The 56951-nt window shown below is 73.9% G+C and carries 49 protein-coding genes, 1 tRNA gene and 1 riboswitch (1 of these 51 running past the window's edge); of the genes, 30 read left to right on the top strand and 20 right to left on the bottom strand.

The window, feature by feature from the left end; translation table 11 throughout:
• The first annotated feature begins 493 nt into the window (after window positions 1–493).
• From ACWEO5_RS09800 to ACWEO5_RS09835, 8 genes are all read left to right on the top strand, one after another.
• On the top strand, window positions 494–1789 hold the full coding sequence (locus ACWEO5_RS09800) for an extracellular solute-binding protein (RefSeq protein ID WP_452161811.1): 1296 nt from the start codon (window positions 494–496) through the stop codon (window positions 1787–1789).
• A gap of 180 nt (window positions 1790–1969) precedes the next feature.
• Window positions 1970–2935, top strand: a complete 966-nt coding sequence (locus tag ACWEO5_RS09805; protein WP_452161813.1) for a carbohydrate ABC transporter permease — start codon at window positions 1970–1972, stop codon at window positions 2933–2935.
• The gene (locus tag ACWEO5_RS09810) at window positions 2932–3852 is read left to right on the top strand and encodes a carbohydrate ABC transporter permease (protein ID WP_452161815.1); all 921 of its coding nucleotides are present in this window, start codon (window positions 2932–2934) and stop codon (window positions 3850–3852) included. The genes ACWEO5_RS09805 and ACWEO5_RS09810 overlap by 4 nt, the downstream gene beginning before the upstream one ends.
• A 62-nt stretch (window positions 3853–3914) precedes the next feature.
• Window positions 3915–5489 (top strand): glycoside hydrolase family 3 protein, encoded by a 1575-nt coding sequence (locus tag ACWEO5_RS09815; RefSeq protein ID WP_452161817.1) that lies wholly within the window; start codon window positions 3915–3917, stop codon window positions 5487–5489.
• A gap of 240 nt (window positions 5490–5729) precedes the next feature.
• Window positions 5730–6515, top strand: coding sequence for a GntR family transcriptional regulator (locus ACWEO5_RS09820; protein WP_452161819.1), 786 nt, complete (start codon window positions 5730–5732; stop codon window positions 6513–6515).
• Between the two features lie 280 nt (window positions 6516–6795).
• Window positions 6796–7101 carry a DUF3311 domain-containing protein gene (locus tag ACWEO5_RS09825; RefSeq protein WP_452161821.1) on the top strand — a complete coding sequence of 102 codons (306 nt, stop codon included), beginning with the start codon at window positions 6796–6798 and terminating at the stop codon, window positions 7099–7101.
• 20 nt (window positions 7102–7121) lie between these two features.
• Window positions 7122–8717 (top strand): monocarboxylate uptake permease MctP, encoded by a 1596-nt coding sequence (gene mctP, locus ACWEO5_RS09830; RefSeq protein ID WP_452161926.1) that lies wholly within the window; start codon window positions 7122–7124, stop codon window positions 8715–8717.
• Between the two features lie 162 nt (window positions 8718–8879).
• The gene (locus ACWEO5_RS09835) at window positions 8880–9638 is read left to right on the top strand and encodes a histidine phosphatase family protein (RefSeq protein WP_452161823.1); all 759 of its coding nucleotides are present in this window, start codon (window positions 8880–8882) and stop codon (window positions 9636–9638) included.
• A gap of 19 nt (window positions 9639–9657) precedes the next feature.
• On the opposite strand, the gene ACWEO5_RS09840 is transcribed toward ACWEO5_RS09835, so the two are convergent.
• Window positions 9658–10701: a GlxA family transcriptional regulator gene (locus ACWEO5_RS09840; protein ID WP_452161928.1), complete on the bottom strand. Its 1044-nt coding sequence runs from the start codon at window positions 10699–10701 to the stop codon at window positions 9658–9660.
• A gap of 269 nt (window positions 10702–10970) precedes the next feature.
• Between ACWEO5_RS09840 and ACWEO5_RS09845 the strand changes: the two genes are divergently transcribed.
• From ACWEO5_RS09845 to ACWEO5_RS09855, 3 genes are all read left to right on the top strand, one after another.
• Window positions 10971–11465, top strand: coding sequence for a GNAT family N-acetyltransferase (locus ACWEO5_RS09845; protein WP_452161825.1), 495 nt, complete (start codon window positions 10971–10973; stop codon window positions 11463–11465).
• A 261-nt stretch (window positions 11466–11726) separates the two neighbouring features.
• A riboswitch (cobalamin riboswitch) is annotated at window positions 11727–11853 on the top strand.
• Window positions 11854–12027: 174 nt separating this feature from the next.
• Window positions 12028–14442, top strand: a complete 2415-nt coding sequence (locus ACWEO5_RS09850; RefSeq protein WP_452161827.1) for a ribonucleoside-diphosphate reductase subunit alpha — start codon at window positions 12028–12030, stop codon at window positions 14440–14442.
• Window positions 14442–15461: a ribonucleotide-diphosphate reductase subunit beta gene (locus ACWEO5_RS09855; RefSeq protein ID WP_344552573.1), complete on the top strand. Its 1020-nt coding sequence runs from the start codon at window positions 14442–14444 to the stop codon at window positions 15459–15461. The genes ACWEO5_RS09850 and ACWEO5_RS09855 overlap by 1 nt, the downstream gene beginning before the upstream one ends.
• A 71-nt stretch (window positions 15462–15532) precedes the next feature.
• Here ACWEO5_RS09855 and def read toward each other — a convergent pair whose 3' ends face one another.
• From def to ACWEO5_RS09895, 8 genes are all read right to left on the bottom strand, one after another.
• The gene (gene def, locus ACWEO5_RS09860) at window positions 15533–16171 is read right to left on the bottom strand and encodes a peptide deformylase (protein ID WP_344552572.1); all 639 of its coding nucleotides are present in this window, start codon (window positions 16169–16171) and stop codon (window positions 15533–15535) included.
• An 82-nt stretch (window positions 16172–16253) separates the two neighbouring features.
• On the bottom strand, window positions 16254–17237 hold the full coding sequence (locus ACWEO5_RS09865) for a tetratricopeptide repeat protein (protein WP_344552571.1): 984 nt from the start codon (window positions 17235–17237) through the stop codon (window positions 16254–16256).
• A 107-nt stretch (window positions 17238–17344) separates the two neighbouring features.
• Entirely contained in the window at window positions 17345–18682 is a 1338-nt protein-coding gene (locus ACWEO5_RS09870) for an HD-GYP domain-containing protein (protein ID WP_452161830.1), read from the bottom strand.
• Window positions 18679–20034 carry an HD-GYP domain-containing protein gene (locus ACWEO5_RS09875; protein ID WP_452161832.1) on the bottom strand — a complete coding sequence of 452 codons (1356 nt, stop codon included), beginning with the start codon at window positions 20032–20034 and terminating at the stop codon, window positions 18679–18681. The genes ACWEO5_RS09870 and ACWEO5_RS09875 overlap by 4 nt, the downstream gene beginning before the upstream one ends.
• A gap of 218 nt (window positions 20035–20252) precedes the next feature.
• Entirely contained in the window at window positions 20253–20615 is a 363-nt protein-coding gene (gene rsrA / locus ACWEO5_RS09880) for a mycothiol system anti-sigma-R factor (RefSeq protein ID WP_452161834.1), read from the bottom strand.
• Window positions 20612–21325 carry a sigma-70 family RNA polymerase sigma factor gene (locus ACWEO5_RS09885; protein WP_344552567.1) on the bottom strand — a complete coding sequence of 238 codons (714 nt, stop codon included), beginning with the start codon at window positions 21323–21325 and terminating at the stop codon, window positions 20612–20614. The genes rsrA and ACWEO5_RS09885 overlap by 4 nt, the downstream gene beginning before the upstream one ends.
• 409 nt (window positions 21326–21734) lie before the next feature.
• A complete protein-coding gene (locus ACWEO5_RS09890) occupies window positions 21735–22361 on the bottom strand; it encodes an alpha/beta hydrolase family protein (protein WP_452161836.1) in 627 nt (208 codons plus the stop codon).
• A 160-nt stretch (window positions 22362–22521) separates the two neighbouring features.
• On the bottom strand, window positions 22522–23259 hold the full coding sequence (locus ACWEO5_RS09895; protein ID WP_452161840.1) for an SOS response-associated peptidase: 738 nt from the start codon (window positions 23257–23259) through the stop codon (window positions 22522–22524).
• Window positions 23260–23374: 115 nt separating this feature from the next.
• On the opposite strand from ACWEO5_RS09895, the gene ACWEO5_RS09900 reads away from it, so the two are divergent.
• From ACWEO5_RS09900 to hisN, 5 genes are all read left to right on the top strand, one after another.
• Window positions 23375–24079, top strand: a complete 705-nt coding sequence (locus tag ACWEO5_RS09900; protein WP_452161842.1) for a M50 family metallopeptidase — start codon at window positions 23375–23377, stop codon at window positions 24077–24079.
• 28 nt (window positions 24080–24107) lie between these two features.
• A complete protein-coding gene (aroA, locus tag ACWEO5_RS09905) occupies window positions 24108–25427 on the top strand; it encodes a 3-phosphoshikimate 1-carboxyvinyltransferase (RefSeq protein WP_452161844.1) in 1320 nt (439 codons plus the stop codon).
• Window positions 25428–25441: 14 nt separating this feature from the next.
• Window positions 25442–26497 carry a ribosome small subunit-dependent GTPase A gene (rsgA, locus tag ACWEO5_RS09910; RefSeq protein WP_452161846.1) on the top strand — a complete coding sequence of 352 codons (1056 nt, stop codon included), beginning with the start codon at window positions 25442–25444 and terminating at the stop codon, window positions 26495–26497.
• A gap of 88 nt (window positions 26498–26585) precedes the next feature.
• Window positions 26586–26909: a DMT family transporter gene (locus ACWEO5_RS09915; protein ID WP_452161848.1), complete on the top strand. Its 324-nt coding sequence runs from the start codon at window positions 26586–26588 to the stop codon at window positions 26907–26909.
• A gap of 19 nt (window positions 26910–26928) precedes the next feature.
• Window positions 26929–27726, top strand: coding sequence for a histidinol-phosphatase (hisN, locus tag ACWEO5_RS09920; protein ID WP_176189925.1), 798 nt, complete (start codon window positions 26929–26931; stop codon window positions 27724–27726).
• Window positions 27727–27874: 148 nt separating this feature from the next.
• Here hisN and ACWEO5_RS09925 read toward each other — a convergent pair whose 3' ends face one another.
• The 4 genes from ACWEO5_RS09925 to ACWEO5_RS09940 form a co-directional block, all read right to left on the bottom strand.
• Window positions 27875–29794 (bottom strand): tetratricopeptide repeat protein, encoded by a 1920-nt coding sequence (locus ACWEO5_RS09925; RefSeq protein ID WP_452161850.1) that lies wholly within the window; start codon window positions 29792–29794, stop codon window positions 27875–27877.
• Window positions 29795–30147: 353 nt separating this feature from the next.
• Window positions 30148–32157: a glycosyl hydrolase family 18 protein gene (locus tag ACWEO5_RS09930; protein ID WP_452161852.1), complete on the bottom strand. Its 2010-nt coding sequence runs from the start codon at window positions 32155–32157 to the stop codon at window positions 30148–30150.
• Between the two features lie 272 nt (window positions 32158–32429).
• Window positions 32430–32503 (bottom strand) — tRNA-Met (locus tag ACWEO5_RS09935).
• Window positions 32504–32560: 57 nt separating this feature from the next.
• Window positions 32561–35521 carry a UPF0182 family membrane protein gene (locus ACWEO5_RS09940; protein WP_452161930.1) on the bottom strand — a complete coding sequence of 987 codons (2961 nt, stop codon included), beginning with the start codon at window positions 35519–35521 and terminating at the stop codon, window positions 32561–32563.
• Window positions 35522–35683: 162 nt separating this feature from the next.
• On the opposite strand from ACWEO5_RS09940, the gene ACWEO5_RS09945 reads away from it, so the two are divergent.
• Window positions 35684–36244 (top strand): PPA1309 family protein, encoded by a 561-nt coding sequence (locus ACWEO5_RS09945; protein ID WP_452161854.1) that lies wholly within the window; start codon window positions 35684–35686, stop codon window positions 36242–36244.
• Window positions 36245–36425: 181 nt separating this feature from the next.
• Here the strand turns inward: ACWEO5_RS09945 and ACWEO5_RS09950 are convergent, their stop codons facing one another.
• The 4 genes from ACWEO5_RS09950 to ACWEO5_RS09965 form a co-directional block, all read right to left on the bottom strand.
• The gene (locus ACWEO5_RS09950; protein WP_452161856.1) at window positions 36426–37508 is read right to left on the bottom strand and encodes a YlbL family protein; all 1083 of its coding nucleotides are present in this window, start codon (window positions 37506–37508) and stop codon (window positions 36426–36428) included.
• Window positions 37509–37585: 77 nt separating this feature from the next.
• Window positions 37586–37753, bottom strand: a complete 168-nt coding sequence (locus ACWEO5_RS09955; RefSeq protein WP_452161858.1) for a hypothetical protein — start codon at window positions 37751–37753, stop codon at window positions 37586–37588.
• A gap of 160 nt (window positions 37754–37913) precedes the next feature.
• Window positions 37914–38381 (bottom strand): molybdenum cofactor biosynthesis protein MoaE, encoded by a 468-nt coding sequence (locus ACWEO5_RS09960; protein WP_344552554.1) that lies wholly within the window; start codon window positions 38379–38381, stop codon window positions 37914–37916.
• Window positions 38382–38459: 78 nt separating this feature from the next.
• On the bottom strand, window positions 38460–39608 hold the full coding sequence (locus ACWEO5_RS09965) for an NAD-dependent epimerase/dehydratase family protein (RefSeq protein ID WP_425556822.1): 1149 nt from the start codon (window positions 39606–39608) through the stop codon (window positions 38460–38462).
• Between the two features lie 191 nt (window positions 39609–39799).
• Between ACWEO5_RS09965 and ACWEO5_RS09970 the strand changes: the two genes are divergently transcribed.
• Complete coding sequence (locus ACWEO5_RS09970; protein WP_452161860.1) at window positions 39800–41431, top strand: zinc-dependent metalloprotease; 1632 nt, start codon at window positions 39800–39802, stop codon at window positions 41429–41431.
• Complete coding sequence (locus ACWEO5_RS09975) at window positions 41428–41991, top strand: NUDIX hydrolase (protein ID WP_452161862.1); 564 nt, start codon at window positions 41428–41430, stop codon at window positions 41989–41991. The genes ACWEO5_RS09970 and ACWEO5_RS09975 overlap by 4 nt, the downstream gene beginning before the upstream one ends.
• Before the next feature lie 70 nt (window positions 41992–42061).
• On the opposite strand, the gene ACWEO5_RS09980 is transcribed toward ACWEO5_RS09975, so the two are convergent.
• Window positions 42062–42568 carry a M48 metallopeptidase family protein gene (locus ACWEO5_RS09980; RefSeq protein WP_452161932.1) on the bottom strand — a complete coding sequence of 169 codons (507 nt, stop codon included), beginning with the start codon at window positions 42566–42568 and terminating at the stop codon, window positions 42062–42064.
• A gap of 502 nt (window positions 42569–43070) precedes the next feature.
• Between ACWEO5_RS09980 and ACWEO5_RS09985 the strand changes: the two genes are divergently transcribed.
• The 9 genes from ACWEO5_RS09985 to ACWEO5_RS10025 all read left to right on the top strand — a co-directional run bounded on the left by ACWEO5_RS09985 (window position 43071) and on the right by ACWEO5_RS10025 (window position 51846).
• Window positions 43071–43634 (top strand): hypothetical protein, encoded by a 564-nt coding sequence (locus ACWEO5_RS09985; RefSeq protein WP_452161864.1) that lies wholly within the window; start codon window positions 43071–43073, stop codon window positions 43632–43634.
• Between the two features lies 1 nt (window position 43635).
• Window positions 43636–44625: an alpha-ketoacid dehydrogenase subunit beta gene (locus ACWEO5_RS09990; RefSeq protein ID WP_452161866.1), complete on the top strand. Its 990-nt coding sequence runs from the start codon at window positions 43636–43638 to the stop codon at window positions 44623–44625.
• A gap of 38 nt (window positions 44626–44663) precedes the next feature.
• On the top strand, window positions 44664–46352 hold the full coding sequence (locus tag ACWEO5_RS09995; protein ID WP_452161868.1) for a class I adenylate-forming enzyme family protein: 1689 nt from the start codon (window positions 44664–44666) through the stop codon (window positions 46350–46352).
• A gap of 71 nt (window positions 46353–46423) precedes the next feature.
• Window positions 46424–47887 carry a condensation domain-containing protein gene (locus ACWEO5_RS10000; RefSeq protein WP_452161870.1) on the top strand — a complete coding sequence of 488 codons (1464 nt, stop codon included), beginning with the start codon at window positions 46424–46426 and terminating at the stop codon, window positions 47885–47887.
• On the top strand, window positions 47884–48822 hold the full coding sequence (locus ACWEO5_RS10005; RefSeq protein WP_452161872.1) for a 3-oxoacyl-[acyl-carrier-protein] synthase III C-terminal domain-containing protein: 939 nt from the start codon (window positions 47884–47886) through the stop codon (window positions 48820–48822). The genes ACWEO5_RS10000 and ACWEO5_RS10005 overlap by 4 nt, the downstream gene beginning before the upstream one ends.
• Window positions 48823–48856: 34 nt before the next feature.
• Entirely contained in the window at window positions 48857–49117 is a 261-nt protein-coding gene (locus ACWEO5_RS10010) for a phosphopantetheine-binding protein (protein WP_452161874.1), read from the top strand.
• Window positions 49114–49932, top strand: a complete 819-nt coding sequence (locus ACWEO5_RS10015; RefSeq protein WP_452161876.1) for a hypothetical protein — start codon at window positions 49114–49116, stop codon at window positions 49930–49932. The genes ACWEO5_RS10010 and ACWEO5_RS10015 overlap by 4 nt, the downstream gene beginning before the upstream one ends.
• 136 nt (window positions 49933–50068) lie before the next feature.
• Entirely contained in the window at window positions 50069–51160 is a 1092-nt protein-coding gene (locus ACWEO5_RS10020) for an alpha-hydroxy acid oxidase (RefSeq protein WP_452161878.1), read from the top strand.
• Window positions 51157–51846: a 4'-phosphopantetheinyl transferase family protein gene (locus ACWEO5_RS10025; protein WP_452161880.1), complete on the top strand. Its 690-nt coding sequence runs from the start codon at window positions 51157–51159 to the stop codon at window positions 51844–51846. The genes ACWEO5_RS10020 and ACWEO5_RS10025 overlap by 4 nt, the downstream gene beginning before the upstream one ends.
• 48 nt (window positions 51847–51894) lie before the next feature.
• Here the strand turns inward: ACWEO5_RS10025 and ACWEO5_RS10030 are convergent, their stop codons facing one another.
• Entirely contained in the window at window positions 51895–53379 is a 1485-nt protein-coding gene (locus ACWEO5_RS10030) for an aldehyde dehydrogenase family protein (protein WP_452161882.1), read from the bottom strand.
• Between the two features lie 173 nt (window positions 53380–53552).
• On the opposite strand from ACWEO5_RS10030, the gene ACWEO5_RS10035 reads away from it, so the two are divergent.
• Window positions 53553–54404, top strand: coding sequence for an IclR family transcriptional regulator (locus ACWEO5_RS10035; protein ID WP_452161884.1), 852 nt, complete (start codon window positions 53553–53555; stop codon window positions 54402–54404).
• Window positions 54405–54630: 226 nt separating this feature from the next.
• Window positions 54631–55950: a pectate lyase family protein gene (locus tag ACWEO5_RS10040; RefSeq protein ID WP_452161886.1), complete on the top strand. Its 1320-nt coding sequence runs from the start codon at window positions 54631–54633 to the stop codon at window positions 55948–55950.
• A gap of 92 nt (window positions 55951–56042) precedes the next feature.
• On the opposite strand, the gene ACWEO5_RS10045 is transcribed toward ACWEO5_RS10040, so the two are convergent.
• Window positions 56043–56951: the 3' portion of a hypothetical protein gene (locus tag ACWEO5_RS10045; RefSeq protein ID WP_452161888.1), read on the bottom strand. The gene runs 282 nt beyond the window's last position; the window shows 909 of its 1191 coding nt (coding positions 283–1191); its start codon lies off the right edge, out of view; the stop codon is at window positions 56043–56045.

Below are 56951 nucleotides of genomic sequence, written 5' to 3' on the forward strand. Positions count from 1 at the left end.
CGCGCCCGTGGCGCCCGCGCGGAGCGGCGGAACGGGTGCGGCGCCCCGGCTCCGGGCGGCGCCGGGGCGCACCGGAGGACGACCCTCGCGGCCGGACCGGCGCGCGGCGCAGGGTTGACATGGCCTCACAAATATGCCGCAGCGGCGGTGCCGGGCCAGTGGTCCAGCGGCCCCGGTGTCCCGTTAGGTCCCGTTTCCTCCCCGCGTTGGTCCAGTCCAACACGGCCGAGTCAAGCGTTGATAACGGCTTGTGCAACCACTCTTTGAACCCTTGACGCTCGTCATTGGTCCATGCCAACCTCCAGGCGTTGGTCTAAACCAATGGTCTACTCCACCTCACGGATCGGCCCGCCGGCCCCGGCAGTTCGTATCCGTGTCACCTGGTGACGTTCCCCCTACGGCACAACGCAGCTCCAGGCCAGTCGGCCCAGCAGCCCGGTGCCCTACCTTGCTCATCCCTCTGGAGGATGGTTTGAACCGCAAGATCGCAGCCGTGGCCGCTATCGCCACCGTGCTCGTCGCCTCGGCCTGCTCTTCGTCTTCTTCGTCCGACAACTCCAAGTCCGGCGAGATCCTGAGCAAGGACGGCAAGGGCAAGAAGATCACCGTCTGGCTGATGGACGACGCCCAGAAGCAGTGGCCCGAGGTCGTCGAGGCCGCCAAGGCCCAGTTCAAGTCCGAGACCGGCGCCGACGTCGACATCCAGTGGCAGACCTGGGCGAACTACACCACCAAGGTGGACACCGCCCTCCTCTCGGACAACGCGCCCGACGCGATCGAGATCGGCAACACCCAGGCCGCCAAGTACATCGACGCCGAGTCCTTCGTCGACCTCACCTCGGTCAAGGGCAAGTTCGACAACTCGGACAAGTGGCTGGACTCGCTGGCCGCCTCCGGCAAGTCGGCCGACCAGACCAAGACCTACGCCGTCCCGTACTACGCCGGCGCCCGCGTCATGATCTACCGCAAGGACCTGTTCGAGAAGGCCGGCGTCACCACGCCCCCCACCACCCTGACCGAGCTGAAGGCCGCCCTGGACAAGGTCAAGGCCGACAACGCGGGCACCGCGAACTTCTCCGCCCTGTACCTGCCGGGTAAGAACTGGTACACCGCGGTCTCCTTCGGCGCCGGCTCCTACGGCGTCGAGAACGTCATCGCCAAGAGCTCCGGCGGCAAGTGGTCCAGCACCCTGACCGACCCGAAGTTCGTCGAGGGCATCAGCACCTGGAACGAGCTGCAGAAGGCGTACTCGGTCGGCGGCACCACCGTCGACGAGACCGACCAGGACGCCCGCATGGCGCAGGGCAACATCGCCGCCATCATCGGCAACGGCTGGGAGGTCGGCTCGGTCATCGACCCGAAGAACGGCAACCCGGACCTCAAGGACAAGCTCGCCACCATCGCCCTCCCGGGCGCGGCGGCCGGCGACCCGACCCCGGCGTTCCTCGGCGGCTCGGACCTGGCCGTCCCGGAGAAGGCGAAGAACGCGGAGCTGGGCGCGACCTTCCTGCAGATCTTCACCAACACCGCGCAGCAGACCGCGCTCGCCAAGCACGCGATCCCGAACGCCAAGAACCTGGTCGACGCCTTCAAGGCCGCCGACCCGTCGAACGAGGCCGCCGGTAACGCCGCGCAGGGCAAGACCTGGTTCATCCCGAACTCCCCGATGTGGTCCGGCTCCAACGAGACCGAGCTGAAGAACGCGCTCAGCGCGATCGCGGCCGGCGGCGACGCCGCGGCCGAGCTGAAGAAGGTCGAGGACAAGGTCGTCGGCACCCTGAACGGCTGATGGCCGACTGAACCGCAAGGTCGGCCCGGAGGGTCTGGAACTCCCCGGGCGGACCACGCACTGAGCGCAGGTTAGGGGGTGGGCAGTCCGCGAGCACGCGGACTGCCTACCCGTGCGCCAGGACCGATCAGATCCGCGGGCCCGGGAAGGACCCTGATGAGCGTGACCACCAACGAGACCGTGACACGGTCCGAAAGCCAGGGGCCCGCCCCGGTGAAGAAGCCGCAGCGGCGCGGTGTCTTCGCGGGCGGCCAGTACATTCCCTACACCCTCCTGCTGCCCGCGGTCGTCGTGCTCGCGGGCGTCCTGGTGTACCCGATCTACAAACTGATCGACCTGTCGTTCCAGAACGTCAACAAGTTCGCCTACCTGGCGCACCCGGAGCGGGCCAAGTACATCGGCTTCGACGGGTACACCAAGGTCCTGGGCGACAGCGAGTTCTGGGACGTGGTCCTGCGCTCGATCTACTTCACCGCGGAGCTGGTCATCCTCTCCATGGTGCTGGGCATGCTGTTCGCCCTGCTGCTCAACCGGGTCTCCGCCTGGGTCCGGGTCTTCTTCTTCACCGTGATGATGTTCGTCTGGGCGATCCCGGCGCTGGTCAACGGCCAGGTCTTCCGCTGGATGTTCTCCTCCAACAGCGGCATCGTCGACTACGTCGCCTACCTGCTCACCGGCGACGAGACCTGGAAGCACTACGACTGGTTCTCCGACTCGACCGTCGGCCTGTACGTGGTCGGTGCGGCCGTCGTCATCTGGGGCGCGCTGCCCTTCCTGGTGCTGGGCCTGTACGCCGCACTCACCCAGGTGCCCAAGGAGCTGATGGAGGCCGCCCGCCTGGACGGCGCCAACAGCCTCCAGGCCTTCCGCCACGTGACCATCCCGGTCATCCGGCCCTTCCTGATGATCAGCACCGCGCTGAGCTTCATCTGGGACTTCCAGGTGTTCGCGCAGATCTACGCCCTGCGCAACTCCTCCCCCGAGAGCGGCTACCAGACCATCGGCACCTACCTGTACATGCACGGAGTCGGCTCCTCGCAGTACAGCAACGCCTCGGTGATCTCCATCGTGATGATCCTCATGATGCTGGCGGTGCTCGTGTACTACATCCGCCAGATGCTCAAGATCGGAGCCAACGAGCGATGAGCGACGTCCTTTCCCCCGCTCCGGAGACCCGGCAGGTGCTGCCGCCGGTCAAGAAGGTGAAGAAGTCCAAGGAGACCGAGGTCGGGCGCAGCGGCGTGATGACCTGGGTCTGGAACGCCATCGCGCTGTTCTCCGCGCTGATCATGGCCTTCCCGATCTACTGGATGATCATCACCACCTTCAAGACCAACAAGGACCTGATCGCCCAGGACCCGACGTTCTGGCCGTCCACCTTCTCGCTGGACAGCTACCGGACGATCTTCGACGACGTCGAGTTCCTGCCGGCCCTGCGCAGCACGCTGTTCCTGACCGTGGGCGCCGTGGTGCTCGGTGTCGCGGTCGGCTTCCTGGCCGCCGTCGCCGTGGCCCGGTTCAACTTCCGCGGCCGCAGCTTCTTCATCGTCACCATGCTGGTCGTCCAGATGGTGCCGCTGATGGCGATCCTCATCCCGCTGTTCGTGGTGATGAACAACGCCAACATGACCGGCAACCTGTTCGGCGTCATCCTCGCCTACCTGGTCTTCACCGTCCCGTACGTGATCTGGACGCTGCGCTCGTTCATCGTGAACATCCCGCCGGAGCTGGACGAGGCCGCGATGGTCGACGGCTGCACCCAGTGGGGCGCGTTCTTCCGCGTCATCCTGCCGCTGACCCTGCCCGGCCTGGTCACCACCGCGGTCTACAGCTGGATCCAGGCGTGGAACGAGTTCATCGTCGCCAGCGTGCTGCTGAACAGCGGCCACACCAAGACCTCGATGATCTGGCTGACCGCCTACTCGTCCTCGCCGACCCGCGCGGCTGACTACGGCTCGCAGATGGCCGGCGGCCTGCTGGTCTCGCTGCCCGTGATCATCCTGTTCGTGGTCTTCCAGAAGAAGGTGTCGGCGGGTCTCACCGCCGGTGCGGTCAAGGGCTGAGCCCCTTCCCCACCACCACCGCACCCGTTACACCCCCCACCTCCAGGGAAGGAACCAAGGCGATGCCCGGTACGGAAAGCGCCGATCTCCTCCGCGACGCCGGAGCGGTCCTGCAGCCCGGCTTCGCCGGTCTGACCGCGCCCGAGTGGCTGCGCCGCAGACTGGGCGACGGCGAACTCGGCGGCGTCGCCCTGTTCGGCCGCAACATCCGCACCCCGCAGCAGGTCGCCGCCCTGACCTCGGAGCTGTACGCGCTCAACGGGGACCTGCTGGTCGCCACCGACGAGGAGGGCGGCGACGTCACCCGCCTCGAAGTGACCAGCGGCTCCTCCTACCCGGGCAACCGGGCGCTCGGCGAGGTCGACGACACCGACCTCACCGAGCGGGTGGCCCGCTCCATCGGGTTCGACCTGGCCAGCGTCGGCGTGAACCTCGACTACGCGCCCGACGCGGACGTCAACTCCAACCCGGACAACCCGGTGATCGGCGTCCGGTCCTTCGGCGGCGACGGCGACCTCGCCGCCCGGCACACCGCCGCGTACGTCCGCGGCCTGCAGTCCGCCGGCGTGGCGGCCTGCGCCAAGCACTTCCCCGGCCACGGCGACACGGCCGGCGACTCGCACCTCGGGCTGCCCCGGATCGACCTGGCGCTGGACCAGTTCGCCGAGCACCTGCTGCCCTTCCGGGCCGCCATCGCGGCCGGCGTGAAGAGCATCATGACCGCGCACATCCTGTTCGACGCCTACGACGCCCAGCTGCCCGCGACCATGTCGCAGCGCATCCTGACCGGTCTGCTCCGCGAGGAGCTCGGCTTCGACGGGCTGATCGTCACCGACGGCATCGAGATGGGCGCCATCTCCGGTACCCACGGCGTCGCGGCCGGCTCGGTGCGGGCCATCGCGGCTGGCGCCGACACCATCTGCGTCGGCGGCGGCCTGCAGGACGAGGACGCCTTCGTCTACCTGCGCGACGCGCTGGTCTGGGCGGTCCGCGAGGGCCGGCTGTCGGCCGAGCGCCTGCACGAGGCCGCCGAGCGCAACCGGACCGTCGCCCGCTGGTCGGCCGGCGTCCGGGCCTCGCTGGTCGGCCGGCAGGCCGAGGTGGGCGTCGGCCTGGTCGCCGCCCGCCGCGCGCTGCGGGTCACCGGCGAGCTGCGCCCGCTGGCCGGCGTCCCGCACGTGGTGGAGTTCTCCCCCGGCGCGAACATCGCGGCCGGCGACGAGACCCCGTGGGGCGTGGCCGGCCCGCTGTCCGAGCTGGTGCCCGGCACCACCTCCAGCCGGGTCTCCCCGCCCGCGACCGTGACCGAGGGCTCCGGCCTGCTGCAGGTCACGGTGGCCGCCGAGGACGCCGAGGTCGACACCGCCCCGCTGCTGGGTGCGTCGGTCGGCCGCCCGCTGGTGCTGGTGGTGCGCGACGTGCACCGGCACGGCTGGATGCGCCGGGCCGCGCTGGCCCTGGTCGAGCACCGGCCGGACGCGGTGGTGGTGGAGATCGGCACCGCGCACGGGACGGCCGAGCTGTTCGCCCCGCGCGGGGTGACCACGCTGGCCACCTACGGCGGCTCGCGGGTCGGCGGGATCGCCGCGGCGGAGGCCCTGGCGGGGCTCGCGGTACCGGCCGCCCAGGCCGGCTGAGACACTCGGGACGGGCCCGGGACGGGCGCCTGGCGCCCCGTTCCGGGCCCGTCGCGTACCCGGCGGGCCCGGTCGCGGGCCCGGCCGCGGGAGCGGTCACGGGAGCGGCCGGGGGCTCCGGGTGGTGCCGAATGCGGCCGGGGGGCTCACGCTTGTTCTCCCGTGCGTGCAAACATGTGCTGTTACATAGGACTTAGGGGTCCGTTAAGGGACCGCCTCCAACGAGGAGTGAGAGCTGCCATGAGTGGCGACAGGGACACGGCGGCGCTCGCCGAGGGCTCCACCGTGCCGATCCAGACCGGCCCTGCCACCGCCACGGCCCGGGTCCCCAAGTACTACGGCCTCAAGCGGCACCTGCTGCAGCTGACCGAGACCCAGCCGGCCGGTGCGCCGGTCCCGCCGGAGCGCGCGCTGGCCGCCCAGTTCGACACCTCGCGCACCACCGTCCGGCAGGCCCTGCAGGAGCTGGTCGTCGAGGGCCGGCTGGAGCGCATCCAGGGCAAGGGCACCTTCGTGGCCAAGCCGAAGGTCGCCCAGGCCCTCCAGCTCACCTCGTACACCGAGGACATGCGGGCCCAGGGCCTGGAGCCGACCTCCCGGCTGGTCGAGGTCGCCTACATCTCGGCCGACGAGCGGCTCGCCCCGCTGCTGGACATCAAGCCCGGCGGCCGGGTGCTGCGGATCGAGCGCCTGCGCCTGGCCAACGGCGACCCGATGGCGATCGAGGTGGCGCACCTGTCGGCCAAGCGCTTCCCCGCGCTGCGGCGCAACCTGGCCAAGCACAACTCGCTGTACACCGCGCTGCGCGAGGTCTACGGGGTGACGGTCGCGGAGGCCGAGGAGACCATCGAGACCACCCTCGCCAACCCGCGCGAGGCCGGCCTGCTCGGCTCCGACCTGGGCCTGCCGATGCTGCAGCTCTCCCGGCACTCCTTCGACGCGGACGGCGCCCCGGTCGAATGGGTGCGCTCGATCTACCGCGGCGACCGCTACAAGTTCATCACCAGGCTGAACCGGCCCGCCTAGCCCTTCGGGGGCCGGGACAACGCGGCATCACCAGGCTGAACCGGCCCGCCTAGCCCTTCGGGGGCCGGGACAACGCGGCATCACCAGGCTGAACCGGCCCGCGTAGCGGCGCGTCCGGGTGGTGCCCGCGATCGGGTTGACGGCGTTGTGACAGCGGTCGCTCCGCTGCCCTAACCTCGCGAGGGACCTTCCGATCACCGAGGGTGCCGCCCACCGGACGCACGGTGACGATCGTCGTGGTGCCGCCGGGTCGGCTCCTCGCCGCCCTCCGGAGCCGCCCGTGCCGTCCTCGCCCCCCTCCGCGCCCGCCGCCGGCGCGCCCCCCGCCGTCTCCCCCGCCCGGGTGCTGGCCGGGGCGTGCCTGCTGGTGCCGGTGCTGGTGATGCTCTGGGTGCCGTCCTACAACCGGCTCTCCCCCGGGCTCGGCGGGATGCCGTTCTTCTACTGGTACCAACTGCTGTGGGTGCCGGTGTCGGCGCTGTTCACCGGCACCGCGTACCTGCTGGTGCGGCGGGACGAGGCGGCCCGCCGGGCGGCCGCCGTCCTGCCCGCGCAGGCGGAGCCGAAGGACGGGGGACGGGCGTGAAGCACGTCGACTGGACCGCGATGACGGTCTTCCTGCTGTTCTTCGCCGCCGTGACGGTGATGGGCTTCCTGGCCTCCCGCTGGCGGCGGGCCGACGACGCCCAGCACCTGCACGAGTGGGGCCTGGGCGGGCGGAACTTCGGCACCTGGGTGACCTGGTTCCTGCTCGGCGGCGACCTGTACACCGCGTACACCTTCATCGCGGTGCCGGCCGCGGTCTACGCGGTCGGTGCGGCGGGCTTCTTCGCGGTCCCGTACACGATCATCGCCTACCCGTTGGTGTTCGTGTTCCTGCCCCGGCTGTGGTCGGTCTCCCGGGTGCACGGCTACGTCACCCCGGCCGACTTCGTCCGCGGCCGCTACGACTCGCGCGGCCTGTCGGTGGTGGTGGCGCTCACCGGCATCCTGGCCACCATGCCGTACATCGCGCTGCAACTGGTCGGCATCCAGGCCGTGCTGGACACCCTCGGGGTCGGCGGCGGCGGCAACTGGTTCCTCCGGGACCTGCCGCTGTTCGTCGCCTTCGGCGTGCTGGCCGCGTACACCTACTCGGCGGGGCTGCGGGCCCCGGCGCTGATCGCGTTCGTCAAGGACGCGCTGGTGTACGTGGTGATCCTGGTGGCGGTGGTCTACGTCCCGGTGCGGCTGGGCGGCTACGGGAGCGTGTTCGCGGCGGCGGCGCGGAAGTTCGCGGTGCCGGGGCCGACCGGCGGGCCGAGCGGCTCGCTGCTGCTGGGGACCTCGGGGCAGTGGACGTACGCGACGCTGGCGTTCGGCTCGGCACTGGCGCTGTTCATGTACCCGCACACGGTGACCGGCGTGCTGGCGTCGAGGTCGCGCACCACGGTGCGCCGCAACATGGCGATCCTGCCCGCGTACTCGCTGGTGCTGGGCCTGCTGGCGCTGCTGGGGTTCCTGGCGATCGCGGCGGGGGTGGGGGCGGGGGTGCCGGGCTTCAACAGCCAGCTGGCGGTGCCGCAGCTGTTCGCCGACATGTTCCCGTCCTGGTTCACCGGGGTGGCGTTCGCGGCGATCGGCATCGGGGCGCTGGTCCCGGCGGCGATCATGTCGATCGCGGCGGCCAACCTGTTCACCCGCAACGTCTACAAGGAGTTCCTGAAGCCGGACGCGACCCCGGCCCAGGAGACCAAGGTGGCGAAGCTCGCCTCACTGCTGGTGAAGATCGGCGCGCTGGTGTTCGTGCTGGTGATGGACAAGCAGGCCGCGATCAACTTCCAGCTGCTGGGCGGCCTGTGGATCCTGCAGACCGCGGTGGCGCTGGTGGCCGGCCTGTTCACCCGCTGGTTCCACCGCTGGGCGCTGCTGGCCGGCTGGGCGGCCGGCATGGGCTACGGGACGTGGACGGCCTGGGGGATCGCCTCCCCGGCGACCGGGCACTTCGGCGGGAACAGCGCGGAGGTGCCCGGCCTCGGCGAGAGCGGCTACATCGGGCTGACCGCGTTCGTGCTGAACCTGGCGGTGGCGGTGGTCCTGACGCTGGTCCTGCGGGCCGTGAGGGCCCCCGAGGGGGCCGACGAGACCGCCCCGGCCGACTACCGCGCGGAGGCCGGTGACGAGGCCGTGGAGCGCGCCCCGCAGCCCGCGGCGGCGCACTGACGCACCAGGGGCGCGCGCTTCCTCGTCGTGCGCCCTGTGGTCGCGCCGTCCCCCCGATCGACACTGGGGTGACGGCGCGACCGTCCGTCACCGCCGGCCCCGCGCCGGAGGACCGGGAGCGACGGCACACCGCAAGCACCACCGACACGGGGAGCCACCGCCATGACCGACCTCAGCACGGTACGCAACGGACACCGCCCCGAGGCCGACCAGCCGGACCGGACGCGGCGGCTGCCCTCGGTGCTGGTCGCCACCCGGCACGGCGAGTCGACCGCCAACGTGGAGTTCCGGCACGCGGACGCCAGCGGGGCGCTCGCCGTCCCGATCACCTGCCGGGACGCCGACATCCCGCTCTCCCTGCACGGCCAGGACCAGGCCCGCGACCTGGGCCGCTGGTGGGCCGAGCGACCGCCCGCCGACCGGCCCCGCTCGGTGTGGTGCTCCCCGTACGTGCGCACCGCGGAGACCGCCCGGATCGCGCTGGCCCAGGCGTCCGGGCTGGGCGCCGTCCCGGTGGGGCTGGCGGTGCGCTACGACGAGCGGCTGCGCGACCGGGAGCTGGGCGTGCTGGAGATGCTCACCAAGGCGGCCATCGAGCGCGACCACCCGGCGGAGGCCGAGCGGCGGCGGCGGATGGGCGAGCTGTACTACCGGCCGCCCGGCGGCGAGTCCTGGCTGGACGTGGCGCTGCGGGTGCGCGACCTGCTGCGCGACCTGTACGAGGAGGAGGCGGGCCGGCCGGTGCTGGTGGTGGCGCACGACTGCACGGTGCTGATGCTGCGGCACGTGCTGGACCGGCTGCCCGAGGAGGAGCTGCTGGCGCTGGACCCGGTGGCGAACTGCTCGGCCAGCGTCTGGCGGGCCCGCGAGGGACGGCTGCGGCCGGCCGGCTGGAACCAGACCGGCCACCTGTCGGCCTGACCCGCCCCGCCCCCGCCGCTCAGCGCCCCGCCGCCCCCGCCCCCGCCGCCCGGAGTTCCGGCTCGCGGCCGTCCGGCTCACGGTCCCCGGTCTCGGGCCCGGCGGGCCGTCGCGGGCCGCCGAAGGCCCGCCGGTACGCCTGCGGGGTGGTGCCGAGCCGGAGGCCGAAGTGGTGCCGCAGCGCGGCGGCGTTGCCGAAGCCGCAGCGGGCGGCGACCGCGTCCACGCTCTCCCCGGTGGACTCCAGCAGGCGCTGGGCGAGCAGCACCCGCTGGCCGGTCAGCCAGCGGTGCGGGGTGGTGCCGGTCTCCTGCCGGAAGCGGCGGGCGAAGGTGCGCGGCGACATGTGGGCGAGCCGGGCGAGCTGGTCGACGCCGGTGTCCCGGTCGAGGTGGCGGCGCATCCACTCCAGCACCGGGGCCAGCGACTCGCCGTCGGCCTCGGGCAGCGGGCGGCTGATGAACTGGGCCTGGCCGCCGTCGCGGTGCGGGGCGACCACCATCCGGCGGGCGATCGCCCGGGCCACCTCGGCGCCCTGCACCTTGCGGACCAGGTGCAGGCAGGCGTCGATGCCCGCGGCGGTGCCGGCCGAGGTGATCACGGGGTGGTCGTCGACGTACAGCACGTCGGGTTCGACGGTGGTCAGCGGGAAGCGCTCGGCCATCAGGTCGGCGTACCGCCAGTGGGTGGTGCAGCGGCGGCCGTCGAGCAGGCCGGCCGCGCCGAGCAGGAAGCTGCCGGAGCAGATCGACAGCAGGTGGGCGCCGCGGTCGTGGGCGGCCCGCAGCGCCTCGACGACCTCCGCGGGGTACTGCTCGCGGATGCCGGTGGCGGTGGTGATGACCAGGTCGGCCGCGGCGATCCGTTCGGGGCCGTGCGGGACGTCGATGGTGAACCCGGCGTGGGTGCGCATCGGCCCGGGGCGGTCGCCGACCAGCGCGAAGTCGTAGACCGGCAGGCCGGATTCGGCCCGGTCCAGGCCGAACACCTCGCAGGCCACGCCCAGTTCGAAGGGGTGGACCTCTTCCAGCACCACCACGGCGACGTTCTCCAGCTTTCGCATCCCGCCAGGATGGCAGTGGCAGGATTTCGTGGCAATGGTGCGTTCCTGCCACTCGTGGGCGGCCGCCGGTGCGCGGACAGTGGAGGCATGACCACCGCGCTCGCCCTGCTGGGCCTCCTCGGCACTTTCGGACTCCTCGGCGTCCTGGTCGGCCGCGACCTGGACCGGCACGGCCGCCACGGCCGCGACAACGCGCACCGCCCGACCGGCTACCCGTTCGACCCGGACCTGGCCGACCCGCGCCGCCGGCCGTCCGGCACACTGGCCGGATGCGCTCCCCGACCGTCCGCCGTGCCCTCCTCCCCGACCTCGCCGGAGCCGGAGAGGTCAGCGTCGAAGCCTTCGTCGGGGACGGCCACACCCGTCCGGACTCTCCGTACGCCGACCTCCTGCGCGACACCGCCCGCCGCAACCGGGAGGCCGAGCTGCTGGTCGCCGTCGACGGCGCCGGGGCGGTCCTCGGCTGCGTGACCTTCGCGCCCGGCGGCACCCCGTGGGCGGACGTCGCCGGGCCGGGCGAGGGCGAGATCCGGATGCTCGCGGTCGGCGCGGCGGCCCGCGGCCGGGGCGTCGGCCGGGCGCTGGTGGTGGCGGCGATGGACCGCAGCCGGGAACTGGGACTGGCCGGGATGGCCTTCTCCACCCGTCCGACGATGACCGCCGCGCACCGGATCTACGAGGCGCTGGGCTTCGTCCGCGCCCCCGAGCGGGACTGGTCGGCCGCCCCCGACGTGGACCTGATGGTCTACACGATGCGGTTCTGAGGCCCGGGGCCGGCGGCCCGGCGGACGCCCGCGGGCGACGCGCCGGGCTTCCCGGTTTTTCTCCGGCCGATCGGAAACATCCGCGGCCCGTTCCCCGTTCTCCCCCTCGGCCGTCCGCTTCGGCCGGGCCGCCGCAGACGGCACCGGGCGCGGGGCCGACGGTCCCTCAGGAGCCGTCCGCCCCGTTTTCGTTGTCTACGCGCGGCGCCGCCGACGCGACACGCGCTACTACATCTGGTGCTTCCAGCTCCAGTCGCCACTACATGTATGCTCACTCTCGCTGTCGACGCAGGGGAATCCGGTGGAAGTCCGGGACTGCCCCGCAACGGTGAGCGGGCTGCAGCGACGCCCGCGCAGTCCGAGGACCTGCCGACGGCGTGCGACACGGCATCCCCGCAGACGCCATGCAGCACAGCTTTGCCGTCCGGTCTCGCGGGCGGACCGGGGGTGGTCTTCGGCGCGCCGGAACGCGTTCGCGTTCCTTCGTGCTGCCCTCCCCTGGCCGCGTGCGGTGCCGGACACCCGAGAGCACGTCCGCCGCCGCCACAGGAGAGAGTGCGCCTTGACCGTCGCCGCCTCAGTCACCCTGCCGTCCCAGGGATCCGCCGACGCCTTCACCGACCCCGGTGCGGCGTTGCTCCGGCTGCTCACCGACCGCAGCACCGACCTCCCCCAGGTGGACCCCGGCCACGTCGCCGCCGCCGCGCTGCGCGGCCGCCACGCCGGTTCGGACTTCGCCGAGCTCCGCGGGCTGGCCGTGGAGGCCGCCGCGTCGATGATCGCCGAGGACCCGCAGTACTCGAAGCTGGCCGCCCGCCTGCTGGCGCTGGAGATCCGCGACGAGGCCGCCACCCAGCACGTCACCTCGTTCTCCTCCTCGGTGGCCGTGGGCCACGCCGAGGGCCTGATCGGCGACGCCACGGCCGCGTTCGTGGCGCAGCACGCCGACCTGTTCGACTCGCTGATCGACGAGTCGGGCGACGACCGCTTCGAGTACTTCGGCCTGCGCACCGTGCAGTCCCGCTACCTGCTGCGCCACCCGATCACCCGCAAGGTGGTCGAGACCCCGCAGCACTTCCTGCTCCGCGTGGCGGCGGGCCTGGCGGTCGGCACCTCCGAGGAGTCGGTGCGCGAGGTCGCCGAGCTGTACACCCTGATGAGCCGGCTGGAGTACCTGACCAGCTCGCCGACGCTGTTCAACTCCGGCACCCGGCACCCGCAGATGTCCTCCTGCTACCTGCTGGACTCGCCGCTGGACAACCTGGACTCGATCTACAACCGGTACGCCCAGATCGCCCGGCTGTCCAAGCACGCCGGCGGCATCGGCCTGTCCTACTCGCGGATCCGCTCGCGCGGCTCGCTGATCCGCGGCACCAACGGCAAGTCGAACGGCATCGTGCCGTTCCTGCGCACCCTGGACTCCTCCGTGGCGGCGGTCAACCAGGGCGGCCGGCGCAAGGGCGCGGCCTGCGTGTACCTGGAGACCTGGCACGCCGACATCGAGGAGTTCCTGGAGCTCCGCGACAACACCGGCGAGGAGGCCCGCCGGACCCACAACCTGAACCTGGCGCACTGGATCCCGGACGAGTTCATGCGCCGGGTCAACGCCAACGCCGACTGGTCGCTGTTCTCCCCGGCGGACGTGCCGGAGCTGGTGGACCTGTGGGGCGCCGAGTTCGACGAGGCGTACGTCAAGGCCGAGCTGGCGGGCAAGGCCGTGCGCACCATCCCCGCGCAGACCCTGTACGCCCGGATGATGCGCACCCTGGCGCAGACCGGCAACGGCTGGATGACCTTCAAGGACGCCTCCAACCGGGCCGCCAACCAGACCGCGCTGCCGGGCCGCACGGTGCACTCCTCGAACCTGTGCACCGAGATCCTGGAGGTCACCGACGACTCGGAGACCGCGGTCTGCAACCTCGGCTCGGTCAACCTGGGCGCGCACGTCGCCCCCGGTGCCACCGCCGCCGACCTGCTGAGCGCGATGGACTGGGACCGCCTGGACGCCACCGTCCGCACCGCGGTGACCTTCCTCGACCGCGTGATCGACATCAACTTCTACCCGACCACCGAGGCCGGGACGTCCAACTCCCGCTGGCGCCCGGTCGGCCTGGGCGTGATGGGCCTGCAGGACGTCTTCTTCCAGCTGCGGATCGACTTCGACTCCGCCGAGGCGGTCGCCCTCTCCACCCTGATCGCCGAGCGCATCATGCTCACCGCGTACGAGCGCTCCGCCGACCTGGCCGAGCAGTTCGGCCGGCACGAGGCGTACGGCGAGACCCGGGCGGCCCGCGGCCAGCTGCACGTGGACCACTTCGGTGCGGCGAACCCGCACTGGGCCGCGCGCTGGGAGGCGCTGCGGGCCCGGATCGCCGAGGTCGGCCTGCGCAACTCGCTGCTGCTCGCGATCGCCCCGACCGCGACCATCGCGTCCATCGCGGGCGTCTACGAGTGCATCGAGCCGCAGGTCTCCAACCTGTTCAAGCGCGAGACCCTCTCCGGCGAGTTCCTCCAGGTCAACCCGTACCTGGTGCGCGAGCTCAAGGAGCTCGGCGTCTGGGACCAGCAGACCCGGGACGCGCTGCGCGACGCCAACGGCTCCATCCAGGAGTTCAACTGGCTGCCGCAGGAGGTCCGTTCGCTGTACCGCACGGCGTGGGAGCTGCCGCAGCGCGCGCTGATCGACCTGGCCGCCGCCCGGCAGCCGTACATCGACCAGAGCCAGTCGCTGAACCTGTTCATGGCGGCGCCGACCATCGGCAAGCTCTCCTCGATGTACTCCTACGCCTGGAAGGTCGGTCTGAAGACCACCTACTACCTGCGCTCCCGCCCGGCGACCCGGATCGCCCAGGCCGCACCCGGAGCCGCCCGCACCGCCGCCCCCGTCCCGGTGCAGTCCCCCGCCCTCTCCCAGGCCGAGCAGGACGCCATCGCCTGCTCGCTGGAGAACCCCGAGTCCTGCGAGGCGTGCCAGTAATGAGCACCGAAGACCAGAAGAAGATGCTGCTCGACCCGGGCTTCGAGCTGACGCTCCGTCCGATGCGCTACCCGTCGTTCTACGACCGGTACCGGGACGCGATCAAGAACACCTGGACCGTGGAGGAGGTGGACCTGCACTCCGACGTCGCCGACCTCGCCAAGCTCTCCGAGGGCGAGCGGCACATGATCGGCCGGCTGGTCGCGTTCTTCGCCACCGGTGACTCGATCGTCGCCAACAACGTGGTGCTGAGCCTCTACAAGCACATCAACTCCCCCGAGGCCCGCCTCTACCTGTCGCGGCAGCTGTTCGAGGAGGCCGTGCACGTCCAGTTCTACCTGACGCTGCTGGACACCTACCTGCCCGACCCGGAGGACCGCAACGCCGCCTTCGCGGCGGTGGAGAACATCCCCTCCATCGCGCAGAAGGCCCAGTTCTGCTTCAAGTACATGAACGCGGTCGACCACATCGAGTCGCTGCAGAGCAAGGAGGACCGCCGGGCCTTCCTGCTCAACCTGATCTGCTTCGCGGCCTGCGTCGAGGGCCTGTTCTTCTACGGCGCCTTCGCCTACGTGTACTGGTTCCGCAGCCGCGGCCTGCTGCACGGCCTGGCCACCGGCACCAACTGGGTGTTCCGCGACGAGTCGATGCACATGGACTTCGCGTTCTCGGTGGTCGACACCGTCCGCGCGGAGGAGCCCGACCTCTTCGACGACAAGATGGCCCGGCAGGTCACCGAGATGCTGGAGGAGGCCGTCGAGGCCGAGCTCCAGTTCGCCCGCGACCTGTGCGGCGAGGGCCTGCCCGGCATGAACACCGAGTCGATGCGCGAGTACCTGCAGGCGGTCGCCGACCAGCGCCTGGCCCGCCTCGGCCTGCCGGTCCGGTACGGCTCGACCAACCCGTTCGGCTTCATGGAGCTGCAGAACGTCCAGGAGCTGACGAACTTCTTCGAGCGCCGGGTCTCCGCCTACCAGATCGCCGTCGAGGGCTCGGTCTCCTTCGACGACGACTTCTAGGCCGCACCGCGACACGGAGGGCCGCACCCCGCCCGGGGTGCGGCCCTTCCGCGTGCCTGCCCGCCGTACCGTCAGTCGTTCGGGACGGTGGCGTACTTGGGGGTGCCGTCGGCCATCTGCCGCAGCGCGTCCTTGCGGTCGCGCTTGGAGAGCCGGTCGATGTACAGGTAGCCGTACAGGTGGTCGGTCTCGTGCTGGAGGCAGCGGGCGAAGAAGCCGGTGCCCTCGACCCGGACGGGGTTGCCGTCCTTGTCCTGGCCGGTGACGGCGGCGAAGTCGGGGCGGGCCAGCTCCTGGTAGGCGGTGGGCACCGACAGGCAGCCCTCCTGGCCGTCGTCCAGCACCCGGCGGCCGGCCGGCAGCTCCTCCAGCACCGGGTTGACCACGTGGCCGACGTGCCGGACGCCCTCGTCGTCGGGGCAGTCGTAGACGAAGACCTTCAGGTCGACGCCGATCTGGTTGGCGGCCAGGCCGACGCCCTCGGCCGCGTACATCGACTGGAACATGTCGTCGATCAGCGCGGACAGCTCGCCGTCGAAGGCGGTGACGGTCTTCACCTCGCGGTGCAGCACCGGGTTGCCGACCACGGTGATCGGACGCGCGGTGCCCTTGGAGAGGTCCGGCTCCTCGCCGACCACCCGCTGGGGCTCGGTGTCCTCGTGCGCGTGGTCGTGTCCGTGCTCGTGCTCGTGGTCGTGCTGCTCGGCCATCGCTCGGTTCCGCTTTCGTCCGCTTCCGCCTGGTGTACCGGTCCAGGGTACGGGGCGCGGTCCGGCCGGGGGCGGCCGCGGGTCAGCAGACCTCTTCGAGGTCCCGGTAGGCGCGGGTGGCCGGGGAGGCCGCGACCCAGCGCTCCAGCAGCGCCCGGACCAGGCCGGCGGGCGCGGCGATCCCGCACTCGCGCTCGACCTGCCAGGGGCCGCCGGCCGAGCCCTGGCTGAGGTGGCTGAGGTGGCCGGGGTGCAGCGGGTCGCCGTCGTCGTGCGGGTCGTGGTGGGCGGTGTGGCCGTCGTCGATGGCCATCCGGGACTCCGAGCAGGTGCGGCACAGCAGCCGCACCGAGGACGTCCAGTCCTCGGCCGCGTACCCGGCGTCGGCCACCGTCTTCTCCAGCGCGTCCCGGTCGGCGGCGGTGGCGGCCTGCAGCAGCACCACCCAGGTCGGCACGGGCGAGGGCGCCCACAGCTCGATCTCGTCGAAGACCGGGTAGGCGACGCCGTCGGCGACCCGCTCGCCGTGCGGGGCGCCGTCGTGCAGCACCACCTCGCCCCAGCGGCGGCCGGAGGACGGCAGCGGGATGGACAGCACCTCGATCCGGGCCGGGTCGAGCCGCCGCCCCCACACCACCTCGGACTCGCCGTCCGGGGACAGCCGCACCGGGGTGGTGCCCAGGTCGAGCTCGATCGGCCCGTCCAGCGCGGGCCCGCCGGGCAGCCGCAGCCCGTACGCCTGCCAGGCGCGGCGGGCCAGCGGCCAGTCCTGCAGGGCGGTGGCGGTGATGCCCAGGTTCCACCAGTCCGGGGCGCCGTGCTGGCGGTCGAGCAGCGCGACGGCGCGCAGGCCGGCCGAGCGGGCCTGCTCCCAGTCGCGGCGGAACTTGTGCAGCAGGGCCAGGTTGAACCAGGAGTCCGACAGCCACGGCTCCAGGTCCGCGGCCATCACCAGCAGCGCCCCGGCGTCCTCGTAGCGGCCGTCGCCGATCAGGGTGAACGCACGGTCGGTGGTCTGCCGCCAGGTCGCCGACGGACGATGCCGTGCGCGGTGGAAGATCCTCACGTTGGTCCCTTGCCGTCGGTCGTCACCGGGTCGCCCCGCCTCCGGGTCTTCCCGCCACGACCGCATCCAACCACGCCCGCCCCCGGCCGCGCGCCCCGCGCGGCCATTCAGGCCGCCGGGCGGCAGCGCCCGTCCGGACCGCGGGCCGCGCGGTGGCCGCGGCGGCCCAGCCGGGCCAGCGCGTCCAGCACCACCGGGTCGTAGCCGTGCCCGGCGTCCAGCCGCAGGTGCTCCAGCGGGTCGAGCAGGCCCGCCCGGGGGCGGTCGGCGGCGGCGGTGCGCAGGTCGTCGTGGGCGTTGGCGACCCGGATGATCCGGGAGGCCAGCGGCAGCGTGGGGTCGTGCCGGCCGTCGGCGAGGCGGCACGGGTCGGCCAGCCGGGCGACCTGCTGCCACACCTGCCGGGGCACCCCGGTGCGCTGGATCACCTCGCTGCCGAGCCGGGCGATCCGCTGCTGCTCGGCGTCGGGCAGCAGCGCCGTGGCCCCGCCCGGGACGGGTTCGACCAGCGACAGCTGCCCGATGTCGTGCATCAGCGCGGCGTACTCCAGCAGCGTCAGTTCGCGGCTGCCGAGCCCGAGCTCGCGCCCCAGCGCGCACGCCGTGTCGGCGACCCGGCGGGCGTGCCCGGGGGTGGTGTACCCGGCGATCTCGGTGGCCCGGGCCAGCGTCTCGATGGTCTGCCCGGTGGTGGCCCGCACCGCGACGGCCCGCCGGAACGAGGCCTGGGCGAGCAGCAGCGGCAGGCAGAACACCGGCAGCGCCCACAGCCCGGCCTCCCCGGCGAGCAGGCTCAGCAGCAGCCCGGTGGCGACCTGCGCGGAGCCGATGCCGAGCAGCGCGTGCAGCTGGTCGTCCAGCGCGGCGGCGTACCGCAGCCCGGTCCGGACGCCCTGCTGGGCGGCGGCCAGCACCGCGTCGCCGAGCGCGGCCAGCGCGGCCACGCCCGCCAGCAGCGCCCCGTACGCGGGCCCGGGCATCCGGTCGGTGACGCCGGAGTTGTACAGCGGCTGGAACAGCAGCGCGGCGAACGCGACGGTGACCAGGCGGCGGGCGGCGGCATCGAGGCCGGAGAGCGGGGTCCGCGGGCGGTGCCGGAGCGCGGCCAGCAGGTGCTGCCCGGCGAGCTGGACGGCCAGTCCGGCCAGCGTGCCGACCGCGGTGACGGCGGCGACCTGCAGCACCCCGTGGGTGGTGGGCAGGCCGTGCAGCGGTCCGAGCAGCGCGTAGGCGAGGGCGACGGCGGTGGCGACGGGCGCGGGTTCGCGGTCGCCGGGCAGCGCGGGCCCGGCGCACTGGCCGAGCGCGACCAGCCCGGCGAAGGCCAGCGCCACGCCGCCCTGGGCGACGCCGTCGGTCAGCGCGTGCAGGACGGCGGCGGTGCCGAGCGCGACGGCGGCGGCGAGCAGCAGGTCGGCCGGGACCGGGCGGCGGCGGGTGTTCACGCCGCTCCCCCGGTCGGCAGGCCGGTGCCGGACTGCTGGGGCAGCCGGGCCGGTTCGGGCACGCCGAGCGGGATGTCGGGCACCTCGCCGTCCCAGCCGCCGGGCGGCGGCGGTTCGGGCTGCCAGCCGTGCTCGGCGACGGCCTCGACCAGGGCGGTGACCATCACCGGGTCGAACTGGCTGCCCGCGCACCGCTCCAGTTCGGCGACCGCCTCCGGGACGGGGCGGCCGCGCCGGTAGGAGCGGGTGGAGGTCATCGAGTCGAAGGCGTCGGCGACCGAGATGATCCGGGCGAACTCGGGGATCCGCTCCCCCGCCAGCCCGTACGGGTAGCCGCGGCCGTCCATCCGCTCGTGGTGGTGCAGGATGCCGTCCCGGCCCTCGCCGAGGAAGTCCAACTGCCGGACCAGCTCGTGCCCGAACACCGGGTGCACCTCCACGGCGCGCCGCTCGGCGTCGGTGAGCGGCCCGTTGCGGCGCAGCAGTTCGGTGGCCACGGCGAGCTTGCCGACGTCGTGCAGCGTCCCGGCGAAGTGCAGGGTGCGGACCCGGTCCTCGGCCAGTCCGAGCTGGCGGGCGATCAGCACCGAGGCCCGGCCGACCCGTTCGCTGTGGCCGCGGGTGTAGGCGTCCTTGATCTCCACGGCCTGCACCAGCGCCTGCACGGTGGCCCGGTGCGCGGCCCGCTCGCGGTGGCCCTGCGCGGACAGCCAGGCGGTGATGGTCAGCGGCAGCAGGCCGAGCACCGCGGCGAACGCCCCGTACGGGCCCTGCCACAGCACGGCGATCATCAGGCCGCCCGCGCCGTGCAGCAGCGCGGCGGGCGCGGCCCGGCGCAGGCCGCGCAGCGCGCCCGGGCCGGCCCCGGCGCAGGTCAGCCGGACCATGCCGGCCACCAGGGCGCCGTTGACCAGGCAGAACGTCAGGATCGCGGCCAGCGCGCCGAGCGCGGCCCCGGGGAAGCGGGTGCCGAGCAGCAGCCGGGACCCGCCGAGCAGCCGGAACACCTCGGCGGCGGCGGCCGCGGCCAGGGCCAGTTGGGCGGCGTTCCACACCCGGCGCAGCCCGCGCGGCGGCGCGGCGGGGCCGAGCAGCGCGCCGGGCAGGGCGACCAGGGCGGCGGCGGCGGGCGGCAGCATCAGCACGCCGGCGAACAGCACCGGGAAGAAGCCGCTGCCGCGCGGGTCGGCGGGGGTCTCCTCGGCCGGGCGGCCGCGCAGCCAGCGCCAGAACCGGGCGCACGGGGTGCGGGCGCCCTGCGCCAGCGACTCCAGGCACAGGTGCAGCAGGGCGAGCAGGCCGACCCTGGGCCACTGCGGCGCGGGGCCGGACAGGGCCAGCGGCAGCAGCACCGCGCACGCGGCCGCCAGGACGACGGCCAGGTAGCCCGCGGCCCGCCCCGGCAGGGCGGGGTGCTGCTCGCGTGTGCTTGCGATCTCGGCCTCCCCCGCCCGTACGGGCCCTCCGACGTGAGGACTCGTCAGAGAATAGGGCCCGCCCGGACGGGTGCGGCGCACGATCGCGCATCGCCGCAGCCGGAGCAGCGACAGCTCACCCGATCGAGTGAGCGCTACTCCGCGGTCGCGACCGCCGAGCCGTGCCCGGCCGTTCCGTCGACCGTCACCTCGACGCTCACCGCGGACACCTCGATCACCGAGGTGTCCACCTCGCCGGAGCGCTGGGTGCGGATCGAGTCGATCCGGGCCAGCACCTTCGCCCGCAGGTCGGTCGGGGTGTCGTCACAACCGCAGGAGCGCTTGATCAGCGCCTTGATCGCCTGCTCCAGGCCGTACTTCTCGAAGCACGGCGAGCACTCGTCGAAGTGCACCCGCAGCTTGACGCAGTCACCCTCGGGCATCTCGTTGTCGAGGAATTCGTAGAGGTGGTCGAGCACCTCTCCGCACTCGGTCTCGTGCGGATCGCCGCAGCTCATGAGCCCGCGCCCTTCGCTTCCTGCCCTGCACCGGTACCGGCCGGGACCAGCCCCCGCTCGCGGGCGTAGTCCTCCAGCATGCCGCGCAACTGACGGCGGCCACGGTGCAGTCGGGACATCACCGTACCGATGGGTGTACCCATGATGTCCGCGATCTCCTTGTACGCAAACCCCTCGACGTCCGCGAGGTAGACCGCGATCCGGAACTCCTCCGGGATCGCCTGCAGCGCGTCCTTCACGTCGCTGTCCGGCAGGTGGTCGAGCGCCTGCGCCTCGGCCGACCGCAGGCCGGTCGACATGTGCGACTCGGCGCGCGCCAGCTGCCAGTCCTCGATCTCCTCGGCCGCGGTGCGCTGGGGTTCGCGCTGCTTCTTGCGGTACGAGTTGATGAACGTGTTGGTGAGGATGCGGTACAGCCACGCCTTGAGGTTGGTGCCCTCGCGGAACTGGTGGAACGACGCGTACGCCTTGGCGAACGCCTCCTGGAGCAGGTCCTCCGCGTCGGCCGGGTTGCGGGTCATCCGCAGCGCCGCCGAGTACATCGGGTCCAGGTAGCCGAGCGCGTCGCGCTCGAAGCGCTCGCGCCGGGCCTCCTCGGTCTCGTTCTCGGACACCCGGAAGGTGTCCTCGCCGATCGCCTCGGCCAGTTCGTCGCCGGTGAGCTGCTCGCCCTCCGGGCGGCCCTGGTCGGCGCCAGCAGCGCCCGACACGGCCGCGTCATCGGTCCCGACGACCGGACCCACCTCCTCGGAAACCCGCACACGGCCCACCTCGGGCCGACCCGCAAGCGAGGATATCGGGCTGACCGGCTTCTCGCCCGCGGCAACCCACTCCGACCAGTCCGGCAGGAGCGCAGACTGCGCTGCCCGCTCTTCCGGCCGCTCGCGGCACGCGATCGAACCCATGGACGCTGCCTTTCCACCGGGGGCATCTTCTGACGACTCGTGCAACCCCGCCCGCCGCCCGGACATTCCCGGGCCCCCGCCGTGCGACACAACTCACTTCCGGCGCAGCGCCCTTGCCGGCGCGGAAGCGCGGAAGCGCGAAGACGCGCGGGCATGCGGGCGTGCGGGCGACGGGTCGGGAGCCGGCCCCGCGGGGCGGCTCCCGGCGGGTGCCTCAGGGGCGGAGCCAGTCGGCGACCGCCCCCGTGACCAGCTCCAGGGCCGCCTCCTGGGTGAGCGGGGCCCGCTTCGGGACGGCGAAACCGTGCCCGGCGTGCGGGACCTCGACCAGGCGGTGGCCGGCCGGCGGGGCGGGGAACTCCGCCGGGGTGCCGAAGGCGTCCGCACCGCCCTGGACGACCAGCGTGGGCAGGCCGGTGCCGAGCAGCTCGTCCGCCCGGGTCCTCTCCGGCCGGCCCGGCGGGTGCAGCGGGAAGGCCAGCGCGAGCACGCCCGCCGCCCCGAGGCCGGCCGAGGTGCGGCAGGCGACCCGGGCCCCGGCGCTGCGGCCGCCCGCGTACACCGGCAGCCCCGCCTCGGCGGCGGCGGCGAACTGCGCGGGCCACCCCGCGTCCAGCACGGCCGGTGCCGGGGCCAGCCTGCGCCCCGCCACCCGCCAGGGCTGCTCGGCGAGCACCACGCTGACGCCGTCGGCCGGCAGCGCGGCCGCGAGCGCCTGCAGGTCGGGCGCCTCGACGCCGCCGCCCGCCCCGTGCCCGAGGAGCAGGACGGCCCGCGGCCGGGCGGCCGGGAACCAGTGGAGCCGGGCGTCCCCGGCGGGGGTGTCGACGATCCGCTGCATGGCGCAGAGCGTATAGAGGAGCGGCCCCCGGGCGGCCCCCGCCGCACCCCGCCCCGGGGACTCCCGCTCCCCCCGCCCCTCGCTCACTCCCCCGCCCGAAGGGCGCTCCCCTCCCCGCTCCCCGGCTCCCGCCGCGCCCCGCCCCGGGGGCTCCCGCCGCTCAGAACAGCGTGGTGAGGTCGTCCTCGGTGAGCGGCCGGGTCAGTCCCGGGTGGTTGTTGCGGATCTTGCCGACCTCGTCGGGGACGGCGTGGATGCGCAGGTCGCCGGGCGGGGGCGGGGCGAGGTCGGCGGTCTCGGCGTGCGGGTCGAGCCAGGCGTCCCAGCGGTCGGGGCCGAGGTACAGGGGCATCCGCTCGTGGACCGGGGCGAGCAGCGGTTCGGCGGCGGTGGTGACGACGGTGCAGGTGACCAGCCAGGCGTCGGGGTGGCCGCCGGGGCGCTCGCGGTCGCGCCAGAACTCGTACAGCCCGGCGAGGGCCAGCGGCGCGCCGTCGGCGCGGTGCACGAAGTAGGGGCGGCGGGGCGGGCGGGAGACGTCGTCGGTGGGGGCGGTCTGCCACTCGTAGTAGCCGTCGACGGGTATCAGGCAGCGCCGGGAGGCGTACGCCTGGCGGTACGCGGGCTTCTCGTGGACGGTCTCCGCCCGGGCGTTGATCATCTTGACCGCGGTCTCGGCGCTGCTCGCCCAGCCGGGCACCAGGCCCCAGCGCAGCACGTGCAGTTGGCGCACCGGGCGGCGCTGCCCGCGCGGGGCCCGGTCGAGGACGGCGTAGGTCCGCGCGGTGGGGGCGACGTTCCAGCTGGGGGCGATCGTCTCGGTCGGGTCCCACTGCTCGACGCCGAACAGGCGGACCAGTTCGGCGGGTTCGGTGGAGGAGGCGAAGCGTCCGCACATGGCGCCCAGCTTGCCAGAGCGGGGGGAAGCGGGACCAGCGGCTACCGGCGGCCCGCCCTTCCGTGGGAGGCTGCCCGCCCCGGACCGGGGAGACGGCGGTGATCGGAGGTCGGCGATGGACTTCGCGGAGCTGTGGGAGCGGGTGGCGGCCGTCCGGCCGGACCCCCCGCACTGGCTGGTGTGGGGCACGGCGGCGGTGGCGTTCCTGGCGGTGGCGGTGCGCCCGGTGTGGCTGTGGACCCGCACCGTGGTGACGATCGCGCACGAGGGCGGGCACGGGCTGACCGCGCTGCTGACCCGGCGGCGGCTGTCGGGGATCCGGCTGCACTCGGACACCTCGGGGCTGACGGTCTCCTCCGGGAAGCCGACCGGCCCGGGCATGGTGCTGACCGCCGCGGCCGGCTACCCGGCGCCCTCGCTGCTGGGCCTGGGCGGGGCGGCACTGCTGGCGGCGGGCCGGACCACCGCGCTGCTGTGGATCGGCATCGTGCTGCTGGCGGCGATGCTGCTGACCCTGCGCAACCTGTTCGGGGTGGTGGCGGTGCTGGTCACCGGCGGGGCGTTCGTCGCGGTGTCCTGGTACGGGACGGCCGAATGGCAGGGGGCGTTCGCCTACCTGGGGGTGTGGTTCCTGCTGCTGGCGGGGGTGCGCCCGATGCTGGAGCTGTGGGTGACCCGGCGGCGCGGCGGCGCGCCCGGCTCGGACGCGGACCAGCTGGCGCGGCTGACCGGCGTTCCGGGGGCGCTGTGGGTGGTGGCGTTCCTGGCGGTGGCGCTGGCCTGCCTGGGGCTCGGGGCGGCCTGGCTGCTGCCCCGGTAGCGGCACGGCGCCTCATAGACTTGGCGCCATGACCGACTCCCTGTGGCCCGCTCCCGTCGCCACCGCCGCCGTGGACGCGACCGTGACCATCCCCGGCTCGAAGTCCGCGACCAACCGCGCGCTGGTGCTGGCCGCCCTCGCCGACGGCCCGGGCTGGGTGCGCCGCCCGCTGCGCAGCCGCGACTCGCAGCTGATGGCGGACGGCCTGCGGGCGATGGGCGTGACGGTCGAGGAGACGGTGAACGCGGCGTCCGGCGGCACCGGCGGCGGCGAGGCGTGGCGGGTGATCCCGGCCGAGCGGCTGCGCGGCCCGGCGCGGGTGGACGTGGGCAACGCGGGGACGGTGATGCGCTTCCTGCCGCCGCTGGCGACCCTGGCGGACGGCCCGGTGCACTTCGACGGCGACCCGCGCAGCCACGAGCGCCCGCAGCACGGCGTGATCGACGCGCTGCGCGCGCTGGGCGCCCGGGTCGAGGACGGCGGCCGCGGCGGCTTCCCGCTGACCGTGCACGGCACCGGCGCGCTGGACGGCGGCGCGGTGGAGGTGGACGCCTCGTCCTCCTCGCAGTTCGTCTCGGCGCTGCTGCTGTCCGGGGCGCGCTTCCACCACGGCGTGGAGATCCGCAACACCGGCGGGCCGGTGCCCTCGCTGCCGCACATCCGGATGACCGTCGACATGATCCGCAAGGCGGGCGGCCAGGTGGACGCGCCGGAGGACGGCGGCGAGAAGGACGTCTGGCGGGTCACCCCGGGCGCGCTGATCGGCCGCGACCTGGTGGTCGAGCCGGACCTGTCGAACGCGGCCCCGTTCTTCGCGGCGGCGCTGGCCACCGGCGGCCGGGTGACCGTCCGGGACTGGCCGAAGCACACCTACCAGCCGGGCGACCAGCTGCGCGAGATCTACACCGCGATGGGCGGCTCCTGCGAATTCGTGGACGACGGGCTCCGGTTCACCGGCACCGGCAAGATCCACGGCATCGAGGCGGACCTGCACGACGTCGGCGAGCTGACCCCGGTGATCGCCGCGGTGGCGGTGCTGGCCGACTCCGAGTCGCACCTGTACGGCATCGCGCACCTGCGGCTGCACGAGACCGACCGGCTGGCCGCGCTGGCGAAGGAGATCAACGCGCTGGGCGGCGACGTCACCGAGACGGAGGACGGCCTGCGGATCCGGCCCCGCCCGCTGCACGGCGGCGTCTTCCACACCTACGAGGACCACCGGCTGGCCACCGCCGCCGCCGTGCTGGGCCTGGCCGTGGAGGGCGTGCTGGTGGAGGACGTGGCGACCACCGCCAAGACCCTGCCGGACTTCCCGCGGATGTGGGCCGACCTCCTCGGCCAGGTCTGACGGGGGAGAGCAGCATGCGCCGCTACGACAAGAACGCCGACGAGGACGACATCCGCAGCCGCCCGGGCCGCCGGGGCTCCCGCCCCCGCACCCGGATCCGGCCCAAGCACGAGGACGCCGCCGAGGCGATGATCCTCACCGTGGACCGGGGCCGGATGACCTGCCTGGTCGACAGCGGCACCGAGGACGAGCGCCAGGTCGTCGCCATGAAGGCCCGCGAGCTGGGCCGCAAGGGCGTCGTCGTCGGCGACACCGTCAACCTGGTCGGCGACCTGTCCGGCGAGCCGGACACGCTGGCCCGGATCGTCCGGGTCGAGGAGCGCAGCTCGGTGCTGCGCCGCACCGCGGACGACGACGACCCGTACGAGCGGATCGTGGTCGCCAACGCCCAGCAGATGGCCATCGTCACCGCGCTGGCCAACCCCGAGCCGCGCCCCCGGCTGATCGACCGCTGCCTGGTGGCCGCGTACGACGCCGGGATGGAGCCGCTGCTGGTGCTCACCAAGGCCGACCTGGCCTCCGCCGACGAGCTGCTGGAGTCGTACGCGCCGCTGGGCATCCGCTACGTGGTGACCCGGGCCGACGAGCTGGAGACGGCCGGGGCGGAGGCCGTCCGCGCGCACCTGCGCGGGCGCACCACGGTGTTCATCGGGCACTCCGGCGTCGGCAAGACCACCCTGGTCAACGCGCTCGTCCCGGAGCACCGGCGGTCCACCGGCCGGGTCAACGCGGTCACCGGCCGCGGCCGGCACACCACCGTCTCGGCGCTGGCCCTGCGGCTGCCCCCGGCGCCCGGCGCGAAGCCCGGTTCGAAGAAGGCGCTCGACCCGGGCTGGGTGATCGACACCCCGGGCTTCCGCTCCTTCGGCCTGTCCCACATCGACCCGTCCCGGGTCATCCACGCCTTCCCCGACCTGGAGCCGGGCACCGCGGACTGCCCGCGCGCCTGCTCGCACGACGAGCCGGACTGCGCGCTGGACGCCTGGGTCGCCGACGGCCACGCCGACCCGGCCCGGCTGTACTCGCTGCGCCGCCTGCTGGCCACCAAGGACGCCTCCGAGGGGGACTGAAATTCGGCGCGATCACGAGTCGCTGGGGCCGCTGCGCCGGGTAACGATAGGAAGGTCACACCGTCCTACCTGACAGGGAGTCAACCCGATGGCATGGGCCATGGTGATCCTCGCCGGTCTGCTGGAAACGGGATTCGCGGTCAACCTGAAGCTCAGCCACGGCTTCACCAAGATCTGGCCCACCATCAGCTTTGCGCTCTTCGCGCTGGGCTCCTTCGGCCTGCTCACGCTCTCCCTGAAGACCCTCCCGGTCGGCAGTGCCTACGCGGTGTGGACGGGCATCGGCGCGGCCGGCACCGCGGTGTACGGGATGGTGTTCCTCGGCGAGTCCTCCTCCACCCTCAAGCTGGTCTCCATCTCCCTGGTCATCGCCGGGGTGATCGGTCTGCAGCTCAGCGGCTCGGGACACTGAGTCCGCTAGGGTTCCGTGCATGGCCGATTACCACGACGACCTCCGACTCGCCCACGTCCTCGCCGACTCGGCCGACTCGATCACCATGGAGCGTTTCAAGGCGCTCGACCTGAAGATCGAGACCAAGCCCGACCTGACCCCGGTCAGCGACGCCGACAAGGCCGCCGAGGAACTCGTCCGCTCCGTCCTGCAGCGGGCCCGCCCGCGCGACGCCGTGCTCGGCGAGGAGTACGGCCTGCAGGGCTCCGGCCCGCGCCGCTGGGTGATCGACCCGATCGACGGCACCAAGAACTACGTCCGCGGCGTCCCGGTCTGGGCCACCCTGGTCGCCCTGCTGGAGGAGCAGCCGGACGGCGAGCACGTCCCGGTGGTCGGCATCGTCTCCGCCCCGGCGCTCGGCCGCCGCTGGTGGGCCGCGAAGGGGCTGGGCGCGTTCGCCGGCCGCAGCCTGGCCAAGTCCCAGCGCATCCACGTCTCCAAGGTCTCCCGCCTCGCCGACGCCTCGCTCTCCTTCTCCTCGCTCAGCGGCTGGGAGGAGCGCGCCCGCCTCGACGCCTTCCTCGACCTGACCCGGATCTGCTGGCGCACCCGCGCCTTCGGCGACTTCTGGTCCTACATGATGGTCGCCGAGGGCGCCGTCGACATCGCCGCCGAACCCGAGCTCTCGCTCTGGGACATGGCCGCCCCCTGCATCATCGTCCAGGAGGCCGGCGGCCGCTTCACCGGCCTCGACGGCATCGACGGCCCCACCGGCGCGGACGCGGTCGCCACCAACGGCGTCCTGCACGAGGCGGCGCTGCGCTCGCTCAGCGTGTAGGGAACGCACCACCAGGGGCGCGGGGAACGGCGCGGCCGACCGGGCACGCACAGCCGGACCGCGACGCAGGACGACCACTTGCACCATCTCGCGACCACGCTGACGTGCTCCTCCCGCGGCGCGCGGTTCCCCGCGTCCCTGACTGCCCTTACGCGGAGAGCTCCGCGTTGAGCGCCCCCAGCAGCCGTCCCGCGCGCTCCGCGACCTCGGCCGGGCCGTACTCCGCGGCGCGCTTGCACCAGTTCTCGGCCTGGAGGGCCTCGCCGCGGCGCAGGGCCAGCAGGGCGAGCCGGAGCGCCGCGCGGCCGTGGCCGGCGTCCGCGGCGCGGGTGTACCAGAGCATGGCCTCGGCCTCGCTGTCCTGGCGGGCGAGCAGCAGGCCGAGGTTGAAGGCGGCGCTGCGGCTGCCGCCCTCGGCGGCGCGGCGGTACCAGCTCTCGGCGATCTGCAGCGCGCCGCGCTCCGCGGCCCGGACGCCCATCCGGACCTGGGCGCGGCGGTGTCCGGCATCGGCGGCGATCGCGTACCAGTGCTCGGCCTCGGCGTCGGCGTCGCCGCGGCGGTCGAGCAGCGAGGCGAGCCGGAAGCCGCCTTCCGCGGAGCCGCCGTCGGCGGCCTGCCGGTAGCGTTCCAGGGCGCCGGCGAGGTTGCCGCGCTGCTCCTGGGCGACGGCGAGCTGCAGGGCGGCCTCGCCGTGGCCCTCGGCGGCGGCGCGGGCGTACCACTCCTGGGCCTGCCGGGTCTCGCCGCGGCCGGCGTGCAGCACGCCGAGGTTGAAGGCGCCGTCGACGGATCCGGCTTCGGCGGCCTTGGAGAACCAGGGTTCGGCGCCGGACTCGTCGCCGCGCTGGAGCAGGACGATGGCGAGCGCGTTGCAGGCTTCGCGGTGCCCGGCGTACGCGGCCCGGCGGTACCACTGCTCGGCCTGGGCCTCGCGGCCCGCCCCGGCGCACAGCAGGCCGAGGTTGAAGGCGCCGTTGTGGTCGCCGGCGTCGAGGGCGGCGCGGTACCAGCGCTCGGCGACGGTGCTCTCGCCGCGGCCCGCGTGCAGGGCGCCGAGGGCGTTGGCGGCGGTGCCGTCGCCGGCTTCGGCGGCCTCCTGCCACCATTCGGCGGCGGCGGAGAGGTCGCCGGTGTCGCGGAGCAGGAAGCCGAGGGCGCAGGCGGCGCGGGCCTCGCCGTTCTGGGCGGACTGCCGGTACCAGCGGGCGGCCTCGTCGAGGTCGCCGCGGGCTTCGAGCAGGACGCCGAGGCGCAGGGCGGCGCGGGCGTGGCTGCGGGCGGCGGCGGTGCGGTACCAGGTCTCGGCGGTGTCCTTGTCGCCGGCGGCCTCGCGCATCCGGGCGAGCCGGTAGGCGGCCTCGCGGTGGCCGGAGTCGGCGGCGGCCTTGAACCAGCGTTCGGCCCGGACGTCGCGGCGGTGCTCCATCAGGTCGCCGAGGGCGTAGGCGCCGAGCGGGTGGCCCTGTTCGGCGGCGAAGTGCAGCCAGTACTCGGCGGCCTCCTCCTCGCCCTGGTCGCGCAGTTGCAGGCCGAGGGCGTGCGCGGCGGGGGCGGAGCCGGCGACGGCGGCCTGCCGCCACCACTGGGCGGCCTCGGCGCGGTGGCCCTGCTGGTGGAGCAGGACGCCGAGGTTGTTGGCGGCGGCGCGCAGTCCGGCGGCGGCGGCGGAGCGCAGGTACGGTTCGGCGTCGCGCAGGTCGCCGCGGCGCAGCAGGAGGGCGCCGAGCTGGCTGGCGGCGTTCGGGTCGCCGGCGTCGGCGGAGCCGCGGTGGCGGGCTTCGAGGGCGGCCTGTTCGCGGGCGGCGAGGGCGGTCTCGAAGCTGTCGTCGCCGTCGTCGACGGCCGGGGCGAGGTCGCGGGCGGTGCCGGCCGCGGCCTGGTCGGCCGTGAGGTGGACCAGGCTCTCCGGGCCGTAGCCGGTCACGTCGACGGCACCGGTCGCGGTCCCGCGCTGGGCGGGCAGGCCGCCGGTGGCCTGCTCGGTGGGCCGGGCGCCGGTCTCGGTGTCCGCGCTGGGTCCGGCGGCCTGTGGTTCTCCCGTCCCGTTGTTGCCGATGAGCTTCATGCCGACTCCCGCTCCCCCAGAGTGTCGCGGCATCCGCCCCGGGCCTTCGGCCCCGGGCGTGTCCCCCAGGGGGCACGTCGGACCGGACGGCCCGTCAGTGGCCGTGCCGTGTCCCCCTCGTGGTCCATCGTCGCATCACCCGCACACCGCGTACACCTGCTCCGTCCGTTTTGGCGGAGCGGGGCCGAAGCGCGGCGAGATCGCTTCGGCTCTTTGTCGATTTCCCGACACTTGAGCCCCACAAACCCCGGCCACGCATCGTACCGGAGTCGATCAACTCCGTGCGTCCGCAAGGGGGAAGGCCCGGAGGACGGAATCCTCCGGGCCTTCCTTGAAGCAGGGTTGACGCAGGCTCAGCTGACGCTGAAGTCATCGGCCTGGTAAGCACCCTGTCCGTACCAACCGTGCACCCAGACGGTCACCGAGGTGACCGAGGCGCCGGTGGTGAACTTGGTGGACAGCTGCGTCCACGCGCTCCCGCCGGGGGTCCAGGTCGAGCTGTCCGCGCCGGAGCCGGTGACGCCCAGGTAGGTGTAGTTGCCCTTGACCCAGGCGGACAGCGTGTAGGTGGTGTTGGGCTTGACCGTCACCACCTGCTGGCACTGCGCGGTGTCCCCGGCACTGGCGTTGCCCTGCAGGGCGTACGCGCCGGTGTGGCCGCCGCTGACCGCCGATCCGCCGCTGCCCGCGCAGGTCCACGGGCTGAGCGCGCCGGACTCCAGGCCCGGGTTGGCGACGATGCCGCCGCCGGGCGAGGTGGGCGAGGAGGACGGGCTCGTGGACGGCGAGGTCGACGGGCTGGTCGACGGCGAGGTCGACGGGCTGGTCGACGGCGACGGGGAGGAGGACTTCGTCGGCGAGGCGCTGGCGCTCGGCGAGCCGGTCGGCGGGGCCGGGCAGGAGGCGGCCGAGCCGTTGGTGGCCGTCATCAGCGGGTTGAGCAGCGCCGCGTTCGGGTCGTCGTACAGCGAGAACACGAACGATCCGCCGAGTCCGTTGCAGTGCGCGTAGTCCATCTTGGCCTGGATGGACTTGGCGTTCTCCCCGGACCAGAAGTTGTTGCCGTCGTAGAAGTACGCGGCCTGCGAGGCGGCGTCCCAGTAGGTGTAACTGGGGTTGTCCACCGTCCCGAGCAGTTCCTTGTACATCCGCACGCCGTTGACGTTGCCGGAGTTCGGCGCGCCCTGGGCCGGCCCGCTGGCGGGTTGGAACAGCCCGTGGTTGGCCCCGGCCGCCACGCCCGTCCAGCCGCGGTAGTACAGCGGGACGCCCATGTTCAGCTTGTTCGCCGGGAACCCGCCGGGGATGCCGTACGAGGAGTCGCCGACCGTGTACGCCTTGACCGCCTCGTCGATCGAGTACTTGGCGTTGCCCGGCGGCACGTTGTTCATCGGGTCGTTCGGGTTCTGGTAGACCGGCGTCTGGTGGTTGGTCGGCCCCTGGGCCTCCCAGCCGCCGTGCATGTCGTACGTCATCGGGTCCGCGAAGGTCAGGTACTGCCCGATCTTGTCGGTCTCGATGTACTGGATCTTGTCCTGGCCGGCCGGCAGCGCCGCGCTCAGCGCGTAGGTCTTGCCGTCCGCGCTGCCCTGGGTGTTGAGCTGGTTGCGGAACTCGGCCAGCAGGGCGGTGAAGTTCTGCTTGTCGTTGGGCGAGGCGTGGTTGCCGAGGTGGCCGCCGCCGCCCGGGTACTCCCAGTCGATGTCGAAGCCGTCGAAGATGCCCTTGCCGGTGCCCGGGCCGCCGTAGCCGCCCTGGGCGGGCAGGTTGCCCTTGATGAACATGTCGACGCAGGAGGAGACGAACTTCTTGCGCGCGGCGTCGTTGGCCGCCACGTCGGAGAAGTACTTGGAGTACGTCCAACCGCCGATCGACATCAGCACCTTGAGCTTCGGGTACTTCGCCTTCAGCTCCTGGAGCTGGTGGAAGTTGCCCGCCAGCGGCTGGTTCCAGGTGTCGGTGGAGTTGTCCACGCTGTTGCCGTTGGCGAAGGTCTTGGCGTAGTCGGCGTAGTAGTCGCCCGCGCCGTCACCGGCGTTCGGGTTGTTCTCGTCCTGCGAGGCCGCCGAGTTCGGCTCGAAGCAGGTCAGGTTGTTGGGGTCGATGTTGGCGAAGTCGTACAGCAGGTAGTCGAGCTTCCCGGCCATGCCGTTGGTGTCGACGTTCTTGAGGTAGAAGGCGTTCGAGTAGATCGACCACTGGTCGAAGTACGCGACCTTCATGCCGCCGCTGGTGGCGGGGGCGCCGGTCGTGTTGCCCGGCCCGGCGGTCGCGCTGGGGGCTCCCAGCAGCGACACCGCCCCGGCGAGCAGCGTGGCGGCCGCGGCCGTGACGGCCCAGGCCCTGCGGTTGTTGCGATGCATGCGGATGTGCCTCTCTCCTGTCACGTGGGGATGCAGGAACACCGTCGGACACCCGGTCGGGAGAGCGGCAGACGGAACCAGAACGTGATCAATTCCCGTTGCTGGCAAAGGACTTGCGGCGCATCAGGACGGGCGGTGGGGGCCGCCCGTCATGGGCATGACTCAGGTTGGACTAGACCACATGGCGTGTCAATCGACCGGACTACCAAGGAATGGCAAAGGGAACGACGAAGGCCCGGAGGCTGATGCCTCCGGGCCTTCGTGCTACTGAGTAGCGGGGACAGGATTTGAACCTGCGACCTCTGGGTTATGAGCCCAGCGAGCTACCGAGCTGCTCCACCCCGCGTCGGTGAAACCACTGTATCACGATCACGGGGTGGACCAACAAACCGGTTTTCGCAGCTCAGCCGGTGGGCGAGGCCGAGGGCGAGCCGCTCGGCGCTTCGCCGGGCGAACCGCTCGGCGATCCGCTCGGCGATCCGCTCGGCGCGGGGGACGCCCCGCCGCCGGCGGCCTTCTGCTCGGCGGCCACCGCGTCGGCGATCGCCTTCTTCAGCGCCTCCTGGGACTTGCCGTACGCCGTCCAGTCGCCGTTCTTCATCGCCGCCTGGCCGTCGTCGAACGCCTTCTGCGCGTCGGCGAGCGCCTTCTGCACGTCCGGGTCCTCGGTGCCGGGCGCGGTCGGGGTGCCCGGGTTCTCCGGCTGGCTCGGGGCGGTGGGCGTGGTGGCGCCGTCCGCCGCGCCGCCGAGCACCTTGGTCAGCACCTCGCTCAGGGTGTCCCCGATCGCCACGTTGCCGGTGCCGTACACGGCCAGCACCTTCTTGAGGGCCGGCACCTTGGCGCCGCGGGCCACCAGGTAGACCGGCTCGACGTTGAGGATGCCGCCGCCGACCGGCAGGGTCAGCAGGTTGCCGTAGACCAGGCCGGACTCGTTGTTGTTGCTCAGCAGGGTCAGCTGGTGGGCGACTTCGGAGTCGGAGTTGAACTTCGCCTGGACCAGCCCCGGGCCGAGCGCGCCCGAGCCGGACGGCAGCCGCAGGATCCGCAGCTTGCCGTAGTCCTCGCCCGGGTCGGCGTCCACCGCCATGAACGCGGCCAGGTTCTTGCGCCCCGAGGGCACGAAGGAGGTGGTCAGCGAGAAGCTGGCCTCCTTCGCGTCCGGCATCCGCACCGTCAGGTAGTACGGCGGCTGGACCTCGGTGGTGTCGAGCGTCGGGTCGGTCGGCACGTCCCAGATGTCGGTGCCGTTGAAGAACGCCGTGGCGTCGGTGATGTGGTACTGCCCGAGCAGGTCGCGCTGGACCTTGAACAGGTCCTGCGGGTAGCGCAGGTGCGGCAGCAGGGTCGACGGGATGTCCGCCTTCGCCTTCACCGTGCCCGGGAACGCCTTCATCCAGGTCTTCAGCACCGGGTCGGCCTCGTCCCACTGGTAGAGCGACACCTCGCCGGTGTACGCGTCCACGGTGGCCTTCACCGAGTTGCGGATGTAGTTGACCTGGTTGGTGGCGGTCAGGGTGCGGCCGCGCTGGTCGGTCATCGAGTCCTTGGTGGCGTCACCGAAGGTGGTCTTCGAGGAGAACGGGTAGCCGTCCGAGGTGGTGTAGCCGTCCAGCACCCACACCAGTCGGCCGTTCTGCACCACCGGGTAGGGGTCGGCGTCGATCGACAGCCACGGCGCGACCTTCTCGACCCGCTCCTTGGGGGTGCGGTCGTACAGGATCTTCGCGCCGTCCTTGATCGCCCCCGAGTAGAACAGCTGCGGCTCGGCGAACTTCACCGCGTACGCGGCCCTGGTCAGCGGGTTGTCCAGCGAGACGCCGCTGCCGCCGTTGTACTGCCAGGTCTGGTCGGGCTGGCCGTCCCGGGTGTAGTCGATCTCGTCCATGCCGGGGCCGACCACCGAGTACAGCGGCGACTTCTCGCCGTAGTACACCCGCTGCTCGTACGCGCCCAGGTCGCCGGTGGTCGGCAGCGAGTGCTCGGTGTAGACCGGGTTGCCGTTGGCGTCGACCTGGTTGCCCTTGGCGGACACCATGCCGTAGCCGTGGGTGTACTTGAAGTGGTCGTTGATGAAGTTGCGCTGCTGCACGCCCGACAGGTCCAGCTCGCGCACGCCCAGCACGGTGTCCTGGTCGCCGTAGCGGTCCACGTCCAGGGTCTTCGGGAAGGCGTAGTAGTTGCGCAGCGCCTGGTTCTGCTGGAACGTCGGCGAGACCACGTTCGGGTCCGCCAGCCGGATGTCGGTGATGGTCTGCGCGTCCTGCTTGAGCTTGTCGGCGTCGACGGCGCTGTCCGGCGCGTCGTACTGCTGCTCGGCGGTGTCCGCGATGCCGTACGCCTGTCTGGTCGCGTCGATGTTCTTCTGGATGTACGAGGTCTCCTTGGCCTGCTCGTTCGGCTTGACCTGGAACTGCTGCACCAGCGCCGGGTAGAGGCCGCCGACCAGCAGCGCGGAGAGCGCCATCAGGCCGAAGCCGATCAGCGCCGGCGCCCAGGTCCGCCGGATCGGGGTCAGGAAGAACAGCAGCGCGCAGATGATCGCCACGAAGAACAGGATCGTCTTGGCCGGCAGGAACGCGTTCGCGTCCACGTAGCGCAGGCCGGTCCAGCCGTCGACCTTCTTGTACGACTCGCTCTTCACCGCCAGCGCGTACCGGTCCAGCCAGTACGCCACCGCCTTCAGCAGCACGAACACGCCCAGCAGCACGGCCAGGTGGCCCTGCGCCCCGGCGCTCGCCCGCCGCCCGGGCCCCTGCAGCCGCAGGCCCCCGTACAGGTAGTGCACGGCCGTCGCGGCCAGCAGCGAGACCAGCACCGCGCTGAACGCGAAGCCCAGCACGAACTGGTACCAGGGCAGGTCGAACGCGTAGTACGAGACGTCCTTGTGGAACTGGCTGTCCTTCACGCCGAAGGAGGTGCCGTTGACCCAGAGCATCCAGGTCCGCCACTGGGCGCCCGCGGCGGCGCCGGCCGCCAGGCCGACCAGCAGCGACAGGCCGATCAGCAGCCACTTGCGGAACGGCGCGACGCCCATCCGGTAGCGGTCCAGGCTCTGCTGCTCCACCGACATCGCGGCCAGCGGCGGCCGCAGCCGGTGCGCCAGCCACAGGTTGAAGCCGACCACCAGCGCCATCAGCAGCCCGAACACCGCGAACAGGCCGATCTTGGCGCCCAGTTGCCCGGTGAACACCGAGCCGTAGTGCACCGAGTCGAACCACAGCCAGTCGGTCCACAGTCCGGCGAACATCACGAACAGCAGGAACAGTGCGAACAGCACGCCGACCGTCAGCAGCAGCACCTTCGCCCGGCGCGACGGCGGGCCGACTCTCGCTCGGGAACCCGGACCTGAACGGTCCGGCATCTGGAAGGTCAAGGGGCCACCTCAGCTGTCGTCGTCGGAGTTGCGTGCCGCCGCACCATGGCGGACAGCGGTCTCCCATGCAACTTAATCAGTCTTTACCTGAGTTCCCGGTCGCTGCGTCGGAGTTGGAGCGGGCCCCCTCGGACATGTGAGGATGGGCCCATGTCCGACTCCCCTGACCTGACCGCCGCCGCCTCCGGCCTCCCCGCGGCCACCCCCCTCACCCGGGCCGCCCTGGAGATCGACGAGCACGCCGCGACCCTCGGCTGGGACCTCCCCGCCCGCCTGTTCGCCCTGGTCGACAACGCGCAGATGCGCAAGGCCAATCCGCGGCTCGCCTCGCAGCTCGGCCTGGACGACAACCCGACCGGCCTCACCCCGGTCGAGCAGGAGGAGATCCCCGCGGGCACCGAGCTCGACCGCTTCCTCGGCACCATCGCCTGGCCCGACGGCGTCGTCGGCTGCGCGCTGGTGGTCGAGCGGCTGATGCTCCCGCCCGGCGCCGAGGCGTCCCGGCCGAAGAACGCCACCGAGAAGGAGATCAACGACTGGGTGGCGACCCACCCGCAGCGCCAGGAGGTCCGGATCACCGCGGCCGTCCTGCGCGACGGCTCCCGGGAGGTCGCCCTGCGGCTGCGCGAGAAGGACCTCGCCCGCGAGGTCCTCACCGGCCCGGAGCTCGTCCCCAACCTGACCGAAGCGCTGCTCGCGACCCTCTCCTGAAACCCGGGGGCGAAATCAGGGGCCCGGGGAACGGCGGGTCCGTGCTGCTGACGGCCGGAGCCCATCGAAGGTCCGTGCTGCTGCGTGCCGTAGACAGAACCCGAAGCTCACGCCCGCAACGGCAGTGAACCGCCCGCAGCCACGGCCTCGCCGTTCCCCGAGCCCCTGAATTGCGGGCCCGCTACTTGCAGCCGGGCAGCGCCGCCTTGTCGCCGCTGCGGATGCTGTCCAGCGCCTTCATCGCGCCGTCCAGGTTCTCCACCTTGACCAGGGTGAGGCCGGACGGGGTGCCTTTGACCGCCTCGGAGCAGTTGTCCGCGGGGGTGAAGAAGTACTCGGCGCCCTTGTCCCGGGCGGCGATCAGCTTCATCTGGATGCCGCCGATCGGGCCGACCGCGCCGTCGTCGTCGATGGTGCCGGTGCCCGCCACGAACTTGCCGCCGGTGAGGTCGGTGGGGGTGAGCTTGTCGACGATGCCGAGCGCGAACATCAGGCCGGCGCTGGGGCCGCCGACGTCCTGCAGGCCGATGTCGATCTTGAACGGGTAGACGTGGTCGACGCTGGGCGTGATGCCGACCACCGCCCGCTCGGGGGCGTCGTCCTCGGACTTGGCGGTGACGACGGACACCTGGACCTCGTCCGCCGGGTTCGGCGTCGCGCCGGCCTTGGCGTGCGGCACCACGGTGAAGACCACCGTCTCGCCGGGCTGGTGCTTGGTCACCTGCTCGGCGACCTGCGCCCGGTCGGTGATGGCGACGCCGTCGACCGCGACGATCTGGTCACCGGCGTGCAGCTTGCCCTCGGAGGGTCCGCCCGCGGCCACCGCGGCCACGACGACCTCGGTGCCGACCGGGATGTCCAGCTGCTTGAGGGCCGCGGTCTTGGCGCTGTCCTCGGAGGAGGCGAACTGCTCGGCGTTCTCCTGCTGGGCCTCCTGGTCGGTCTGGCCCTTCGGGTAGACGTTGTCGTGCGGGACGACCAGCACGTCGTCGCGGATCCAGCCGACGATCGCCGAGACCAGGCTGGGCTGGTAGTTCGCCCCGGTGACCTGCACCGTGGTCATGTTGAGGTGCCCGCTGGTCGGGTAGGTCTCGTGGCCGGTGATGGTGATCACCGGCGTACCCGTCTTCTCCTGCTCGCCGAGGGTGTTGTAGGTCGGCCCCGGGCTCATCTCGGTGAACGGGACCTTGAAGACGACCGAGGCGCAGAGCAGACCTATCAGCAGCAGGGTGGCGGCGAGCATCGTCGCCGATCGGCGTGGCATGCCACGACAGTACGGGAAGTGCGGGGCCGGGTGTACCGCTGGTCCGGGCCCCGCACCGCCGATCGGGGGTGCCCCCGTCAGTTCCGGGCGCCGGTGCTGCGTTCCATCGCGGCGCGGAACCGCTCGTGCTCGGCGAGCGAGCTCGGATCGGTCGTCGCGCGGGGCGGGCGGGCCGCCCAGGTGGCCCAGACCGTGGCCAGCACACCGGCCACCACGGGAATGCTCAACCAGGCGAGCACAGCCATTTTCGAACTCCCCACAGGCTCGTCGTGCGTATCAGCAGATTAGCCGCCCGTAGGGAGAACGGCGCGCGCGGCATCCGGGTTACGGGCCCGGGCCCGGCCTCCACCGCGAGGGGTACCGCCGAACGGGGAACGAGCCCCGCCCGGCCCGGACACGGGGGCGTCAGCAGGAGCCCGCGCCGACCCACTCCTCCTCGCCGTCGGTGAAGACCTGGTGCTTCCAGATCGGCACCTCGTGCTTGAGGTCGTCGATCAGCTGCCGGGAGGCCGCGAACGCCTCGCCGCGGTGCGGGCAGGACACCGCGACGATCACCGCGACGTCGCCGATCTCCAGCCGACCGGTGCGGTGCACCGCGGCCAGCGCCCGGACCGGGAAGTCCGCGCAGACCTTCTCAGCGACCCGGCGCAGCTCGCGCAGCGCGCTCGGGTGGGCGCTGTACTCCAGCGCGGCCACCGGCTTGCCGCCGTCGTGGTCGCGCACCGTCCCGACGAACAGGGTGGTGCCGCCGGCCGCGTCGTCGCCGACCGCGGCGTGGACCTCGTCCAGCGAGAGCGGCGTCTCGCGGACGGCGAGCAGGCGGATCGGGCCGGGGTTCTCGGACGTGCCATGACTCTCGGACATGACGGCCATCATTCCGCATGTCCGCCGACCGACCGCAAGGATTTTCGTATCACGATGAGGTAATTCCGTGATGCGAAAAGAAGGTGATCAGATCCGCCGGTGCTTGCGGGCCCGGCGCACCAGCGCCGCGGTGCCGATCAGCGCGACCGTCGCTCCGGCCGCGCCCAGGCTGGTGGCCGCCTCCTTGCCGCCGAGCCGGCGCCCGGCCACCGCGTGCTTGCCCGACACCTGGGCCAGCAGCTCGGCCAGCACCTCCTCGTTGGTGTGCCGCGGCCGCCAGCCCGCCTCGTGCAGCCGGCTGCCGGACACCACCCACGGGTACATCGTGTAGGCCAGGTCCCCCGCCGGGGCCGGGGTCAGGCCCAGCCGGTGCAGCCGGGCCGCGGTGCCCAGGGCCAGCGAGGCGGGCAGCTCCATCCGGCGGATCCCGGACAGCTCCTCCACGTCCTCCTGCTCCAGCCAGCCGTCGCAGCCCACCGTCACCTCGCCCTCCACCAGGCCCAGCGCCGCGTACTCCAGCGCCGCGGCCAGGTCGTCCAGGTGGCAGAACTGCCAGCACGGGCGGGAACCCGCCACCACCAGCAGCCGCGGCGCCTCGAAGTGGCGGGTCAGCACGGTGTCGATGCCCGGGCCGACCACCACGGCCGGGCGCAGCACGGTGATCTGCAGCCCGGGGTGGGCGCGCGGGGCGCGCCGGGCCAGCCGCTCGATCTCCAGCAGGTCGCCGACCAGCGACGCCTCCTCGGTGGCCCGCAGTTCGGAGTCCTCGGCCAGCGGGACCTCGTTGTCGGGCAGCGCGCCGTAGACCATCGCGGAGGTGCACAGCACCACCCGGTGCACCCCGGCGGCCGCGGCGGCGGTCACCACGGTCTGCGCACCGCGCACGTTGTACGCGCTGCGGGTGCGCGGGTCGGACTCCATGCCGAGGTCCATCGCCAGGTGCACCACCACGTCGACCCCGGCCAGCCGCTCGGCCACCGCCGGGTCGCGCACGTCCAGCACCCGCCACTGCACGCCCTGGACGTCGCCGCGCCGCTCGTCCACCGCCAGCACCCGGCGCACGTGCGGGGAGTCGACCAGGCGCTGCGCGACGCGCTCGCCGAGCACGCCCGCCGCACCGGTGACGGCCACGGTCAGCGGCTTGCCGCCGTAGGCTGGAGTCGGCGAACCGGCGTCGGTCGGCGCGTCCTCGCCCTCGGTCAGCCCAGAGCGAACGTCCGAAGGCGGGGAACTCACCGGCCATCCTCCACGGTTAGCTTAAGTGCGGACGTACGAGTGTCACGCACTTGACCATCCTGCCCGAGGCTCGGCCCCGGCGGTGCACCCGGCGCGGTCGCCGCGAGACCATTGAAACCGCTCGGAGCCCCCGGGCGGCAGACTTTCCCGCCACACCACCCGCGTGACGGCCGATCAGATCGAGGACCCCCGTGAGCGACCTCCCCTTCGGATTCGGCGTTCCCCCCGAGGAGCCCGAGGACGGCGAGAACAAGGGCAAGAAGGACGGCGAGCAGGGCGACTCGACCCCGCAGCAGCCCTTCGGCTTCGGCACCGGCAACCCCTTCGGGGCGCTGTTCGGCGCGGGCGGCCCAGGCGGCGGCCAGGGCGGGGACAACCCGTTCGCCGCGATGATGGGCGGCTTCAACCCCAACGACCTCGGCGCGGCCTTCCAGCAGCTCGGGCAGATGCTCTCGTTCGAGGGCGGCCCGGTGAACTGGGAGCTGGCCAAGAACATCGCCCGGCAGACGGTGGTGGCCGAGCAGCCCGAGGGGAAGACCAAGGACCGCTCGGTCGGCGCGGCCGAGCGCACCGCCGTCACCGAGGCCGTCCGGCTCGCCGACCTGTGGCTGGACTCCGCCACCGAGTTCCCGTCCACCTCCTCCGCGGCGGTGGCCTGGAGCCGCGCCGAGTGGATCGAGGCCACTCTGCCGGTCTGGAAGGACCTGGTCGACCCGGTCGCCGAGCGGGTCGGCAACGCCATGGGCGGCGTGCTGCCCGAGGAGATGCAGGCGGTGGCCGGGCCGCTGATGGGCATGATGCGCTCGATGGGCGGCGCCATGTTCGGCACCCAGATCGGGCAGGCGCTCGGCGCGCTGGCCGCCGAGGTGCTCGGCTCCACCGACGTCGGCCTGCCGCTCGCCCCCGCCGGGAAGGCCGCGCTGCTGCCGCAGAACGTCGCCGAGTTCGGCGAGGGCCTGAACGTGCCCGCCGAGGAGGTCCGGCTCTACCTGGCCCTGCGCGAGGCCGCCCACCAGCGCCTGTTCGCGCACGTGCCGTGGCTGCGGGCGCACCTGTTCGGCGCCGTCGAGGCGTACGCCCGCGGCATCAAGGTCGACACCTCGCGGATGGAGGAGCTGGTCGGCCAGATCGACCCGAGCAACCCCGAGGCCCTGCAGGACGCGCTGGCCGGCGGCCTGCTGCAGCCCGAGGACACGCCCGAGCAAAAGGCCGCGCTGGCCCGGCTGGAGACTGCCCTCGCCCTGGTCGAGGGCTGGGTCGACGCCGTGGTGCACACCGCCGCCGCCCCGCACCTGCCGCACGCCGCCGCGCTGCGCGAGACGCTCCGCCGCCGCCGCGCCTCCGGCGGCCCCGCCGAGCAGACCTTCGCCACCCTGGTCGGCCTCGAACTGCGCCCGCGCCGCCTGCGCGACGCCTCCCGCCTGTGGGCCTCGCTCGCCGACGCCCGCGGCGTCGAGGGCCGGGACGCGCTGTGGAGCCACCCCGACATGCTGCCCACCGCCGCCGACCTGGACGACCCGGACGGCTTCGTGCACCGCGACACCGCGGCGGTCGCCGAGGGCGGCTTCGACTTCGACGCGCTGGACAAGCTGCTCGGCGAGGCTGCGGGCGGGAGCACCGGCGCCGGGAACGGCGGGGGCAAGGCGGACCTGAGCAAGGACGCCGCCCCGGAGGCCGCCCCGGCCGAGAACGCCCCGAACGAGAACGCCCCGAACGAGAGCGCCTCGGACAAGGACGCTTCGGACGAGGACGGCACGGGCGAGGACGCTTCGGACGAGGACGGCAAGGGCGGCGAGCAGGGTCCGGAGGGCACCGCCAAGTGACCTCGCTGCACGCGGACGCCGTCCGCGCCCTGACCGACTGGGCGCCCGACGGAGCCGGGCAGGACGCGCTGCGCCGCGACTACCTGGCCCACCTGGCCGAGCGCCCCGACGGCATGTGGCGGGCCTGCCTGCCCGGGCACGTCACCGCCAGCGCGCTGGTGGTCGACCCCGACGGCGGGCGGGTGCTGCTCACCCTGCACCCGAAGGTCGGGCGGTGGCTGCAGATGGGCGGCCACTGCGAGCCCGGCGACGACACGCTGGCCGCGGCCGCGCTGCGCGAGGCGGTCGAGGAGTCCGGCATCGCGGGCCTGGAACTGCTCGCCGTCGACGGCCGCACCGCGCCGGTGAAGCTGGACCGGCACCGGGTCCGCTGCGCCGGGAAGGACCGGCCGGAGAACACCCACCTGGACGTGCAGTACGTGGCCCTCGCCCCGGCCGGGGCCCGCGAGCTGATCAGCGACGAGTCGCTGGACCTGCGCTGGTTCGACTGGGACGGGCTGCCCGCCGACACCGACCGCTCGGTGCGCGAACTGGTCGCCCTGGCCCGCCGACTGGTCTGACCGACCGACCGTGGCTCCCGGCCCGCCCCTGCCGGGGGCGGGCCGGGAGCCACGGTCGTGCCGTCCCCGCTCAGGTGGCGCGGGCGGGCGGGACGTGCGGCAGCCGGGCGGCGGAGGCGACGCCCTCCAGGTAGCCGCGGGCCCGCTCGGTGCGCGGGTAGCTCTCCAGCAGGGCCCAGAACCGGGGGCCGTGGTCGGGCACCAGCAGGTGCGCGAGCTCGTGCAGCAGGACGTAGTCGACCACGTACTCGGGCATGCCCTGGAGGCGGTGGGAGAGCCGGATGGTGCGCTCGCTGGGGGTGCAGGAGCCCCAGCGGGAGTTCTGGTTGGTCACCCAGCGGACCTGCTCGGGGACGGCCCGGCCGCCCAGGTGGAGCCGGGAGAGCTCGTGGGCGCGGGAGTGCAGGGCCTCGTCGCCGAGCGTCCGGCGGCTCTCCTGCGCGGCCAGCTTGTCGAGCATCTGGGCCACCCAGCGCTGCTCCTCGGCGTGCGACATCCGGGCCGGGATCAGCACCACGGTGCGGTCGCCCTCGCGGTAGGCGGAGACGGTGCGGCTGCGGCGGGCGCTGCGGCGCACCTCGACCTTGCTGCGGTCGAGAGCGGCGCGCTCGGTGCCGGTGCGGTCGGTTCCGGCCCGGTCGAGGCCGGTGCGGTCGGTGCCGACGCCGCGCTCGCTGCCGGTCCGGGCGGGGCCGCCGCGGTCGGGCGGACGGTTCGGGTCGAGCACGTGCTCGCGGTCGGTTGTGCACTCACGACCGGCCCCGGTGCTGGCGTGCGCACCCGGCGCCGCGGTCGCCGCTCCGGAGGCTGCCCGGGAGCGCCGACGCGACGCCGACCGGTGGGAGTCCCGTTCGGCTGCCATGGCACAGGACGTTACCCCGTCCCCCTGACAGAAGTCCGGCACCGGGACGGCGCGGCACCGGGGTCCACCCGAGCGCGTTGTCCACAGGCTGTGCACAGTGACGATCCGATCGTCCTACCGGGGCTGTGGACAACGGATTTCCGCCGTTCGGGACGGGCGGGCAAGCTGCGGTCACCAGCGATCCCGACGCCGGGGTCCCGACCGTGGGAGGAACCGCATGCGCCCCGTGATCAAGCCCGCCCTGTCCCGGTTGTGGCGGGAGAAGCAGGCCCTGCAGTTCGGCACCGTGCGGCGGCACGCCCGGCTGATCGAGGGCGTCGACCGGGGGCTGGCCGGCTTCCTGGAGCTGGTCGACGGCAGCCGGGACGGCCCCGCGCTGGTCGCCGCCGGGCAGCGGCTCGGCCTGAGCGCCGAGTACTGCCGGGCGGTGCTCGACTCGCTCCGCGACAGCGAACTGCTCGACGACGCCCAGGCCCTGCGGGACGTGCTGGAGCTGTACCCGCCCGCCCGGCGCGAGCTGCTCGGCCCCGACCTGGCCTCGCTCTCCCTGGTGCACCCGGCGCCGGGCGAGGCCGCCACCGTGCTGCAGGGGCGCTCCCGGGCCCGGGTCGAGGTGCGCGGGGCCGGGCGGATCGGGGCCGCCGTCGGGGCCGCGCTGGCGGCCGGCGGCATCGGCGAGGTCGCGGTGCTGGACCGCGGCCGGGTCACCGCCCGGGACTGCGCCCCCGACCCGGATCCGGCCTCGGCGCTGGAGCACCTGTACGCGGCGGAGGTGGGTTGAGGTGCCGAAGCTGTCGTACCTGAAGGCGTTGAACCGGGCGCTGGGCGACGAGATGGCGCGCGACGCGTCGGTGTGCGTGTTCGGCGAGGACGTCCGGGTCGCGGTGTCGAACGTGACGGCGGGGCTGGCGAAGCGGTTCGGGCCGGAGCGGGTGCTGGACACGCCGATCTCGGAGCAGGCGTTCACTTCGTTCGCGACCGGCGCGGCGCTGGTGGGGCTGCGGCCGCTGGTGGAGTTCCAGATCCCGTCGCTGCTGTTCCTGGCGTTCGAGCAGATCGCCAACCAGGCGCACAAGTTCTCGCTGATGTCGGGCGGGCAGGCCCGGGTGCCGGTGACGTACCTGCTGCCGGGTTCGGGCTCGCGGGAGTCCTGGGCGGGGCAGCACTCGGACCACCCGTACGGCCTGTTCGCGCACGTCGGGGTGAAGACGGTGGTGCCGGCCACGCCCTCGGACGCGTACGGGCTGCTGTTGTCGGCGCTGCGCGACGACGACCCGGTGGTGGTGTTCGCCCCGGCCGGGGCGCTGGGGGTCCGCGAGGACGTGGACCTCTCGGCGCTCGGTCCGGTGCCGCTGGGCCGGGGCCGGGTGCACCGGTCGGGCACCGACGTGACGGTGGTGGCGGTGGGCCACCTGGTGCACGAGGCGCTGTCGGTGGCCGAGGAGCTGGCCGGCCGGGTCTCGGTCGAGGTGTTCGACCCGCGCACCCTGCACCCGCTGGACCGGGCGGGGCTGGCGGCCTCGCTGGCCCGGACGGGCCGGCTGGTGGTGCTGGACGACTCCAACCGCTCCTGCGGGTTCGCCGCGGAGGTGCTGGCGACGGCCGCCGAGGGGGCGCGGCTGCGGTCCGCGCCGCGCCGGGTGACCCGCCCGGAGGGGGCGGTGCTGCCGTTCGCCCCGGCGCTGGACCGGGCCTGCCAGCCGGGTCGGGCGCAGCTGCTGGCGGCTATCGAAGAAGTGACGGGCGTACGCGGGGAAGGCGGCGGGGCATGAGGGACACCGGTAAGCGCATGAAGGACACCGGTAAGGGCATGAGGGACGCCGGTATCAGGGCGCGGCTGGCCGCCGACCCGGGGCTCGGCACGGGCAACGTGCTGACCTCGCTGCTGGCGCACGGCGCGGACCCGGACGGGCCGGGCGCGGCGTTCGACGTGCCCGTCGACGGCTTCCCGGCCGGGCACGGGCTGACGCTCGGCGAGCTGCGGGAGCGGGTGGCGGCCCGGGCCGCCTGGTGGCACGGGCGCGGCGTCGGGCCGCGCGACCCGGTGGCGCTGTACGTGTCGGGGTCGGCGGACTGCCTGCTGAACTTCCTGGCGCTGACCTGGCTGGGGGCCGTCCCGGCGCTGCTGAACCGGCACCTGCCGGGCGAGGTGGCGGCCGAGTACGTACGGCGGCTGCGGGCGGTGGCGCTGCTGACCGACGCCGAGCACCGGGAGCGGCTGGCGGGCGAGGACCCGGAGGTGGCCCTGCACGCGGACGCCGGCGGGCCGGGCACGGGCGATCCGGCGGCGGCGCCCGTCCCGTACCGGCACCACGCGGACGACCCGGTGGTGATCACGCACTCCTCGGGGACCACCCGGATGCCCGCCGCGGTGGTGCACTCGCACGCCAGCCTGTTCGCGGCGGTGAAGCTGTTCCGGCTGGCGGCGCCGCGCGCCCGGGGCACCGAGCGGATCCTCAGCGCGCTGCCGGCCGCGCACGCGGCGGGCGTCTCCACGCTGAACCTGGCGCTGTGCCACCGCAGCGAGGTGCTGTTCCTGTCCGCGCAGGACGGCGACGGGGTGCTGGCGGCGATCGAGCGCTGGGAGCCGACCGGCGTGTTCGGCTTCGCCGCGACCTGGGCGCAGCTGGCCCGGCACGACCTGTCCGTCCGCCGCCTGGACTCCGTCTCGCTCTGGTTCAACACCGGGGACTGCGCGCACGAGCCGCACGTGCGCCGCCTGGTGGCGGCCGGCTCCCGGGTGACGGTGACCCGGGAGGGGGTGCGGCGGGTGCCCGGCTCGCACTTCGTGGACGGCCTGGGCTCCACCGAGATGGGCCACTCCGCGTTCCACCTCACCCACGGCCCGGACACCGGGCGGTACGGGCGCTGCGTCGGCGTGCCGCACGGTTTCGCCGAGGTCGCGCTGCTGGACCCGGCCACCGGCCGGGAGGTGCCGGTCGGCGAGGTCGGCCACTTCGGCCTGAAGGCGCCGACGCTGGCGCCCGGCTACTGGAACGACTCGGCGGCGACGTACCGCAACCGGCTGGACGGCTACTACCTGACCGGCGACCTGCTGTACCGCGACGCGGAGGGCTACTACTTCCACGTCGACCGGGCCGTGGACGCCGTCGACCTGGGCGGCGGCGAGTGGCTGTACACGGCGCTGAGCGAGGAGCGGATCCTGGTGGCCTGCCCGGACGTGCTCGACTGCACGGTCGTGTCGCTGCGCACCGGGGCGGCGGGTGGCGGGGACGACGGCCCGGTGGGGTCTGGGGCCTCTGCGGGTTCCGTGGACGGTCCGGTGGTGACGGACGTGCTGCTGGCGCTGCGTCCGGGGGCGGATCCGGCCGTCGACCGGGCCGCGGCCGTCCGGGCGGCGCTGACGCCCGCGGCGGCGGCGACCCTGCGGGCGGTGCTGGTGATCGGCGAGGAGGAGCTGATCCTCGGGCCGACCGGCAAGGTCCGCAAGTTCCTGATGCGGGAGCGGCACCGGGCCGCGGCGGCGGTGACGGCGTGACGGGGCCCGGTGACGGCGGGGCAGGGCCCGGTGACGGCGGGGCAGGGGCCGGCGGGGGCGGAGGCGGCCGCGTGACGGGACCCGCCGAGCGGATCGAGGTGCCCTTCGCCGGGGACGGTTCGGGTGTCGGCGAACTGTCCTGGGGCATGTGGGAGATCTGGCACGCGATGGTGGCGCAGCGCAGTTCGCTGCCGATCGGCGGCACGGCCGCCCTCCCGGCCGGCCGCACGGTCGAGTCGGTGGCGGCGGAGCTGCGCTACCTGATGGGCCGGTTCCCGTCGATGCGCACCCGGCTGCGCTTCGGCCCGGACGGGCACCCGACGCAGGAGCTGTTCGCCTCCGGGCGGATCGGCCTCGAACTGTACGACGCGCCGGCCGGGACCGATCCGGGCGGGCTCGCGGCGCAGGTCGAACTGGCGTACCGGGAAAGGCCGTTCGACCACGTCGGGGAGTGGCCGGTGCGGATGGCGGTGGTCCGGGCGGGCGGCCGTCCGACCCACCTGGTCAGCATCATGAACCACCTGGTGTCGGACGCCGCGGGCGGGGCGATCATGCTGCGCGAGGTGCGCGAGCGGGCGGACGGGCCGGTGGCCGGGCTGCAGCAGCTGGAGCAGGCGGCCTGGCAGGGTTCGGCGGCCGGGCAGCAGCAGAACGCGCGGGCGTTGCGCCACTGGGAGCGGATCCTGCGCACCGTTCCCGCCCGCCGCTTCGCCCCCTCCACCGATCCGCGCGAACCCCGGCACTGGACGGGCGAGTTCCGCTCCGCCGCCCTCCCGCTGGCCCTGCCGGTGGTCGCCGCCCGCACCGGCGGCGACCCGCGCGCCGTCCTGCTGGCGGTGTACGCGCTGGCGCTGCGCCGGATCGGTGCGGCGGAACCGGTGGTGCTCCGACCGGTGGTCAGCAACCGGTTCCGCTCGGCGCTCGGCGGGGCGGTGTGCATGGCCGCCCAGGCGGGCATCGCCGTCCTGGACACCGGCGACAGCAGCGTCCCCGCGGCCGTCGCGGCGGCCCGGGGCGCGACCCTGGCCGCGTACAAGCACGCGTACTTCCACCCGGAGCGGCTGAACGAACTGATCGCCCGGATCTCGGCGGAACGCGGCGAGGACCTGGACGTGCAGTGCTTCTTCAACGACCGCAGCACCCTCCCGGCAGCCGCCCCGACCGACCCGCCCCCCACCCCGGCCGCCCTACGGGCCGCCCGGGCCCGCAGCACCTTCCGCTGGGTCCGGCGCACCGACCTGCCGGGACGGATCCTGCAGGCCCAGTTCGAGGACGCCCCGGAGGGCCTGCTGATGGAAGTCCTGACGGACACCCGGCACGTCTCCCCCGCCGACGCCGAGACGCTGGCGCGCACGGTGGAGGAGCTGGTGGTCGGAGCCGCGCTCGACTTCCTGACGGCGGACGGGGAGGCGGGGGCGGAAACGGAGCCGGAAGCCGATGCGGGCAAGGAGCCTGACGTCGCGGGCGCGGACGCCGTCGCGGGCGCGGGCGCGGACGCGGACACCGGTGCGGTGGGGGCGGGGGTGCGGCGGTGACGTCGCTGTTCGCGGTCTCGGACCACCTGCCGGCCGGGCGGGTGCCGATCGAGGCGTTGGCCGGGGAGCTCGGGTTGACGCCGATGCAGGTGCGGATCTTCCGCCGGTACCACGGGCTGGGCGAGGTCAGCCGGGACGAGGGCGGCAGTCTGCTGGACCTGCTGCGCGGCGCGGTCGCGGGGCTGGCGGCGCTGCGCGGCCGGGAGCACCTGGTGCGCTACGTGCTGCACGCCCGGTCCTTCCCGACCGTCGTCCCGTACCCGTACGACCCGGTGCGGGAGCTGTGTGCGGAGCTGGGTCTGGACCCGGGGGTGCCGGTGTTCTCGGTCGGCCACCACGCCTGTGCCTCGGGCCTGTTGTCGATCGACGCGGCGGGCCGGCTGCTGGCCGCGGACGGTGATCCGGACGCGCTGGCGCTGGTGCTGGCCGGGGAGAAGGCGTTCACGCCGGAGGCGGTGGCGGTGCCGGGGAGTTCGTTCTTCGGCGAGGGTGCCGGGGCGTGCCTGGTCTCGGCGTCCGGCGGGCGCGACCGGGTGCTGTCGTACGCGGTCGACCTGCGCGGCGAGTTCGACGCCGTCACGGACTCGGCGGAGCTGGAGTCGGAGTTCCAGCGGATCTACGGCGAGGCGCTGGCGGCGGTGGTGCGCGCGGCCGTCGAGGAGGCCGGGCTGACGCTGGAGCGGATCACGGCCGTCCTGCCGCACAACGTCAACCGGGTGGCCTGGCACCAGGTCTGCCGGGTCCTGGGCTACCCGCGCGAGCGGGTGGTGCTCGACCACGTGCCGACGGTCGGGCACGTCTTCTGCGCCGACCACTTCGTCAACCACCGCACCGCCCGGCAGCGCGGCCTGCTGCGCCGGGGCGAACCGTACGTGATGGCCGCGGCGGGCGCCGGGCGCGGTGCGACGTTCGCCGCCATGGTCCTCCAGCACTGACCGTCCTCCCCCTCTCTCCGCGAAGGATCCCCTCATGCCCTCTTCCGATCAACTGACCGCCGCCATCTGCGAGTTGCTGCCGGTCGTGCTCAAGCGCGAGGTGTCCGGCGCGGACGCCGGCACCGAACTGCTGGACGCCCTCGGGCTGAACTCGACCACCGGCCTGGAGCTCGTCCTGGAACTGGAGGAGCGCCTCGGCCTGGAGATCAGCGTGGAGGACCTCGGCCGGGACGACTTCGCCACCGTCGGCTCGCTGGCCGCGTACGTCGCGGACCACCTGCTGGCGGACGCGTGAGCCTGCGCACCCTGCTGCCGCCCGCCCCGGCCGGCGCCCCCGCGCCCCGCTGGGGGGTGCGCCGGGCCGCCCGGCTGGCCTTCCCGGAGCCGTCCGCGCTGGCCGCCGACCCGGTGCACGCGGCCCGGCTGCACCGCTACCTGACCGACCTGCTCGCCCCGTACGGCCTCTCCGTCCGCACGGGCGCGCCGGGAGCGCCGGGCACGCCGGGCACGCCGGGCACGCCGGGCACGCCGGACGCGGGTTCGCCGGACGCGGGTTCGCCGGACGCGCCGGTATCCGGGCAGTCGTACGGGGAGATGGCCGAGGCGCTGATCCGGGCGGTCGTCCCGGCGGGCGAGCAGGTCGACCTGCTGGTGCTCGCGCACTCCGTCCCCGACCTGACCCCGGGCCGGGCCACCGCCTGCCGGCTGGGCCACTTCTGTCCGGGCGCCCCGCTGTCCTTCGCGGTCAGCGGCCAGGACGGCACGGCCGCGTTCACCGCGCTGCGGCTGCTGACGGCGTACGCGGACTCGGTCGGGCTGCGGCGGGCGCTGCTGCTGGTGGTCGAGCAGGACGCGCTGCCGTACGACCCGGGCGTCCCGGTCGCGCTGCCCGCCGTCAGCCGGGGCGTCGCGCTCCTGTTCGGCGACCCGCTGCCGGGCGAGCGCGTCCTGCGGCTCGACCCGGCCGGCATCACCCCCGCCGGGCCGCACCCCGCCGACCCGGCCCAGCCCGGCACCGGCCTGTGGTGGGAACTGGGGGCGCTGTCCTCGGCCGAGGAGGCCCCCGGGCGCGGCCTCGAACCGGACCGGACCGGCGAGGTACCGCGATGACCGCCCCGCTCCGCCCGACCCACCACCACGACCACCGCCAACCGACCTCCCCCGCCGGCGAATTCGTCGCGGCAGGGACGGCCGGGGAGGCGCCCCGGCGCGGCCCCCACCCGAATCGGACCGGCGAGGTGCCGCGATGACCGTCCCGCTCCGCCTGACCGATTACCGCGCCCGCGGGTACCGCCGGCTCCCCTCCTCCGTGCGCGACTTCGTCGAGGGCGGGGCGGGCGAGGAGCGGGCGCTGGGGGCGAACCTGCGGGCCTTCGGGCGGGTGGTGCTGCGGCCCCGGGTGCTGGTCGACGTGTCGGCCCCCGACACCGCGACCGAGCTGCTCGGCGCCCCGCTGGCCACCCCGGTCGGCGTCGCGCCCACCGCGTACCACCGGCTGCTGCACCCCGAGGGCGAGCTCGCCACCGCCCGCGGGGCCGGGCGGGCCGGGGCGCTGTACGTGGTGAGCCTGTTCGCCTCCCGGACGCTGGAGGAGGTGGCCGCCGCGGCCACCGGGCCGTGCTGGCTGCAGCTGTACTGGCTGCGCCGCCGCGAGGTGCTGGCGGACCTGGCCGGGCGGGCCGCCGCGGCCGGCTACCGGGCCCTGGTGCTGACCGTGGACGCCCCGTACCTGGGCCGCCGGCACCGCGACGCCCGCAACGGCTTCGCGATCCCGCCGGACGTCCGGGCCGTCAACCTGGACCCGGCGCTGATGGCCGCCGCCCACCGGCCCGCCCCCGGCCGTTCCGCGCTCGCCGTGCACACGGCCGAGGCCGTCGACCCGTCGGTGACCTGGTCCGACCTGGCCTGGCTGCGCGCCCGCAGTCCGCTGCCGCTGGTCCTGAAGGGCGTGCTGACCGGCGAGGACGCCCGGCGGGCCGTCGAGCACGGGGCTGACGCGGTCGTGGTCTCCAACCACGGCGGCCGCCAACTCGACCGCGCCCCGGCCGCGTTGGACGCCCTGCCGGAGGTGGTGGACGCGGTCGGCGGCGCCTGCCCGGTGCTGTTCGACGGCGGGGTCCGCAGCGGCGCGGACGCCTTCGCCGCGCTGGCGCTCGGCGCGCGGGCGGTGCTGCTCGGCCGCCCGGTCCTGTGGGGCCTGGCGGCCGACGGCGCGGACGGCGTGGCCGGGGTGCTCGGCCTGGCCACCGAGGAGCTCGCCCACACCATGGCCCTCACCGGCCGTCCCTCGCTCTCCGTCCTGGACCGTTCCGCGGTCTCGCTGGCGGCGCCGCGATGACCGCCCGCCAGGACGACGCCGTGCTGCTGCACCTCGTCCCCGACCCCGGCCCCGGCCTCCCCCTCGCCCCGCTGCTGGCCGACCTCTCCCCCGCCGAGCGGCTGCGCGCCGACACCTGCCGCGACCCCGACACCCGGCGCCGCTACGTCCTCGCCCACGCCGCCCTGCGCCGCCTGCTCGCCGACCGCCTCGGCACCGCCCCCGCCGCGCTCCGCTGGCGGCACGGCCCGCACGGCAAACCCGCCCTCCCCGACGGCGGCCCCCGGTTCAACCTGTCGCACTCCGGCGCCTTCGCCCTCGTCGCCCTCTCCGCCGTCCGCCCGGTCGGCGTCGACCTCCAACGCGTCCTCCCGCACACGGACACCGCCGCGATGGCCGCCCGCTACTTCCCCCCGGCGGAGGGCCGCCTCGTCCGCGCCGCCGCCGACCCCGCCGCCTGCTTCGCCCGCCTCTGGGCCCGCAAGGAGGCCCTGGTCAAGGCGCACGGCGGCCGCCTCGTCGAAGGCCTGCGCGTCCCCGTCGAGGACCTGCGCGTCCCCCTCGGACCCGCCACCGCCCCCGAGGACGCCTGGTCCCGCGCCTACCGCCTCACCGACGTCCCCGCCCCGCCCGGCCACCACGCCGCCCTCGCCCTCGCCGGCACCGCCCCGTTCCACGTCACCACCCGCACCTGGAGCTGGACCTGACCGCCCGGGCTCGAACCGCACCCGCCGCCTGCGGGCCCCGGGGCGGGGTCAGTCGCGGAGTTCGGCGGGGAGGAGGTCCGGCGGGGCGTCCTGGTAGGTGACGGGGCGGAGCCAGCGGTGGATGGCGCTGGTGCCGACGGAGGTGGTGGGGGTGGTGGCGGCGGGGTAGGGGCCGCCGTGCTGCATGGCGGGGGTGACGGCGACGCCGGTGGGCCAGGCGTTGAGGACGAGGCGGCCGGCCAGGGGGGTGAGGCGGGCGAGGAGGGGGCGGGTGCGGGCGGGGGGATCGTCGGGGGCGTGGTGGAGGGTGGCGGTGAGGGTGCCGGGGAGGCGGGCCAGGACGGCGTGCAGGTCGGTGTCGTCGTGGTAGCGGACCAGGACGGTGAGCGGTCCGAAGCACTCGTCGAGCAGGTCGTCGTGGAGGTCCTCGGCGGCGACGGCGAGCAGGCCGGGGCGGACGGCGAGCGGGGCGTCGGCGGTGGGGGCGGGGCCGGGGGCGAGGAGGACCTCGACGCCGGGGAGGGCGGCGCGGTGGGCGGCGCCGGCGAGGTAGTTCTCGCGGATGCGCGGGTCGAGCAGGGGTGCGGCGGGGGCCTGGGCGGCGGCGGTGGTGACGGCCCGCTCCAGGGCGTCCAGGGCGGGGCGGGCGGCGGGGACGAGGACGAGGCCGGGTTTGGTGCAGTACTGGCCCTGGCCGAGGGTGTAGGAGGCGGCCAGGCCGGTGCCGATCTCGGCGGCGCGGGTGGCGGCGGCGCGTTCGGTGACGACGACGGGGTTGAGGCTGCCGAGTTCGCCGTGGAAGGGGATGGGGCGGGGGCGGGCGGCGGCGAGGTCGTGCAGGGCGCGGCCGCCGCGCAGCGAGCCGGTGAAGCCGACGGCGGCGGTGAGCGGGTGCTGGACGAGGTGGGTGCCGGCGGCGAAGCCGTGGACGGTGCCGAGGACGTCGGCGGGCAGGCCGACCCGTTCGGCGGCTCCGCGCAGCAGGCGGGCGCAGAGTTCGCCGGTCTCGGGGTGGCCGGGGTGGGCCTTGACCACGACGGGGCAGCCGGCGGCGAGGGCGCTGGCGGTGTCGCCGCCGGGGACGCTGAAGGCGAGCGGGAAGTTGCCGGCGGCGAAGACGGCGGCGACGCCGAGCGGGGTCTTGGTGCGGCGCAGGTCGGGACGGCCGGTGGCGGGGTCGGCGCGGTCGATCCGGACGTCGAGGTAGCCGCCGTCCGCGACGGTCCGGGCGAAGCTGCGCAACTGGTGGGTGGTGCGGGCGAGTTCGCCGGTGAGGCGGGCTTCGCCGAGGGCGGTCTCGGCGTCGGCGGTGGCCAGGATCTCGGGGCGGGCGGCGTCCAGGGCGTCGGCGGCGGCGTGCAGCAGGGCGGCCCGGCGGGGGCGGTCGGCGAGCGCGTCGAGGGTGCGGGCGGCGGCGGTGAGGGCCCGGTCGACGTCGGCGGGACCGGCTTCGCGGGCGGGGTGGGCGCGGACGGCTCCGGTGCGCGGGTCGGTGCTGGGGACGGGGGCGCCGGTTCGGGTTCGGTCGGTCATGGCGCGGGCCTCCTCGTGGGGTGGCGGGGTCGGGTAGCGTCCGGTGCACGGCGGTGTGCGGCCCGCTGTGGGGCCGGACGTCCCGTCAACCCTCGGTTGTTCAGTATGCTGAACGGCAGTCAACTATTTGAACTTCGCGGGACGATACGCCGCGGGACAGAATGGGGTCAAGGATGCCCTCGCCGACCAATGCCGCCCGGGGCGGCACCCACCGGGGCGACACCGGCCAAGGCGATACCGGCCAAGGCGGCGGCCCGAGCGGCGGCCCGAGCGGCGGCGCCCAGGTGAAGTCCGCCGTGCGGACGGTGGAGCTGCTGGAGTACTTCGCGGGGCGGCCCGGGATGCACAGCCTGGCGGAGGTGCAGGAGCAGACCGGCTACCCGAAGTCGAGCCTGTACATGCTGCTGCGCACGCTGGCCGAGCTGGGCTGGGTGGAGACGGACGCGACCGGCACCCGGTACGGCATCGGGGTGCGGGCACTGCTGGTGGGCAGCTCGTACATCGACGGTGACGCGGTGGTGGCCGCGACCCGCCCGGCGCTGGACGTGCTGGCGGAGGACACCGGGGAGACCATCCACCTGGCCCGGCTGGACGGGGCGAACGTGGTGTACCTGGCGACCCGTCAGTCCCAGCACAGCCTGCGGCCGTTCACCCGGATCGGGCGGCGGCTGCCGGCGTACTCGACCTCGCACGGCAAGGCGCTGCTGGCGACGCTGGGCGACGAGGCGGTGCGGCGACTGCTGCCGGAGCGGCTGGAGCCGCTGACCGAGCACACCCACACCGACCGGGAGGAGCTGATCCGGGAGCTGGCCGAGGTGCGCGCCCGGGGCTACGCGGTGGACCGGGAGGAGAACACGCTGGGGCTGCGCTGCTTCGGGGTGGCGATCCCGTACCGCACCCCGGCCCGGGACGCGGTGTCGGTGTCGGTGCCGGTGGCGCGGCTGACGCCGGGCCGCGAGCAGACCATCCGGGACGCGCTGTTCGACGCCCGGGACCGGCTGACCCTGGCCACCCGGCACCTGTGAGCCCCGCCCGCCGCTGACGCGGCGTCATGTACCTTTCGGCGCCCCGCACCCCGCGTGCGGGGCGCCGTCGCGTTCCGGCGCCGGACGCCTTGACAGGGCCGCGCGGGGCTCCCTAGTTTGCGGACACGGATGCGACCGACGTTCACGCCTGTGAACGACGGTCGCCCGACCGCACCGCGCACCGCACGCATGCACCCACCCGACCAGCTCGACGAGGAGCACCGTCATGCGTCTGCCCCGCACCGTCCGCACCGCCGGACCGCTGTTCGCCGCCGCCGCCCTGTGCGGCTCGCTCGCCTGCGTCCCGCCCGCCCACGCCGCCGACCTCGGCCACTCCGTGCTGGCCGCGAAGGACGGCTGGGCCTCCGCCACCACCGGCACCACCGGCGGGTCGAAGGCGGACGCCGCGCACACCTTCACCGTCTCCACCCGGGCCCAGCTGGTGGCCGCGCTGGGCGGCAAGAACTCCGGCAACGGCTCGAACGCCACCCCGAAGATCGTCTACGTCTCGGGCGTCATCGACCTCAACACCGACGACTCCGGCAAGCACCTGAACTGCTCGGCGTACACCGTGAACGGCTACTCGCTGCCCGCCTACCTGGCGGCCTACGACCCGAAGACCTGGGGCACCTCGGCGGTGCCCTCGGGGGCCCAGGAGGACGCCCGCGCCGCCTCGCAGAAGAAGCAGGCCGACAAGGTGCAGATCAACGTCGGCGCGAACACCACCATCGTCGGCGTCAACGGCGGCACGCTGCGCGGCGGCGGGCTGGTGGTGAAGAACGTGGACAACGTGATCGTCCGCAACCTGTCCTTCGAGAACGCCGCCGACTGCTTCCCGCAGTGGGACCCGACCGACGGCTCGACCGGCAACTGGAACTCCGAGTACGACGCGATGACCGTCTACGGCGCCACCCACGTCTGGGTGGACCACGACACCTTCTCCGACGGGGCCGTGCCGGACTCCAGCCTGCCGAAGTACTTCGGCCGGGTCTACGAGGTCCACGACGGGCTGCTGGACGTGGTCAAGGGCGCGGACTACGTCACCGCCTCCTGGAACGTGTTCCGGGACCACGACAAGACCAACCTGATCGGCAACAGCGACAGCGCCTCCGCCACCGACGCGGGCCACCTGCGGGTGACCTTCCACCACAACCTGTGGCAGAACACCGTGCAGCGCGCGCCCCGGGTCCGCTTCGGGCAGGTGGACGCCTACAACAACTACTACGCGCCGACCGCCGGGGACTACGAGTACGGCATCGGGGTCGGCAAGTCCTCGCAGATCGTGGCGCAGAACAACTACTTCGCGCTGCCCTCCGGCATCACCGCCGCCCAGGTGCTCTACAACTGGGGCGGCACCGCGCTGACCGCGAGCGGCAACTCCGTCAACGGCACCGCCACCGACCTGACCGCCGCCTGGAACGCCGCCAACCCCGGCAAGCAGCTGGGCACTTCGGCGGGCTGGACGCCCGCCCTGCGCACCGGGGTGGACGCGGCGAACACCGTCCCGGCGAAGGTCACCGCGGGCGCGGGCGCCGGCCGGCTCTGAGCCCCCGCGGCGCGGCCGCGCACCGCGAGGGCCCCGGCGGAACTCCTCCCGCCGGGGCCCTCGCCCGTTCCCTCCGGGTGTCCGAGTGAGCGTCAAGAAGGTTGGTTCGCATGGCTGTTCAGGTAGGAGCGAACGGCGGCCAGGTCGGCGTCGGAGGCCAACCCGGCGTGGTACAGGCGCAGTTCGTCGGCGTCCGGGACGTCCCGCGGCGGGCCGCCGCCGAGCGCGGCGACCACCGGGAGGTTGGCGGCCAGCACGGTGCCCGGGCGGCGGTGCGGGGCGGCGAGCGGCAGCAGGTGGGACGGCAGGACCAGGCCGTCGGTGCGGGCCAGCAGCCAGTCGGCCTCGACGCCGGGGTTGGGGCCGCTGCGGTGCGGGAGCGGGTCGGCGTGCAGCAGGATCCGGAAGCCGGGCGGCGCGGCGGCCCGGACGGCGGCGACCGCGGCGGCCTGCAGCCGGCGGGCGGCGGCCAGCCGGTGGGTCCGGGCGACGGCGGCCAGGTCGGCGCCCAGCAGCCGTTCGATCCGCTCCCACTCCTGCGTCGGATCGGTTTCGGGCCCCGCCGTTTCGGGCCCCGCCGTTTCGGGCCCCGCCGTTTCGGGCGCGCCGCGCCACAGCGGTTCCAGGGCGGCCCGGGTCGCCGCGCGCAGGGCGTCGGCGTCGGGGCCGTAGCCGGCGCGGCAGGCGGGGCAGAAGCACAGCGACATCAGGAACTGCCCGGCGGGGCCGAGCGGGACGCCGCCGATCTTGTCGTGGGCGTGCAGGTGCGCGAGCCCGTACCAGCCGCAGGACTCCAGCTCGGTGCCGGTGGCGCCGGGCCGGACGGCGGCCTCGGCGGCGAGGTCGGCGCAGTACTCGACGACCTCGTCCTGGGCGATGCACGGCGCCCAGGGGTAGGACTCGCCGTAGGCGTTGTGCACGGTGCGGTGCGGGTTCTCCCGTCCCAGGCGGGAGTTGTGGGCGAGCACCACCCAGCTGTGCACGTCGAGCCCGGCGGCGGC

The organism is Kitasatospora sp. NPDC004272 (assembly GCF_053603035.1).

Excerpts from the sequence above, each read along its gene's own strand:
- ACWEO5_RS09810 (WP_452161815.1), top strand. The coding sequence starts at position 2,932 with ATGAGCGACGTCCTTTCCCCCGCTCCGGAGACCCGGCAGGTGCTGCCG.
- ACWEO5_RS09815 (WP_452161817.1), top strand. The coding sequence starts at position 3,915 with ATGCCCGGTACGGAAAGCGCCGATCTCCTCCGCGACGCCGGAGCGGTC.
- ACWEO5_RS09820 (WP_452161819.1), top strand. The coding sequence starts at position 5,730 with ATGAGTGGCGACAGGGACACGGCGGCGCTCGCCGAGGGCTCCACCGTG.
- mctP (WP_452161926.1), top strand. The coding sequence starts at position 7,122 with ATGACGGTCTTCCTGCTGTTCTTCGCCGCCGTGACGGTGATGGGCTTC.
- ACWEO5_RS09835 (WP_452161823.1), top strand. The coding sequence starts at position 8,880 with ATGACCGACCTCAGCACGGTACGCAACGGACACCGCCCCGAGGCCGAC.
- ACWEO5_RS09840 (WP_452161928.1), bottom strand. The coding sequence starts at position 10,701 with ATGCGAAAGCTGGAGAACGTCGCCGTGGTGGTGCTGGAAGAGGTCCAC.
- ACWEO5_RS09845 (WP_452161825.1), top strand. The coding sequence starts at position 10,971 with ATGCGCTCCCCGACCGTCCGCCGTGCCCTCCTCCCCGACCTCGCCGGA.
- ACWEO5_RS09855 (WP_344552573.1), top strand. The coding sequence starts at position 14,442 with ATGAGCACCGAAGACCAGAAGAAGATGCTGCTCGACCCGGGCTTCGAG.
- def (WP_344552572.1), bottom strand. The coding sequence starts at position 16,171 with ATGGCCGAGCAGCACGACCACGAGCACGAGCACGGACACGACCACGCG.
- rsrA (WP_452161834.1), bottom strand. The coding sequence starts at position 20,615 with ATGAGCTGCGGCGATCCGCACGAGACCGAGTGCGGAGAGGTGCTCGAC.
- ACWEO5_RS09890 (WP_452161836.1), bottom strand. The coding sequence starts at position 22,361 with ATGCAGCGGATCGTCGACACCCCCGCCGGGGACGCCCGGCTCCACTGG.
- ACWEO5_RS09895 (WP_452161840.1), bottom strand. The coding sequence starts at position 23,259 with ATGTGCGGACGCTTCGCCTCCTCCACCGAACCCGCCGAACTGGTCCGC.
- ACWEO5_RS09900 (WP_452161842.1), top strand. The coding sequence starts at position 23,375 with ATGGACTTCGCGGAGCTGTGGGAGCGGGTGGCGGCCGTCCGGCCGGAC.
- aroA (WP_452161844.1), top strand. The coding sequence starts at position 24,108 with ATGACCGACTCCCTGTGGCCCGCTCCCGTCGCCACCGCCGCCGTGGAC.
- rsgA (WP_452161846.1), top strand. The coding sequence starts at position 25,442 with ATGCGCCGCTACGACAAGAACGCCGACGAGGACGACATCCGCAGCCGC.
- ACWEO5_RS09915 (WP_452161848.1), top strand. The coding sequence starts at position 26,586 with ATGGCATGGGCCATGGTGATCCTCGCCGGTCTGCTGGAAACGGGATTC.
- hisN (WP_176189925.1), top strand. The coding sequence starts at position 26,929 with ATGGCCGATTACCACGACGACCTCCGACTCGCCCACGTCCTCGCCGAC.
- ACWEO5_RS09925 (WP_452161850.1), bottom strand. The coding sequence starts at position 29,794 with ATGAAGCTCATCGGCAACAACGGGACGGGAGAACCACAGGCCGCCGGA.
- ACWEO5_RS09930 (WP_452161852.1), bottom strand. The coding sequence starts at position 32,157 with ATGCATCGCAACAACCGCAGGGCCTGGGCCGTCACGGCCGCGGCCGCC.
- ACWEO5_RS09940 (WP_452161930.1), bottom strand. The coding sequence starts at position 35,521 with ATGCCGGACCGTTCAGGTCCGGGTTCCCGAGCGAGAGTCGGCCCGCCG.
- ACWEO5_RS09945 (WP_452161854.1), top strand. The coding sequence starts at position 35,684 with ATGTCCGACTCCCCTGACCTGACCGCCGCCGCCTCCGGCCTCCCCGCG.
- ACWEO5_RS09950 (WP_452161856.1), bottom strand. The coding sequence starts at position 37,508 with ATGCCACGCCGATCGGCGACGATGCTCGCCGCCACCCTGCTGCTGATA.
- ACWEO5_RS09955 (WP_452161858.1), bottom strand. The coding sequence starts at position 37,753 with ATGGCTGTGCTCGCCTGGTTGAGCATTCCCGTGGTGGCCGGTGTGCTG.
- ACWEO5_RS09960 (WP_344552554.1), bottom strand. The coding sequence starts at position 38,381 with ATGGCCGTCATGTCCGAGAGTCATGGCACGTCCGAGAACCCCGGCCCG.
- ACWEO5_RS09985 (WP_452161864.1), top strand. The coding sequence starts at position 43,071 with ATGCGCCCCGTGATCAAGCCCGCCCTGTCCCGGTTGTGGCGGGAGAAG.
- ACWEO5_RS09995 (WP_452161868.1), top strand. The coding sequence starts at position 44,664 with ATGAGGGACGCCGGTATCAGGGCGCGGCTGGCCGCCGACCCGGGGCTC.
- ACWEO5_RS10010 (WP_452161874.1), top strand. The coding sequence starts at position 48,857 with ATGCCCTCTTCCGATCAACTGACCGCCGCCATCTGCGAGTTGCTGCCG.
- ACWEO5_RS10020 (WP_452161878.1), top strand. The coding sequence starts at position 50,069 with ATGACCGTCCCGCTCCGCCTGACCGATTACCGCGCCCGCGGGTACCGC.
- ACWEO5_RS10025 (WP_452161880.1), top strand. The coding sequence starts at position 51,157 with ATGACCGCCCGCCAGGACGACGCCGTGCTGCTGCACCTCGTCCCCGAC.
- ACWEO5_RS10030 (WP_452161882.1), bottom strand. The coding sequence starts at position 53,379 with ATGACCGACCGAACCCGAACCGGCGCCCCCGTCCCCAGCACCGACCCG.
- ACWEO5_RS10035 (WP_452161884.1), top strand. The coding sequence starts at position 53,553 with ATGCCCTCGCCGACCAATGCCGCCCGGGGCGGCACCCACCGGGGCGAC.
- ACWEO5_RS10040 (WP_452161886.1), top strand. The coding sequence starts at position 54,631 with ATGCGTCTGCCCCGCACCGTCCGCACCGCCGGACCGCTGTTCGCCGCC.